54 protein-coding genes and 1 pseudogene (2 of these 55 running past the window's edge) are annotated in these 56,422 nt (G+C 57.9%); 29 read left to right on the plus strand and 26 right to left on the minus strand.

Annotated features, from left to right (window positions below):
• Positions 1 to 740, plus strand: the 3' portion of a protein-coding gene (gene proC / locus T424_RS0114110; protein ID WP_027488312.1) for a pyrroline-5-carboxylate reductase. It extends 76 nt beyond the left edge of the window; 740 of the gene's 816 nt are visible here — the last part of the coding sequence; the start codon falls outside the window, past its left edge; the stop codon is at positions 738 to 740.
• On the plus strand, positions 737 to 1,090 hold the full coding sequence (locus tag T424_RS0114115) for a tRNA-binding protein (RefSeq protein ID WP_027488313.1): 354 nt from the start codon (positions 737 to 739) through the stop codon (positions 1,088 to 1,090). The genes proC and T424_RS0114115 overlap by 4 nt, the downstream gene beginning before the upstream one ends.
• A 19-nt stretch (positions 1,091 to 1,109) precedes the next feature.
• On the opposite strand, the gene T424_RS0114120 is transcribed toward T424_RS0114115, so the two are convergent.
• Genes T424_RS0114120 through T424_RS0114130 form a run of 3 tightly spaced genes read right to left on the minus strand, consistent with a single transcriptional unit; the run spans position 1,110 to position 3,666 of the window.
• On the minus strand, positions 1,110 to 2,489 hold the full coding sequence (locus T424_RS0114120; RefSeq protein WP_027488314.1) for a sensor histidine kinase: 1,380 nt from the start codon (positions 2,487 to 2,489) through the stop codon (positions 1,110 to 1,112).
• A 5-nt stretch (positions 2,490 to 2,494) separates the two neighbouring features.
• Complete coding sequence (locus T424_RS0114125; protein ID WP_027488315.1) at positions 2,495 to 3,193, minus strand: response regulator; 699 nt, start codon at positions 3,191 to 3,193, stop codon at positions 2,495 to 2,497.
• A 2-nt stretch (positions 3,194 to 3,195) separates the two neighbouring features.
• Positions 3,196 to 3,666 (minus strand): MarR family winged helix-turn-helix transcriptional regulator, encoded by a 471-nt coding sequence (locus T424_RS0114130; protein WP_084268509.1) that lies wholly within the window; start codon positions 3,664 to 3,666, stop codon positions 3,196 to 3,198.
• Positions 3,667 to 3,901: 235 nt separating this feature from the next.
• On the opposite strand from T424_RS0114130, the gene T424_RS0114135 reads away from it, so the two are divergent.
• Together T424_RS0114135 and T424_RS0114140 are read left to right on the plus strand one after the other, a co-directional pair.
• A complete protein-coding gene (locus tag T424_RS0114135) occupies positions 3,902 to 4,072 on the plus strand; it encodes a hypothetical protein (protein WP_154664914.1) in 171 nt (56 codons plus the stop codon).
• A 191-nt stretch (positions 4,073 to 4,263) separates the two neighbouring features.
• The gene (locus T424_RS0114140) at positions 4,264 to 4,911 is read left to right on the plus strand and encodes an MBL fold metallo-hydrolase (RefSeq protein ID WP_027488318.1); all 648 of its coding nucleotides are present in this window, start codon (positions 4,264 to 4,266) and stop codon (positions 4,909 to 4,911) included.
• Positions 4,912 to 4,981: 70 nt separating this feature from the next.
• Here the strand turns inward: T424_RS0114140 and T424_RS0114145 are convergent, their stop codons facing one another.
• From T424_RS0114145 to T424_RS22590, 4 genes are all read right to left on the minus strand, one after another.
• A complete protein-coding gene (locus T424_RS0114145; protein ID WP_027488319.1) occupies positions 4,982 to 5,197 on the minus strand; it encodes a cold-shock protein in 216 nt (71 codons plus the stop codon).
• Between the two features lie 447 nt (positions 5,198 to 5,644).
• Positions 5,645 to 6,535: a DMT family transporter gene (locus T424_RS0114150; RefSeq protein WP_027488320.1), complete on the minus strand. Its 891-nt coding sequence runs from the start codon at positions 6,533 to 6,535 to the stop codon at positions 5,645 to 5,647.
• A 174-nt stretch (positions 6,536 to 6,709) separates the two neighbouring features.
• Complete coding sequence (locus T424_RS0114155; protein ID WP_161712581.1) at positions 6,710 to 7,174, minus strand: hypothetical protein; 465 nt, start codon at positions 7,172 to 7,174, stop codon at positions 6,710 to 6,712.
• Between the two features lie 10 nt (positions 7,175 to 7,184).
• Positions 7,185 to 7,466, minus strand: coding sequence for a hypothetical protein (locus T424_RS22590; protein ID WP_154664916.1), 282 nt, complete (start codon positions 7,464 to 7,466; stop codon positions 7,185 to 7,187).
• A gap of 5 nt (positions 7,467 to 7,471) precedes the next feature.
• On the opposite strand from T424_RS22590, the gene T424_RS0114160 reads away from it, so the two are divergent.
• Complete coding sequence (locus tag T424_RS0114160) at positions 7,472 to 8,674, plus strand: pyridoxal phosphate-dependent aminotransferase (protein WP_027488322.1); 1,203 nt, start codon at positions 7,472 to 7,474, stop codon at positions 8,672 to 8,674.
• Positions 8,675 to 9,039: 365 nt separating this feature from the next.
• Here T424_RS0114160 and T424_RS21035 read toward each other — a convergent pair whose 3' ends face one another.
• Together T424_RS21035 and T424_RS0114170 are read right to left on the minus strand one after the other, a co-directional pair.
• The gene (locus T424_RS21035) at positions 9,040 to 10,269 is read right to left on the minus strand and encodes an OpgC family protein (protein ID WP_051558989.1); all 1,230 of its coding nucleotides are present in this window, start codon (positions 10,267 to 10,269) and stop codon (positions 9,040 to 9,042) included.
• A gap of 287 nt (positions 10,270 to 10,556) precedes the next feature.
• Positions 10,557 to 11,699, minus strand: a complete 1,143-nt coding sequence (locus T424_RS0114170; protein WP_027488323.1) for a calcium:proton antiporter — start codon at positions 11,697 to 11,699, stop codon at positions 10,557 to 10,559.
• A 238-nt stretch (positions 11,700 to 11,937) separates the two neighbouring features.
• Between T424_RS0114170 and T424_RS0114175 the strand changes: the two genes are divergently transcribed.
• On the plus strand, positions 11,938 to 12,225 hold the full coding sequence (locus T424_RS0114175; RefSeq protein ID WP_027488324.1) for a DUF2188 domain-containing protein: 288 nt from the start codon (positions 11,938 to 11,940) through the stop codon (positions 12,223 to 12,225).
• A 47-nt stretch (positions 12,226 to 12,272) separates the two neighbouring features.
• Here the strand turns inward: T424_RS0114175 and T424_RS0114180 are convergent, their stop codons facing one another.
• The 4 genes from T424_RS0114180 to trxB form a co-directional block, all read right to left on the minus strand.
• The gene (locus tag T424_RS0114180) at positions 12,273 to 13,385 is read right to left on the minus strand and encodes an alkene reductase (RefSeq protein ID WP_027488325.1); all 1,113 of its coding nucleotides are present in this window, start codon (positions 13,383 to 13,385) and stop codon (positions 12,273 to 12,275) included.
• Between the two features lie 250 nt (positions 13,386 to 13,635).
• Positions 13,636 to 13,950: an ArsR/SmtB family transcription factor gene (locus T424_RS0114185; RefSeq protein ID WP_027488326.1), complete on the minus strand. Its 315-nt coding sequence runs from the start codon at positions 13,948 to 13,950 to the stop codon at positions 13,636 to 13,638.
• Between the two features lie 1,109 nt (positions 13,951 to 15,059).
• Positions 15,060 to 15,956 (minus strand): LysR family transcriptional regulator VtlR, encoded by an 897-nt coding sequence (locus tag T424_RS0114190; protein ID WP_027488327.1) that lies wholly within the window; start codon positions 15,954 to 15,956, stop codon positions 15,060 to 15,062.
• Positions 15,957 to 15,979: 23 nt separating this feature from the next.
• Positions 15,980 to 16,954, minus strand: coding sequence for a thioredoxin-disulfide reductase (gene trxB, locus T424_RS0114195; RefSeq protein ID WP_027488328.1), 975 nt, complete (start codon positions 16,952 to 16,954; stop codon positions 15,980 to 15,982).
• A gap of 289 nt (positions 16,955 to 17,243) precedes the next feature.
• Here trxB and T424_RS0114200 point away from each other — a divergent pair, with 289 nt between their 5' ends.
• Entirely contained in the window at positions 17,244 to 17,711 is a 468-nt protein-coding gene (locus T424_RS0114200; RefSeq protein WP_027488329.1) for an Lrp/AsnC family transcriptional regulator, read from the plus strand.
• Here the strand turns inward: T424_RS0114200 and T424_RS0114205 are convergent.
• A complete protein-coding gene (locus tag T424_RS0114205) occupies positions 17,683 to 18,696 on the minus strand; it encodes a hypothetical protein (protein WP_027488330.1) in 1,014 nt (337 codons plus the stop codon). The genes T424_RS0114200 and T424_RS0114205 overlap by 29 nt on opposite strands.
• Before the next feature lie 25 nt (positions 18,697 to 18,721).
• Positions 18,722 to 19,741 (minus strand): hypothetical protein, encoded by a 1,020-nt coding sequence (locus T424_RS0114210; protein ID WP_027488331.1) that lies wholly within the window; start codon positions 19,739 to 19,741, stop codon positions 18,722 to 18,724.
• A 418-nt stretch (positions 19,742 to 20,159) separates the two neighbouring features.
• Between T424_RS0114210 and T424_RS0114215 the strand changes: the two genes are divergently transcribed.
• Positions 20,160 to 20,903 (plus strand): hypothetical protein, encoded by a 744-nt coding sequence (locus tag T424_RS0114215; protein ID WP_027488332.1) that lies wholly within the window; start codon positions 20,160 to 20,162, stop codon positions 20,901 to 20,903.
• A gap of 4 nt (positions 20,904 to 20,907) precedes the next feature.
• On the opposite strand, the gene T424_RS0114220 is transcribed toward T424_RS0114215, so the two are convergent.
• From T424_RS0114220 to carB, 5 genes are all read right to left on the minus strand, one after another.
• Positions 20,908 to 21,708, minus strand: coding sequence for a glycosyltransferase family 25 protein (locus T424_RS0114220; RefSeq protein ID WP_161712583.1), 801 nt, complete (start codon positions 21,706 to 21,708; stop codon positions 20,908 to 20,910).
• Between the two features lie 5 nt (positions 21,709 to 21,713).
• Positions 21,714 to 22,787, minus strand: a complete 1,074-nt coding sequence (locus T424_RS0114225) for a glycosyltransferase family 4 protein (RefSeq protein WP_027488334.1) — start codon at positions 22,785 to 22,787, stop codon at positions 21,714 to 21,716.
• A gap of 14 nt (positions 22,788 to 22,801) precedes the next feature.
• Positions 22,802 to 23,278 (minus strand): transcription elongation factor GreA, encoded by a 477-nt coding sequence (gene greA, locus T424_RS0114230; RefSeq protein WP_027488335.1) that lies wholly within the window; start codon positions 23,276 to 23,278, stop codon positions 22,802 to 22,804.
• 280 nt (positions 23,279 to 23,558) lie between these two features.
• Positions 23,559 to 23,807, minus strand: coding sequence for a hypothetical protein (locus tag T424_RS22960; RefSeq protein WP_027488336.1), 249 nt, complete (start codon positions 23,805 to 23,807; stop codon positions 23,559 to 23,561).
• A gap of 17 nt (positions 23,808 to 23,824) precedes the next feature.
• The gene (gene carB, locus T424_RS0114245) at positions 23,825 to 27,307 is read right to left on the minus strand and encodes a carbamoyl-phosphate synthase large subunit (RefSeq protein ID WP_027488337.1); all 3,483 of its coding nucleotides are present in this window, start codon (positions 27,305 to 27,307) and stop codon (positions 23,825 to 23,827) included.
• Between the two features lie 350 nt (positions 27,308 to 27,657).
• Here carB and T424_RS0114250 point away from each other — a divergent pair, with 350 nt between their 5' ends.
• Positions 27,658 to 28,326: a glutathione S-transferase family protein gene (locus T424_RS0114250; protein ID WP_027488338.1), complete on the plus strand. Its 669-nt coding sequence runs from the start codon at positions 27,658 to 27,660 to the stop codon at positions 28,324 to 28,326.
• Between the two features lie 235 nt (positions 28,327 to 28,561).
• Positions 28,562 to 29,965 carry an MATE family efflux transporter gene (locus T424_RS0114255; RefSeq protein ID WP_027488339.1) on the plus strand — a complete coding sequence of 468 codons (1,404 nt, stop codon included), beginning with the start codon at positions 28,562 to 28,564 and terminating at the stop codon, positions 29,963 to 29,965.
• A 101-nt stretch (positions 29,966 to 30,066) separates the two neighbouring features.
• On the opposite strand, the gene carA is transcribed toward T424_RS0114255, so the two are convergent.
• Complete coding sequence (carA, locus tag T424_RS0114260; protein WP_027488340.1) at positions 30,067 to 31,272, minus strand: glutamine-hydrolyzing carbamoyl-phosphate synthase small subunit; 1,206 nt, start codon at positions 31,270 to 31,272, stop codon at positions 30,067 to 30,069.
• A 289-nt stretch (positions 31,273 to 31,561) separates the two neighbouring features.
• Here carA and T424_RS0114265 point away from each other — a divergent pair, with 289 nt between their 5' ends.
• Complete coding sequence (locus T424_RS0114265) at positions 31,562 to 32,017, plus strand: GatB/YqeY domain-containing protein (RefSeq protein WP_027488341.1); 456 nt, start codon at positions 31,562 to 31,564, stop codon at positions 32,015 to 32,017.
• A gap of 20 nt (positions 32,018 to 32,037) precedes the next feature.
• Here the strand turns inward: T424_RS0114265 and T424_RS0114270 are convergent, their stop codons facing one another.
• Positions 32,038 to 32,367: a BrnA antitoxin family protein gene (locus T424_RS0114270; RefSeq protein ID WP_027488342.1), complete on the minus strand. Its 330-nt coding sequence runs from the start codon at positions 32,365 to 32,367 to the stop codon at positions 32,038 to 32,040.
• A complete protein-coding gene (locus T424_RS22185) occupies positions 32,333 to 32,620 on the minus strand; it encodes a BrnT family toxin (RefSeq protein WP_084268511.1) in 288 nt (95 codons plus the stop codon). The genes T424_RS0114270 and T424_RS22185 overlap by 35 nt, the downstream gene beginning before the upstream one ends.
• 225 nt (positions 32,621 to 32,845) lie before the next feature.
• Between T424_RS22185 and dnaG the strand changes: the two genes are divergently transcribed.
• Positions 32,846 to 34,831: a DNA primase gene (gene dnaG, locus T424_RS0114275; protein WP_027488343.1), complete on the plus strand. Its 1,986-nt coding sequence runs from the start codon at positions 32,846 to 32,848 to the stop codon at positions 34,829 to 34,831.
• A gap of 497 nt (positions 34,832 to 35,328) precedes the next feature.
• Positions 35,329 to 37,386, plus strand: coding sequence for an RNA polymerase sigma factor RpoD (gene rpoD, locus T424_RS0114285; protein ID WP_027488344.1), 2,058 nt, complete (start codon positions 35,329 to 35,331; stop codon positions 37,384 to 37,386).
• Between the two features lie 79 nt (positions 37,387 to 37,465).
• On the opposite strand, the gene T424_RS22190 is transcribed toward rpoD, so the two are convergent.
• Complete coding sequence (locus T424_RS22190; RefSeq protein ID WP_154664919.1) at positions 37,466 to 37,717, minus strand: hypothetical protein; 252 nt, start codon at positions 37,715 to 37,717, stop codon at positions 37,466 to 37,468.
• A gap of 299 nt (positions 37,718 to 38,016) precedes the next feature.
• On the opposite strand from T424_RS22190, the gene T424_RS0114300 reads away from it, so the two are divergent.
• From T424_RS0114300 to T424_RS0114340, 8 genes and pseudogenes are all read left to right on the plus strand, one after another.
• Positions 38,017 to 39,108, plus strand: coding sequence for a DUF930 domain-containing protein (locus T424_RS0114300; RefSeq protein WP_027488345.1), 1,092 nt, complete (start codon positions 38,017 to 38,019; stop codon positions 39,106 to 39,108).
• Between the two features lie 294 nt (positions 39,109 to 39,402).
• Positions 39,403 to 39,939: a heme NO-binding domain-containing protein gene (locus tag T424_RS21040; RefSeq protein ID WP_037067747.1), complete on the plus strand. Its 537-nt coding sequence runs from the start codon at positions 39,403 to 39,405 to the stop codon at positions 39,937 to 39,939.
• A gap of 6 nt (positions 39,940 to 39,945) precedes the next feature.
• Positions 39,946 to 41,466, plus strand: a complete 1,521-nt coding sequence (locus tag T424_RS21045; protein ID WP_051558992.1) for a putative bifunctional diguanylate cyclase/phosphodiesterase — start codon at positions 39,946 to 39,948, stop codon at positions 41,464 to 41,466.
• 592 nt (positions 41,467 to 42,058) lie between these two features.
• Positions 42,059 to 43,246 carry a hypothetical protein gene (locus T424_RS0114320; RefSeq protein ID WP_154664920.1) on the plus strand — a complete coding sequence of 396 codons (1,188 nt, stop codon included), beginning with the start codon at positions 42,059 to 42,061 and terminating at the stop codon, positions 43,244 to 43,246.
• Between the two features lie 195 nt (positions 43,247 to 43,441).
• Entirely contained in the window at positions 43,442 to 45,850 is a 2,409-nt protein-coding gene (locus tag T424_RS0114325; protein ID WP_154664921.1) for a hypothetical protein, read from the plus strand.
• A gap of 411 nt (positions 45,851 to 46,261) precedes the next feature.
• Positions 46,262 to 46,708 carry a hypothetical protein gene (locus T424_RS21800; RefSeq protein ID WP_051558993.1) on the plus strand — a complete coding sequence of 149 codons (447 nt, stop codon included), beginning with the start codon at positions 46,262 to 46,264 and terminating at the stop codon, positions 46,706 to 46,708.
• A 336-nt stretch (positions 46,709 to 47,044) separates the two neighbouring features.
• Positions 47,045 to 47,412, plus strand: a pseudogene (locus T424_RS23085) (DNA adenine methylase); the annotation flags it as partial.
• A 202-nt stretch (positions 47,413 to 47,614) separates the two neighbouring features.
• Entirely contained in the window at positions 47,615 to 48,418 is an 804-nt protein-coding gene (locus T424_RS0114340; RefSeq protein WP_027488350.1) for a BglII/BstYI family type II restriction endonuclease, read from the plus strand.
• 1 nt (position 48,419) lies between these two features.
• On the opposite strand, the gene T424_RS0114345 is transcribed toward T424_RS0114340, so the two are convergent.
• Positions 48,420 to 49,082, minus strand: a complete 663-nt coding sequence (locus T424_RS0114345) for an MT-A70 family methyltransferase (RefSeq protein ID WP_027488351.1) — start codon at positions 49,080 to 49,082, stop codon at positions 48,420 to 48,422.
• A gap of 526 nt (positions 49,083 to 49,608) precedes the next feature.
• Between T424_RS0114345 and T424_RS0114350 the strand changes: the two genes are divergently transcribed.
• Both T424_RS0114350 and T424_RS22965 read left to right on the plus strand, forming a co-directional pair.
• Complete coding sequence (locus T424_RS0114350) at positions 49,609 to 50,370, plus strand: helix-turn-helix domain-containing protein (protein ID WP_027488352.1); 762 nt, start codon at positions 49,609 to 49,611, stop codon at positions 50,368 to 50,370.
• The gene (locus T424_RS22965) at positions 50,367 to 50,759 is read left to right on the plus strand and encodes a plasmid mobilization protein (RefSeq protein WP_210164397.1); all 393 of its coding nucleotides are present in this window, start codon (positions 50,367 to 50,369) and stop codon (positions 50,757 to 50,759) included. Before T424_RS0114350 ends, T424_RS22965 begins: the two co-directional genes overlap by 4 nt.
• Before the next feature lie 21 nt (positions 50,760 to 50,780).
• Here T424_RS22965 and T424_RS0114360 read toward each other — a convergent pair whose 3' ends face one another.
• Positions 50,781 to 51,995: a DUF6236 family protein gene (locus T424_RS0114360; protein ID WP_027488353.1), complete on the minus strand. Its 1,215-nt coding sequence runs from the start codon at positions 51,993 to 51,995 to the stop codon at positions 50,781 to 50,783.
• A gap of 102 nt (positions 51,996 to 52,097) precedes the next feature.
• On the opposite strand from T424_RS0114360, the gene T424_RS22600 reads away from it, so the two are divergent.
• The 6 genes from T424_RS22600 to T424_RS0114390 form a co-directional block, all read left to right on the plus strand.
• Positions 52,098 to 52,262 carry a hypothetical protein gene (locus T424_RS22600; RefSeq protein ID WP_154664922.1) on the plus strand — a complete coding sequence of 55 codons (165 nt, stop codon included), beginning with the start codon at positions 52,098 to 52,100 and terminating at the stop codon, positions 52,260 to 52,262.
• Positions 52,263 to 52,265: 3 nt separating this feature from the next.
• Positions 52,266 to 52,598, plus strand: coding sequence for a hypothetical protein (locus T424_RS22605; protein WP_154664923.1), 333 nt, complete (start codon positions 52,266 to 52,268; stop codon positions 52,596 to 52,598).
• 72 nt (positions 52,599 to 52,670) lie between these two features.
• Positions 52,671 to 54,515, plus strand: coding sequence for a type IV secretory system conjugative DNA transfer family protein (locus T424_RS0114375; RefSeq protein ID WP_245269566.1), 1,845 nt, complete (start codon positions 52,671 to 52,673; stop codon positions 54,513 to 54,515).
• Between the two features lie 174 nt (positions 54,516 to 54,689).
• Positions 54,690 to 54,926: a helix-turn-helix domain-containing protein gene (locus T424_RS0114380; protein ID WP_027488356.1), complete on the plus strand. Its 237-nt coding sequence runs from the start codon at positions 54,690 to 54,692 to the stop codon at positions 54,924 to 54,926.
• Between the two features lie 105 nt (positions 54,927 to 55,031).
• Positions 55,032 to 56,165, plus strand: a complete 1,134-nt coding sequence (locus T424_RS0114385; RefSeq protein WP_154664924.1) for a hypothetical protein — start codon at positions 55,032 to 55,034, stop codon at positions 56,163 to 56,165.
• Positions 56,155 to 56,422, plus strand: partial view of a hypothetical protein gene (locus T424_RS0114390; protein ID WP_027488358.1) — the 5' end (the start) only. Its footprint extends 806 nt past the window's final position; 268 of the gene's 1,074 nt are visible here — the first part of the coding sequence; it begins with the start codon at positions 56,155 to 56,157; its stop codon lies off the right edge, out of view. Before T424_RS0114385 ends, T424_RS0114390 begins: the two co-directional genes overlap by 11 nt.

Raw genomic sequence — 56,422 nt, forward strand, 5'->3', positions numbered from 1 at the left:
AGGCCGGTGTGGAGGGCGCGCGCATCGTGGTGATCGATCCCGGCCCCAGCGCGACCATGGCCGCCCGCATTGCCGAGGCGGGTGCCGTGCATGTGACGGCCGCGCCGGATGGACTGATTGCCGATATTCTGTTTCTGGCCGTGAAGCCGCAGGTCATGGATGCCGTGCTGCCGCCTCTCAAGCCGCTGGTGGGCAAGGATAGCGTGGTCGTATCCGTTGCGGCTGGAAAGACCATTTCCTCCATGGAGCGGCATCTCGGCGAGGCGGGCATGGTGCGTGCCATGCCCAATACGCCCGCAATGGTCGGGCGCGGCATTACCGGCGCTTATGCCAATGCCCGCGTAAGCGAAGCCCAGCGCGCGCAGGTGCATGAGCTTTTGAAGGTCAGCGGCCCGGTGGAATGGGTGGCGACCGAAAGCGACATCGATGCGGTCACTGCCGTTTCCGGCAGCGGCCCGGCCTATGTTTTCTATCTCGTCGAGTGCCTTGGCGAGGCAGGCCGCAAAGCAGGCCTGCCGGCGGACCTCGCCATGCGGCTTGCACGGGAAACTGTCGCGGGGGCTGGTGAATTGCTTTACCAGTCCCCCGACGACGCCGCGACCTTGCGCAAGAACGTCACCTCGCCGGGCGGCACTACGGCTGCGGCGCTGTCCGTGCTGATGGCGGAGGAGGGAATGCAGCCGCTGTTCGACAAGGCGGTGGCGGCGGCAAGGAACCGGGCCGAGGAACTGGCGAAATGAGCGATGGCGTGAAGCCTGAAATCGGGTTTGCCGACTTCGAGAAGGTCGATATTCGCGTTGGAACCATCATCGAGGCCGAGGAATTTCCGCAGGCGCGCAAGCCCGCATACAAGCTTCTGATCGATTTCGGGCCGGAAATCGGCCTCTTGCGGTCTTCCGCGCAGATCACCGTGCATTACACGCCCGAAACGCTGATCGGCCGTCAGGTTCTGGGCGTGGTGAATTTTCCGCCCCGCCAGATCGGCCCGGTGCGCTCTCAGGTGCTGACCCTTGGCTTCGAGGATGAAAGCGGCGCTATCGTGCTGGCCTCCGTTGCCGGTCCCGTGCCGAACGGACGGAAAATGCTGTAGTACCAATGCCCGATATTTTCTAAACGGGAATGCGGATGGTGGCCTTCAATCCACCAAGCGGGCTGTCTCCCAGCGTGACATTGCCGCCATGGCTGCGGGCGATGTCGCGGGCAATGGCAAGGCCTAGGCCGGTGCCGGAGGCATCCTGGTTGCGGGCCTCGTCCAGCCGGAAGAATGGCTTGAAGACATCCTCGCGGGATTCGGGTGCAATGCCGGGGCCGTCATCGTTGAAATTCATCACCAGCCATTTGGGTGAGTGGCGCGCTTCCACGACGACGGTGTGGGCATAGCGGCGACCATTGGTGGCCAGATTGCCCACCAGCCGCCAGAAGGCCTGCGGGCGCACGCGCACCTCTTCCTCGCCTTCAAGCGTATAGTTCAAGGTCTTTCCATGCAGTTCGAAATCCTCGCGGATGCGTTCCAGCATCTCGCGCAGGTTCAGCGTGCCGAATTCCTCTTCCGCCTCGCCCTTGGCAAAGGCCAGATAGCCTTCCAGCATGGATTGCATGGCCTCGACATCCTCATGCAGCGGTTCGAGATCCGGATTGTCTCCGGCAATGGCCAATTGCAGCTTGAAGCGGGTGAGTATGGTGCGCAGGTCGTGGCTGACGCCGCTCAGCATGGCGGTGCGCTGTTCCATCTGCCGCTCGATACGTTCGCGCATCAGAATGAAGGCCATGCCGGCGCGGCGGATTTCATCGGCCCCGCGCGGGCTGAACTGTTCCGGCATGGGCTGGCCCTTGCCGAAATGTTCGGCGGCGGTGGCCAGCGCCAGAATGGGACGGATCTGGCCGCGCAGGAAAAGGGCGGAAATGACGATCAGCACCAGAGACGTGCCGAACATCCACAGCAGGAAGATATGCGTGTTGGAGGCATAGGCCTGATTGCGGCGGGCAAAAATCCGCAAAATGCGGTCATCGAGCTGAATGCGGATTTCGATCAGCGGTGAATCACCCACGGTATCGATCCAGAATGGGCGCTTGATCTGCGTGCGCAGCTCATCGCTCAAGGACTGGTCGAGGATGGAGAAGAAGGGCTTTGGCCTTATGGCGGGCAATTCCCCGCCCTTTTCCAGGGAGGCGATCAGGCCGAATTTCTGCCGCGCCAGCAAAAGCGTGGCCTCGGTATTGTCCGGATAGCTGTCGAGCAGCTCAATGACGGCGCCAATATCGCGGGTGACGGCGGCGGAAAGGCGCTGCGTCACCATTTGCCAGTGCCGCTCCATGAACACGAAGAGCAGCACGGTTTGCAGGATCAGCATGGGCAGGATGATGATGAGAAGCGCCCGGGCAAACAGGCCGCTGGGAAACTGGCGCCGCAGCCAGCGGCTGAACCAGCGCAGGTCAAGCCAGGAAATGCGCCGCGAAAACAGCCGCCCCAGGGCCTCGCCAAAGGTCATGGCAATCAATCCCGGCTGAGGCGGTAGCCGATGCCGCGCACCGTTTGCAGCCAGACGGGATTTGCCGGGTCCTCCTCGATCTTGCGGCGCAGACGGTTGATCTGGACGTCGATGGTCCGTTCGCCCACATCGGCTTCCTCGCCCACCAGTTCGTGCCGGGGAATGGTTTCACCGGCGCGGCTGGCAAACAGCATCATGATGTCCTGCTCGCGATCGGTCAGGTGGATGACGTCGGCGCCCTTCTTCAGCTCCTTGCGCGACAGCGAGAAATTATAGGGGCCGAACATGATCTGCTCGATCTTCGGCGCGTCGTTCAGGGCGTTTCGCTTGAGGATATTGTTGATGCGCAGCACCAGTTCGCGCGGGTCGAAGGGTTTGGCCAGATAATCGTCGGCGCCTGCCTCCAGCCCGGCAATGCGCGAATCGGCTTCCGAACGGGCCGTCAGCAGAATGACCGGCGCACGGTTATGGGTCGAGATGAATTTGGTCAGTGAAATGCCGCTCTCTCCCGGCATCATCACGTCCAGCACCAGAAGGTCGAAGGTCAGGCCTTCCAGCCTGCGGCGGGCTTCCTGGGCGTCGGCGGCAACGGTCACGCGGAAACCCTGATCGCTCAGATAACGCAGCAGCAGGTCACGAATACGGGTATCGTCGTCCACGACGAGAAGATGCGGGGCGTCATCCGTCAGCATAGCCCGTTTCATGCTTACTCCTCCAGCGTCACGGTGGCGGCCTTCTCATTGCTGAGCATGGCGGCAAGAAAGGATTTTACACCGGCGCGCTCACTTTCGGAAAGCCCGTCATAGGCCCGTGCGATGCGCTGCGATTGCGGCTGGCAAAGCGCCAGCGCCAGTTCACGTCCGGCAAGCGTGGGATAAAGCCGCCGCTGGCGCCGGTCTGCCGGGCCGGTCATCTGGCGGATATAGCCGGCATCGATCAGCTCTTTCAGAACACGGGCCAGACTTTGCTTGGTGATGCCGAGGATGGACAGAAGATCGGCCACCATCATGCCCGGCCTGCGGCTGACGAAATAGACGACGCGGTGATGGGCGCGACCATAGCCGATCTTCTCCAGAATACCGTCCGGATCGGAAATGAAATCGCGATAGGCGAAGAACAGCAGCTCGATCGTTTCGAAATCGATGCTCTTGTCATCGATTTTCGGCAGGTCCGGCATGGGTTTCTGGGAGGCTTTCGCAGGAGCCCGTTTCTGCAATTTGGTCTTCCTTCTGGACGGGATGGTTCAAGCGCCATGCGTCCTTGCTGTGGATGCGGGAAACTTACGGCTGTGGCGTGAAAAAGACCATGCCCGCGCTTCTGTAGCTGTGGAAAAAGCGACAAAATTCGGGCGGGGATGAAACCAAATTGCGCCTGAAGCCTTTATGGCGGCAAAGGCAAATGAGGACGCTGCAATGCAAAAGACCATGGACATGAGCGAGGAGCAGAATGTGGAGACACGGCTGAAGCCGGTCATGATTCTGGTGTTTTCTCTCAAGCTTGCCGTGGCGGCCTTGCTGGTTGGTCATCTCGCACTGCCGCATCCGTCGATTGCCAGCCCGGAACTGGTGGCCGCTGCCCGCTAAAGCGTGTCGCGATCTTTCAGATTCGCTCCTGACGCTTTAGGTGTTTGTTTTTTCGCAGGTCGTTATCGCAAAACCGCTGCACACTTTTGCGCGACATGCTTCAATGCCTCAGGCATTGCGGCTTTGCAAAATTGGCTATTCTTCTTTCCCTTCACTGGTGTAAGCCGGTGTCCAGACAATGAGAGGACGCCATGGGCAAGCTTCAAGCCGCTATCATCCCTGTTACGCCATTCCAGCAGAATTGCACGATTTTCTTCGATAGCGAGACATTGGAAGGGGTTGTTGTCGATCCCGGCGGCGATGTGGAGGAAATTACCCGGATTATACGGGAGAAGGCGCTGAAGATCAGCGAAATCTGGATCACCCACGGTCATCTCGACCATGCGGGCGGTGCGCAGGATCTGCGCGAGGCGCTGGAAGTGCCGGTCATCGGTCCGCACGAAGACGACCGCGTGATGCTGGAAAATCTCGAAATGCAGGCGAGCCGTTTCAACGTGCCGATGCGGTTGAGAAACTTGGTACCGGACCGGTTTTTGCAGGAAGGCGATGTGGTTGGCTTCGGCGAACACCGGTTCGAAGTCTATCATTGCCCCGGCCACGCGCCCGGCCATGTCATCTTCTTCAATCGCGCCGCGGGCTTTGCCCATCTGGGAGATGTGCTGTTCAATGGCTCCATTGGCCGCACCGACCTTCCTGGTGGCAATCACCAGCAATTGCTCTCATCGATCCGCGACAAGGTGCTGCCGCTGGGCGATGAGGTGGGCTTCATTTGCGGGCATGGCCCCGGTAGCCGCATTGGCGACGAGCGCCGGAACAATCCGTTCCTTGTTGGTCTTTGAAGCTGAAACATAAAAAAACCCGGCAAAACTGCCGGGCCGCTCAGCGTATGACAAATCTGGAACGAGGCAATCAGCCTGCGATTTGCAGATTGACAGCCTTCGGTCCCTTGCCGCGGCGGTCCGGTTCCGTATCGAAGCTCACTTTCTGATTTTCGCTCAAGCCGGACAGGCCGGAAGCCTGAACAGCAGAGATATGCACAAAGATGTCGGCGCCACCATTGTCAGGCTTGATGAAGCCGAAGCCCTTGTCGGTGTTGAAGAATTTTACAATGCCAGTTTCGGCCATGCGTCAGGTCCTTTTCTCTCTGTCCGGGATCGGCGGACAGCATTGCTCAGTGCCCCAAAAGGGTTTGACCGGGCGTTTCATATTTTGAGGAAAGGGCCCTGCTACCGCAGCCACCGGATATTGCGACTTATAGTCGTATTCCCCTTGTGGTTGCCCGGAACTTCTGCGTCTCCGGTGCTTATCAATTATTAGGTCTTTCCGCGCACTAAATCGCCCGAACGCAGGGAGAGTGATCGGTTTGAAACGAATTGGCAAGCGAAAGTTTTGTTAACCGCAGGGCAGCGGTGAAATGCAAGCTACGAGGGAATAGTGTTCTTTTCGTGCTGTCATGGTGGTTTTTCGCGAAAAATTTGCCGTTTCCCCGCGCAAGGGGGTTTAATTGGGCTTAAACCCCACCTTTCGTGGTAAAGTTTTTCTTTTCTAAAAGATGCGCCGTCTCTTAAGAATTTATGAATTTTTTGCCTGAAGCCTGCTCCATTCTGGCACAAGCTCCACGGCAAGCATGGCAAGGAACAGCAGGGCGCAGCCCATATAGCCGATAAATGGCAGGCTTTCTCCCAAAAGGACTGCGCCGAGCAGTGCGCCGAACAGCGCTTCGGATGACAGGAAAATGGCGGCCTGCGGTGCCGTGGTATAGCGCTGGCCAATGATTTGCAGCGTAAAGGCGGCGCCGCTGGACATGAGCCCGCCGTAAAGAAGTTGCACGGCGCCGTTTTCAATATCGGCAAGGGAAATCGGCTCCAGAGGCGCGGCAACCAGCGTGCTGCAAATGGCGGCCACGGCAAACTGCGCCAAGGCAAGCGTCATGGGGCGAGGGGTGCCGACCATCAGCCTGCCGGTCATGGTGATCTGAATGGCAAAAAACAGCGCGCAGATCATTGTCAGCCCATCGCCGATATTCATGCTTGCCAGGCTGCCGCCGCTCAACAGCAATATTCCCGCCAGACATGCCAGTGCCGCAGGCCAGATGACCCAATGCGGCCTTTGCCGGAAAATGGCGACGGCGATCACCGGGACCAGCACCACGTAAAGCCCGGTGAGGAAACTGGCATTGGTGACGGTGGTATATTTCAGGCCGAATTGCTGGAAGGTCTGGCCAAGAAAAAGCGCAATCCCCGCCAGTATGAAGCCCTTTTTCTGACGTGCGGAAAGAGGCGTGTGGCTGCGGCGCGTTTCCAGCCAGGCAAAAGGGGCCACCGCTGCCGAGGCCAGCATGAAGCGCAGGGCATTGAACCAGTTTGCTTCCATATGCCCCATGGCCGTGGACTGGGCGACGAAACCGCCGCCCCAGATGGCAGCGGCCAGCAGCAGAAGAAGATTTGCCTGAATGCGGGTCATGGTCTGAAAGCCTGCCTCTCGATCGATGAGGCTGCCGCTTACCAGCCAATCGCCCGTGCCGCAACCCCGGCGGGCAAGAGGCGGCAGGTCCTGCCCATCGGCAGACATGCAGATGCCTTTTGCCATAGCGCATCCACACGCCCTGAACGATTTTAAGTTTTCTCCGGCAGTGCCTTACGATTTGTCGCGGTTTGGCGGCAGGCGGTTGATCCAGACAACGGCAAGCCCGATGGCCGCCAGCACCACCAGAAGCCGCCTGTCGGCCAGCACGGAGAGCGAGTCCGGCACATGCACGGTTGCAGTCTGCGCGCCTGCCAAGGCGGTGCCTGCGGCGTGCAGGCTTGTGGCGATGCTGCCGGTGCTGATGGCGTCCACGCTGGTTGCGCCCGTGTCGGGCGAGGCCTCCACGGGGCGCACGCCGAGCGCCAGAAGGCAGGTGAACAGGGCAGCGGCAAGCCAGGCGTAAAAAAGCGAGCGCAGCCCGGCACGCCGGGAGGTCCGCACCGTTCCGCCATCGGCGCAATCCTGCCTTTTTTCGGCAGATGTGCCATGTTCGCGGCCGCACATTGTTCCAGGCTTCAACGAAGCGCGGAAAGACTGTGGTCCTTGCGTCTTTTGCTGTTTTGCCTGTGCCATCATCACGCTTCCTTCACTCAACCGCGAGACGATAAAAGCCTGCCGAAATGGCCGGGAAGTGGACCGAAATGGGGCAGTGCCCCGCAAAAAATAAGGCGATATTGTGGTTGGTTAATTTTGGGCGACAATACGTTAACGATTGGCGCCTGCATGGCTGTTTGACAGCTATTGGCGGGCCGGGCAAAAAAGGGTTCTTGTCCCGTTTTTGCTTGATATGACTGCATGGAATTGCCATAGAGCTTGAACCTGAAGCCACGTTTTGTGCGGCTTTTCCTTTCAACAGCTTCAGGATCATTTCCAATGGCATTCCTCGCCGACGCTCTTTCCCGTGTTAAGCCATCCGCGACCATCGCTGTTTCCCAGAAAGCGCGGGAGCTGAAAGCGAAGGGCCGAGACGTGATCGGACTTGGCGCAGGTGAGCCGGATTTCGATACGCCCGATAATATCAAGCAGGCGGCCATCGAGGCGATCCAGCGCGGCGAGACGAAATACACGCCGATTTCCGGCATTCCGGAACTGCGCAAGGCCATTGCCGACAAGTTCAAGCGCGAAAACGGCCTGGACTACAAGCCGGAACAGACCATCGTCGGCACCGGCGGCAAGCAGATCCTGTTCAACGCCTTCATGGCCACGCTGAATGCCGGTGATGAGGTCATCGTTCCGGCACCCTACTGGGTGTCTTACCCCGAGATGGTCTCCATTTGCGGCGGCACGCCGGTTTTCGTCACCGCGAAGCAGGAAAACAACTTCAAGTTGACGGCTGGGGATCTTGAAAAGGTCATCACGCCGAAAACCAAGTGGTTCATCTTCAACTCGCCGTCCAACCCGTCGGGTGCAGCCTATACCCATGCCGAGCTGAAGGCGCTGACCGACGTTCTGCTTCGCCACGACCATGTCTGGGTTCTGACCGACGACATGTATGAGCATCTGACCTTTGGCGATTTCAAGTTCGTGACCCCGGTGGAAGTGGAGCCGAAACTCTACGACCGCACGCTGACCATGAACGGCGTTTCCAAGGCCTATGCCATGACCGGCTGGCGCATTGGCTATGCGGCAGGCCCGCTGGCGCTCATCAAGGCCATGGACATGATCCAGGGCCAGCAGACCTCGGGCGCCTGCTCGATTGCGCAATGGGCTTCGGTGGAGGCGCTGAACGGTCCGCAGGATTTTATCGCCGCCAACAAGAAGGTGTTCGAAGGCCGCCGCGATCTGGTGGTTTCCATGCTGAACCAGGCCACCGGCATTAGCTGCCCGACCCCGGAAGGCGCCTTCTATGTTTACCCCTCCTGCGCCGGGCTGATCGGCAAGACCGCGCCGTCCGGCAAGGTGATCGAGACGGACGAGGACTTCGTGACCGAGCTTCTGGAAACGGAAGGCGTGGCCGTGGTGCATGGCTCCGCCTTCGGTCTTGGCCCGAATTTCCGCATTTCCTACGCCACATCGGAGGAATTGCTGGAAGAGGCCTGCAAGCGCATCCAGCGCTTCTGCGCTGCTTGCCGTTAGAACGTAATCCGACCGGCGCTTTAAGGCACAGTACAGGTCGCTTAGGCATGTGGCGTGGCCTGCCCCCCTCTGCCTTGAGGGGGAGATGTCCGGCAGGACAGAGGGGGTAAACCACACGCAAAACCGTAGCGTCGTGTCCTGTGGCTGTAAGGTGAGTTGGCCGTAAGTTGGCTGGAGCCTTTCACTGTTTCACGGAAACGGTGAAAGGCTCTAACTGTTTGTTTTTACGCATTTCCGGACGGAAAACCGGTTTCCACTTTTCTTGAAAATGCTATAGAGGCCCATGAAATTCTGAAAGAAAAGGGCGGGATGCGATGCATCCCGCCCTTTTCGCATTCAGGTTCTTACCAGCCGGGACGCGGTGACTACATCTTTGGAAATGTTCTCACCGCAAGTTTTGCCGGTACTGGCTTGGGTTTTGGTTCCGGCGCAGGGGTAAAATAGGTTTCCCGCTCACGGTAGAGTGCCGGTATGGCCAGAAGCATGACGCAGAAGAGTGCGATCAAGGTCTTGGCCGGTTCCGAGAAGGGGCCAATCCGGCCATCGATATAGCGCACGGCAAAGACAATCAGCACATGCCACACATAGACATGCAGCGAGTGGCGGCCAATGAGTTGCAGGAAGCTCAGGCTGAACAGGCTGTTGAGCATGGCAGCGGCCTTGCGGATGCGTGCGCTGTCATGGCGAGGCCCGGCAATCAGCAGCCATGCGATGGAAAAGGCAAGGGCCGCAAAGTTCAGCAGGTAAACGGGACCGAAATCTGCCCGCACTTCCATGGTGCCGAATTTCTGCAAGACGGCATCCGGTAACAGGCCATGCGCGGTGAGAATACGCAGCGGCAGGAAAAACAGCAGCACGGCGACGGCGGCCTTTACCAGAAGCGTATGTTGGGGATCGAAGACGCGCGTCCACTCGATCTGCCGGGTGGCTGTCAGGCTGCCGGCAATGGTGCCGGAGAAAAACACGATCTGCCAGCCAAGCAGGTTGAAGCTGGTGCGCAGTCCTTCCGTTTCATGCCCGGCCAGCCAGCCATCGACAGGGGAGGTCAGAAGCCGGTGCAGGCCAAGCTGGCCCGCCATCCACACCACCAACATGCCGATTGCCACCGGCGCCCAGCGGCCATTCAGGCAAAGCCAGATGAGCATGGGGGCAAACAGCATGTAGACGATATATTGCGGCAGAATATCCATGAAGGTCGGCTGGAACAGAAAGGTGGCAATCGATGCCAGCCGCATTGGATCGGTGAAGCTGGTCGTTCCCAGCCAGTCGTGCCAGATGTTCGATGCGCCGGGCAGCACCAGCCTTGCGGCAAGCACGATGAGAATGATGCCCATGGCATAGCGGTAAAGCTCGAAAGCGCGGGCAAATAGCCGGTCACGACCTGCGGCATAGCCGCTCTTGATCATTTTGCGGCCATAGACCATGCCAACCAACAGGCCGGACATGAACACGAAGCCCTGGGCATCTTCCACGAAGGTGAGCTGACGGTGATTGAACTCCACCAGCAGATAGCCGCCGGTGAAAATCAGATGGTTCAGCATCATGAAAACGAGGAAATAGCCCCGCATACCATCGAGAACATCAAGTCTTTTCACGGTTCAGGCTCCCGCTTTGCGGCAGGGGCTGCTTGATGCCTGGCCTGCCTGCTATCGACGTCGGATGGTTTCGCCTGTGGCGTGGTCATCCAAGCCAGCCCCCGCGACCCTGGGCGTGTTTCTCCACTTGCTTCGTGGTGACAATACGGCAGGCGCGTTGCAATCTCCGGCAGAACGATCTGCCCGTCATGCAATGGCTTCGGGAAAACGGCAGTATGGGGCAAAGGTTCCGGCTTCACCGCCTTGTGAGGGCGACAGTGCAGACCTGATTCAATCAGACAGGCACTCTAAAGTCCGAGTGCGGTGAGCATGATGAAAGTGGCGAAGAGAATGAAATGCGTCATGCCTTCGATGGCGTTGGTTTCGCCGTCGTTGAGATTGATGGCCGCCGCAATCAGCGTGATGGCAACCATCACCGTCTGCACCGGGCTCATGGCCATGATGAAGGGCTGGCCCGTGTAAAGCGCAATGCCTTCCATCACCGGAACCGTGAGAATAACGGTGGAAAGCGAGGCGCCCAGAGCGATATTGACGGTGGCCTGCATACGATTATGCAGGGCTGCCCTGAGAGCCGTCATGATTTCGGGTGCTGCGGAAATGGCGGCAACGAGAATGGCCATGATGGCGGGCGGCGCGCCGGTCCCTGCAAGCCCTTCGCTCAGGAAGGCCGACATGAATTCAGCCAGAATGCCGATCAGCACCACGCCCAGCAGGATGACGGTGACGGAAACGGCAACCGGATCGGCTTGTCCTTCCGCCTCGTGCGGGCTTTCCTCATCCTCTGCCTTGCCGCTGGTGCTTTTGGCGGCGCTGCTATTGCTGTTTGCCGCATTGGCCCCGCGAGGATAGCTGTAACTGAAGAAATAGCTGTGGGCCCCCACCTGCATCCGCAGGAAAAGCCCGTAAAGCGCCAGCATGGCGAAGATGGTGAAGACCGAATAATAATGCCACTTTTCATCGGGCACGAATTCCGGCACGATCATGGAAATGCCCATGGCGGTCAGGATCATCACGCCATAGGTCTTGCCGCTATCGTCATTATAGGGTTGTTCGCCATGGCGCAGCCCGCCAAGAAGCGCGGCAAGTCCGAGAATGCCATTGATGTCGAGCATGACGGCGGCATAGATCGTATCGCGGGCAAGGGTGGGCGAGGGCGCGCCCTGCATCATGATGGCGAGGATAATGACTTCAACCGCTACCGCCGAAAGGGTCAGGATCATCGTGCCATAGGGATCGCCCACCTTATGCGCCAGCACTTCGGCATGATGGGCAACCCTGAGCGAGGCAATAAGAATGCCGCCCACCAGAACGGCGGCGGCCAGCACCAGGACCAGCCGGGATTGGCCTGCCAGAGCATGTTCCAGAAAATAGGCGATGGCGGCCAGAAAGATCGGCAGGATCAATGTCTTTTCCTGGAGTATGGTCTTCACGTCCCCTGCCTTTCCGGTCCGGCTTTATCCGCCTTGAAACGGAAGAGTGCAATTTGCAGTTCCGTCCGCAAGATGAGATAGTCTTTTTGTCGGAGGGTGGTCTGCCGATGATCTTGACCACAGCCCCGGATACCGGGCCTCCGTTGTATGTTTGACGATATGCTCAAACGGCGGATTTATCCGATACCGGTTCCTGTTCGTTGGAGGAAGTCTGTAATGTACGGGAAGGAAAAACACCATGGCGAAACTTGTTTATGAAATCGTGCCGCACGACGAAGGTTGGGCCTATCGGCTGAACGGCGCCTATTCCGAAAGATTTTCCAGCCATGACGAGGCGCTGGAGGCCGCGCGGATCGTGGTGAAGGAAATGCAAATTGCCGATGAGCCGGTGCGCATTGCCTATCAGGATGAAAAAGGCCACTGGCATTCGGAAATAAGCGATGGTGCGGACCGCCCTGACGTGGAAATCGTCGATGTTTATGCCGGGACCGGAGATGTGCTTTCCCGCGAGAGCGGGCCGAGATAAATGCCTGCGTGTCTTTGTGAGACACGCAGGCGTCTGTTTGGCTTTTCTCAATCGAGGGTTGGGTAGTCGGTATAGCCCTTTTCGCCGCCGCCATAGAAGGTGGACTGGTCCCATTCGTTCAGGGGCGCGTCCTCGCGCAGGCGGCGCACAAGGTCAGGATTGGAGATGAAGGCCTTGCCAAAGGCCACCATATCCGCGTGACCGCTTTCCACGGCCTTGCGGGCGGTTTCCGCCGTGTAGCCATTGTTGACGATCCATGCCGCCTTGCCGCCAGCCTTGCGATGGCTGTTACGGAATTCTTCCCAATCGAAGGGCTTGCCGCCCATCTGGTGGTCACGCGGGCCCCCCGTTGCGCCTTCCACCACATGGATGAAGGCAAGGCCAAGGCCTGCCAGTTTTTCCGCCAGCAGATTATAGACCGGCTGCGGATCGGCATCGGCATTGTTGTTTGCCGGTGTTACCGGCGAGAGGCGAATGCCCGTGCGGCCACCGCCAATCTCCTGCACGATGGCTTGCACGACCTCAAGCGTCAGGCGAATGCGATTCTCGATGGAGCCGCCATAGGCATCGGATCGCTTGTTGCTTTCCGAACTCATGAATTGTTGCAGCAGATAGCCATTGGCGGCGTGGATTTCCACGCCATCGAAACCCGCATCCATGGCCGCGCGGGCCGCTTTGCGGTAATCTTCGATCAGGCCGGGGATTTCGTCGGTTTCCAATGCGCGCGGCACCGAGGTTTCCACAAAGCCGCCCGTGCCGTCTTCGTTGATAACATAGGTTTTCGATTGGGCAGGAATGCCCGAGGGCGAAACCGGGGCTGCGCCATTTTCCTGCAAGGAGGTGTGGGAAATGGCGCCCACATGCCAGAGCTGCGTGACGATCTTGCCGCCCTTGTCATGTACGGCGCGCGTAACGGCCTTCCAGCCCTCTATGGCTTCCGGCGTGTAAAGGCCCGGCACATCGGCATAGCCTTGCGCCTGACGGGAAATGGCTGTGCCTTCCGTAACCAGCAGACCGGCGGTGGCGCGCTGGGCGTAATAGGTCGCGGTGATCGGCAGCGGAATGGCCTTGGGCGAGCGATTGCGCGTCAGCGGCGCCATGGCAATCCGATTGGCCACATTGATGTCACCAAGCGTCATGGGGGCGAAAAGCGAAGTCATGCATGATCCTTTCGAAGACATTACAGCGCCGTGCGTTTTATCAAACGCACAAAGGACGCTGTAACATGTTAAAGCTGCTGCATAATTTTCACCTTAAATCGATTCCGATTTAAGGAATTATGCAGTAAACCAAGGCGCGAAGATGCCAAAGCATCGCCGCCTTGAAGGGATTTCGAATATCTCAACGGTGCCAGAGGGTTGAGATATTCTAAGAGGCAATATCAAGGGTCATCTTCCGTGACCTTCTATGTTACAGACCGCCTGCCAGGCGCGACAGGAAGGCGGCAATGGCCTCCTCGTCGCGTTTGTAGAAATTCCACTGGCCAAGCCGGGATGAGGTGATCAACCCGGCTCGCTGCAAGGTGGCGAGATGGGCGGAAACGGTGGATTGCGACAGGCCGCATAGCTCGAATTGCCCGGCGCAGACGCCAAGCTCTGGCGAGCAATGCGCGGCGCTGAAATGTGCCTGCGGTTCCTTCAGCCATCGCAGAATGTCTCGCCGGACAGGGTGTGAAATCGCCTTGAGGATCTCATCCATGTCGGGTGGGGCAGAGGGTGGGTCCATATCGGTCATGGGCGATATATGTATCGCAAAAATCCGATGGCAAGGGGCAGGGGTCTGATTTGCGAATGGCGCGGGCCGTTACCGCGTTCGCCCTGCGTGTGTGTCGCGAAAAAAAAAGGCGCCCGTGGGCGCCGATAGGGTGGAGGTAAGTGCCTCCAGAGGGGAACAGCGTAAAAACCACCTATAGGATAGGCATTGATGCGCTACACCAAAGAATAGTGCGGATTGCCGATTTTGCAAGGGGGGAGAGAAAAAATACCACGACCGCTCCCGCACGGCGCTGTAATAAAGCCAGCAAATCGAGAGGTTTTTTGAACGAGGCAAAAAAAAGGGGCCACCGGATTGCTCCAGGGCCCTTGAAGTTTGAAGGTTCATTAAACCTCCAGAGGGGAACAGCTGGTGCGGTGGAACTGGGAGGAAAGCCACCGTGTGCATCAGCTGAGTGCGATATGGTGGTTTTTTGTGCAGTGAACAATGCTTTTTTGTGCATGGGAGACATGCGGACGCCGCATGTCTATTGATTTTGTCGCAAATGAGATATAACGGATTTATAAAACAGCCTAGGAAATCGTTAGATTTCAAAATCTTGCGATCGCGATGAATGGGTGCGCGCGCAAGGGTCGCGGATTTCAACCGCGTTAAAAATTTCACCTTGCGAATTTTTCGGGACGGATGGCGGGGACCTGGAGCATTTCCAGCAAAAGTCTATTCGGTTTTGCTGGAAATGCGTAGCAACAGAGAGTTACAGCGCCGTGCGTTTTATCAAACGCTACAGTACACGACGCTGAGGAATTTGGCGTGGCCTACCCCCCTCTGCCTTGCCAGGCATCTCCCCCTCAAGGGGGGAGATTGCAATACGGACAAAGCGCCATTCTTCAAAGACCATTTGTGGTTACGGCCTTTTTCAGGAATTTAGGCAGGGCCTTGATCTTGCCGATCTCCCCCCTTGAGGGGGAGATGTCCGGCAGGACAGAGGGGGGTAAACCACACGCAAAACCGTAGCGTCGTGTACTGTGATCAAACGCACGAAGGACGCTGTAACACTTTAAATCTGCTGCATAATTTTCACCTTAAATCGATTCCGATTTAAGGAATTATGCAGTAGAGCCTCAGAAGCTCCAGTTTCGGGCCTTGGAGACAATGAAGTCGCGGAACACTTTCAGTTTCGCGGCATTTTTCATTTCGTCCGGATAGCAGAAATAGGTGTCGAAAGACGGCACGTCGGCATTGATCGGCAGCTGGATCAGCCCCGGATCGCGCCCGACGATGTAATCCGGCAGGCAGGCAATGCCGATGCCCAGCAGGCAGGCCCGCTTGATGGAGGTCTGGCTGTTGATCTGTAGATGCGGAAGGCGGCGATTGTCGGAGGAACGGCCCGCCACTTCCAGCCAGTTGACGTCCAGCAGGTAATTGGGTGCCGGTTCGCCAAAGGTGATGATGCGGTGGTTGTCGAGATCTTCCAGTGTCTGCGGCTCGCCATGCCGGTTGATATAGGAGGGCGCGGCATAGACATGCATATGCACGGTAAACAGCTTGCGCTGGATAAGGTCCGATTGCTGTGGCTGGCGCAGGCGTATGGCGCAATCGGCGTGACGCATGTTCACGTCCAGCTCCTCGTTGTCGAGAATGAGCTGGATGGACATGTCGGGATAAAGTTGCAGAAATTCCTGCACCTTGTCGGTGAGCCAGCCCTGGCCAAGGCCGACCGTGGTGGTCACGCGCAGCTTTCCGCTGGGCTTTTCCGTCGCCTCGGTCAGTTGCATCTTCACGGTTTCAAGCTTCAGCAACACGTCATGGGCGGTGCGATAAAGCAGCTCGCCCTGTTCTGTGAGGATCAGGCCGCGTGCATGGCGGTGGAACAGCTTGACGCCGACATCCTGCTCCAGCGCGCTGACCTGCCTGCTGATGGCCGATTGCGAAAGATGCAGCTTGTCGGCGGCATGGGTGAAGGAGCCTGCCTCTGCGGCAGCGTGAAAAATGCGCAGCTTGTCCCAGTCCAGCGGCATACCCCCACCTCTCATCATGTTGTTTACTCCGCAGCCTGGGCAGGTGCTTCTACAGCCGCCAGAAAACGTTCGGCCTCCAGAGCCGCCATGCAGCCCATGCCCGCTGCCGTTATGGCCTGGCGATAGACATCGTCGGTCACGTCGCCAGCGGCGAATACGCCGGGCACATCGGTTGCCGTGGAATCGGGGGCGGTCCACAGATAGCCGTTGGGTTTGAGCTTCAGCTTGCCTTTGAACAATTCGGTGGCGGGTGCGTGGCCAATGGCCACGAAAACGCCGTCGATCGGCATTTCGGTAACGGTGCCGGTGGTCAGTTCCTTGAGCTTTACCCCGGACACGGAAGGCGGCATGGGCGGCTTGGCGGGCGTGCCGATGATCTCATCGACCACGGTGTTCCACAGCACCTTGACGTTTTCCTTGGCAAACAGACGCTCTTGCAGGATTTTTTCAGAGCGGAAGCTGTCACGCCGGTGCACGACGGTCACGCTTCTGGCGATATGCGAAAGATAAAGCGCTTCTTCCACGGCGGAGTTGCCGCCGCCCACCACGATCACATCCTTGTTGCGGTAGAAGAAACCGTCGCAGGTGGCGCAGGCCGAAACGCCGAAGCCCTGGAAGTGCTGTTCGCTCTCGATGCCGAGCCACTTGGCCTTGGCGCCGGTGGAAATCACCAGCGTATCGGCAGTCCAGACGGCGCCGGAATCGGTGCGCACCGTAAAGGGGCGGCGTGAAAGCTCCACCTCGGTAACGAGGTCGTTGACGATTTCCGCGCCCACATGGGTGGCCTGCTTGAGCATCTGCTCCATCAGCCACGGCCCCTGGATGGGATCGGCAAAGCCGGGATAGTTCTCGACATCCGTGGTAATCATCAGCTGGCCGCCCTGTTCCATGCCGGCAATGAGGACCGGCTTCAGCATGGCGCGGGCAGCATAGATGGCGGCGGTGTAGCCGGCAGGGCCGGACCCGATAATCAACACCTTGGTATGGCGGGCAGACATTCGTTTTCCTTTCAGACGGCTGGCAGTACCCTCATATAGGCATTCCGCTGGCCGATGTGCCGATCATTTAAGAATGATCCATGCATTTGTTCAAGGGCAGCCTTGCGCTAATAACAGGGCATTTTCCCTATTGGCGCTGTAAATCATGGCATTCAGCGAATGCCTATGCCCCGGACAGCAGCAAAAGCGTCATCCACTGACATTTTCATGCGCCAGATCGACATATTCTTGCGTCACGGGCTCTGCGGCGTCATAACCGGCCTGTTGGAAGAAGAAAAGGACGGATGTCTTGTTTCGCGCCGAACTCGATGCCATCGACATCAAAATCCTCAGGGAATTGCAGCGTGACGGCCGCATGACCAATGTCGATCTGTCCGAACGGGTCGGAATTTCGGCGCCGCCATGCCTGCGGCGCGTGCGCAAACTGGAAGAAAGCGGTATCATCCAGGGCTATCATGCGCTGCTCAACGGCCCGAAACTGGGTTTCGACCTCGTGGCTTTCTGCATGGTCGGGCTCAAGCACCAGTCGGAAGCCAATCTGAAGGCCTTCGCCGCCGCCACGGAAAACTGGCCGCTGGTGCGTCAGGCCTGGATGGTGAACGGCGAAAGCGATTTCCTGCTGCACTGCGTCGCCGAAAACCTCACAGGCTTTCAGGACTTCGTCATCGAAACGCTTACCGCCAACGAACATGTCGATACGGTGCGCACCATGCTGACCATTCGTCAGGTCAAGCGGCTGGGACTGGTGGAGATTTGATGCCTTCGGCATCCGTGATCTGGCGTATCAGCGCATCGACGCTGTAAAGCCCCGTGACATCCTGCCCCGGATCGCGGAATGGACGTTTCATGAAATCCTCTATACCCTCCAGGCTGTCACCGTCTTTGAGGATGAAGATATTGTCCGGATGATAAAGCGGCTCGGATGCGACGACGCGATTGTTGGTCAAAAGCTTGCGCTGGTAGAGCATGGCTTCGAGCGGGCGAAGCGTCAATCCGCTTTGTCCCGGTTGCAGAATATCGATGATACAGCGGGCCGAAAGGCTGGCGGCAAGATAATCGCGATAGGGGATATTGGGCTTTTTCCGGTTGAGTTTGCGCTTGAAGAAGCCTTTAGGGCGGTCGGTGCGCACGAAGGTTGCCGCCGTTTTGAAGCCCTTTCCCTGCAATTGCCGCGCAAGTTCTTCCACCTGTTCGCGCCGCCCCTTGTCGCGGCCGAAAAAGCAGAAATCCGCCTCTTCGTCCGGTAATGACACATCGGGCAGGCGCGCGGCATATTGCCGGTAAAAGCCGAAGCCATGGTCGCGGCAATCCTGCGGATCGAAGGAAAAAATCGGGTAGCCAAGAGCCTTGACCTGTTGCAGCAGATGCAGCGCTGCTTTCTTCGTGGCGATCGGATTGCGCACCACCACGGCAATGTCGCGCTGCGGGCGGTTTTCCACCACGTAGTGCAGCACTTCCTCGCGCTCGTCGATCACGAAAAGCGCCTGCGCATCCCTGTCGAAAAGTTCCCGCAGGATCTGATCGTAGAGAAACTGCCGTTTGAAGGCCGGAGTGAAGCGGTAGAGCAGCTTTTTGCGGGCTTCCTTTTTCAGTTGCACGGCGTGAATGTCGAATTGCGCGGAAGAGGCCAGCGTCCAGAAAATTTGCTCGTAATCGGCAAGAAAGCTGATGCAGAAGAGATTTCTTTTGAGTTCGGCGCTGGCGGGCATGGTTTTCTCAGGCAGGAAATTGGCAGGGGCCATCACGGCTTTTATATTCCGAGAGGTTCTAGCTCTTGACGCGGCGCTTGGCAAACCTGGCCGGGGCGATCGCCGTGGTCTCGGCTCCTGCCGAGGGGTTGGTGAGCTGCTGGAGAAGCCTGTTCACGCCGTAAAGGGCGGTGATGGCGGGGTCGATGTCTGCCATGGGAGCGGCCATGAAGCGTTCCAGCCCGTCAAGGGATGCGGCTCCATCCACAATGAAGATATTGGCCGGGTGGAAGAAGGGTTCCTCGGCAATGGCGCGGTTGTTGGTCAACAGTTTGCGGCCATAAAACAGCGCTTCGAGCGGTCTCAGGGTCAGGCCGTTCTGCCCCGGCTGGAGGATGTCGATCAGGCAGCGCGCCGCCAGTGTTTCGGCCAGATAGCTTGCATAAGGGCTGTTGCGGGCTTTGCGCGGCTTGCGGCCAAACCACCGTCGTGTCGTCTGTCGGCTGTCGCCGGGGAAATGCAGGCGGGTGCTGAAGCCTCGGTCTTTCAGCTCTGCCGAGAGCTTTTCCAGAAACGGGCGGCGGCCCTTGTCGGCGCCGTAAAAGCCGAAATCATGCTGGATGGGAATATCGTGCAGGCCGGGCAGGGGTTCGAGATATTGCCGGTAATGCTCGAAGCCGTATCGGCTGCAATCCTGTGGATCGAAGGAGAGAATGCGGGTTCCGTGGCTGTGAAGGGCGTTCAGCGTGGAATGGAGTTTGGGCTTGCTGGCCATGGGGTTGCGCATGACAACCGCAACCTTGCGCGGGAACGGCATGTCCAGAAGAAATTTCAGGATGCGCGGCACCTCGTTCACCACGAAGAGCGCCTCGGAATTATCCCGGAAGCAGCGGCGGATTGCCAGTGTATGCAGCAGGCCGCGCGCAAAGGATGGCGCGAATTGGTAGAGCGGATGGCGCCTTGCCTCCTGATGGACCTGCACGACGGACAGATCGAAGCGATCGGGATCGGCCCGCTTCCAGAAAAACTCCGCATAATCCGCCCATACGCCCAGGCAGATGATCCTGCTGGTCGTGGTGCCTGCACTGCCGCTCGTCAAACCCTCATTCCCCCATCGCGCCGCCACCGACGCCGCGTTGCAAGTTTATGTCTGATGCCCCCGATCCCGGCTATTCAACCCAAACGTGGCCGTTTTATAACCATGACGCCTTGCCGGGGTAGGAAGCGTCAAGCGGCAAAAGATAAAAGTCTACTGCATAATTCCTTAAACCGGAATCGATTTAAGGTGAAAATTATGCAGCAGATTTAAAGTGTTACAGCGTCCTTTGTGCGTTTGATAAAACGCACGGCGCTGTAAATCTGCTGGATCATTTCACCTTGGATCTATTAATTATGCGCTGAGCATTTTCAGGAAAAGGGGAAGCCGGTTTTCCGTCTGAGAATGCGTAAAAACAAATAGTTAGAACGGTTCAATGTTTCCGTGAAACAATGAGCCGCTCTAACCGGAGGATCATGCAGTGCCACGAAAGAAAACCCGATTTGAGCGCTTCCTGTCCCTCAATCAGCACCGCAAGCGCTGGGGGGCGAAGAAGCATGTGGGGCCGGTGGACTTCGCGGCGCTGAAGGCGCGGCTGATCGACGGGGGCGAGGTCGTGCAGACCCGTGGCTCGGAAAAGTCGCTCGATCTGCATCTGGCCAATCTGCGGCGGGAGTTTTCCGCTCAGCCGGAGCTGGTTTTCTATCATGCCAAACTGATCGTGCTGTTGCGCCGCGAATTTGAGGTGAAGGAAACCTTTGCGCAATTCAGGGCGCTGTGGGAGGCCGAGGCGGAATTTCTGGTGCGGCATCTGAATCTGCGCTGGCTGGTTTCAGCTGCCGACAGCTTTGCCGATCACGATCCCGATCCTGCTGTCCGGGCCAGCGCCACGCTGGTTTCCGTGCTGGTCAACACCGTGAAGATCTATGAAACGGAACGGGTGCTGGCCGATCCACCGCCCGCGCCCATTTCGCCTTCCTCCATTGACCAGGTGCAGCAGGAACTCGTGCCGCTGTTTTCCGGCCTGTCCTGCTTTACCATCGGCACGGACGACACCTGGCGAAACACCCGCTGGCGCATGGATGGCCTGATGGAGCGCCCCCCGGTGGGGCTGATCCTCAAGACCGTTTTCGACCGGCTGCAAGAAGAGGACACCGCCTTCCACCGGCTGAAGCTGCTGCACCAGCGCGAGCGAACCGGCTGGTGGTCGCCGGAGGGGGAGTAGCCTCTCAATCGAAGGCGGCCAGGGTGGCAAGATAGGCGAAATCCGCTGGATCGGGCGCAAGATTGCGCCGCTCTGCATCATGCAGATGCGAAAGCTGCCTGACGCCCATGCGCAATTGCGCCCTTATGCGCCGCAGGCGGAAGGCGGCTGGCAATTTGCGCTTTTCGCCCGCGCTGCCTGCCGCTGGTGAAATGGACGAGCGCGTTTGCAATGGCAATGGCAGGCCGAAGCTCTCACAACGGTCGAGCTGCACGGCAAGCGGCGGCACGGCCTGCCAGGAGGAAAGCTCGTAAGCGGCGCAGAGCACGGCATCGGCAATGGCGGCGTGGTTTGCGGTACGGCGCAAAAGTTTTGCCGCGCCTTGCGGCCACAGCACATAGGCCGCCGCACCGGAACGGTCCTGAAAAAGCCGCCGCAAGGGCAGGGATGGATGGGGCGTGCGGGAAATGAGCTTTTTGCGGCCCCGGCTTTCCAGCGTCACATGGTCAAGGCCGGTGCAGGACGAAAGCTCGGCCAGAAAGGGCGCAAGGCGCTCGGAAAGCACCGCATCGTCTTCCAGTATCAGGGCGGGCTCGTGGCCTTGGGCAATCTTTTGCCACAGGTGGTGATGGCTGAGGAAACAGGCCTTTTCGGCGCCGCTCAGCGGACGCTCCCAGCCATTCCAGAAGGTTTCCGGCAAGGGTGGCAGCGTTGCGGTGGAAATGGCCTCGATACGCTCGAAGGCAAGGCCGAGTGCTGCCAGTTGCCGGGTCTGGAAGGCCAGCCTCTGCGTGGCGCTGGCCAGATTGATGACATAGACCTTCATGGCGATCATGCGGACGAAGGGGGCGTGAGATCTTGGCCGAGGAGCTGGCTATAGACCTTTTCCAGCCCCTCGGCCTCGCGTTCCAGCGCAAAATGGCGGCGCACATGCGCCACGCCCTGCACGCCATGCTGTTCGGCAAGGGAAGGATCGGCCAGATAGGGCCTGATGGCGTCCCGCAGGCTCTCATAGTCTCCAGCCGGAACGACGGCGCCGGTTTCTCCCGGCGCAATCTGCTCGCCATAGGCACCGGCGTCGGAGGCAACAACAGCGGTTTGCGAGGCCATGGCTTCAAGTGGGGTGAGGCCGAAGCCTTCATTGCGCGAGGGTGCAACATAAAGCGACAGGCGGCGATACCACGGCTTGATGTCGGCCACTTCTCCCAGAAAGCGAATGCGCTCTTCCAGCCCCGCCGCCTTGATCTGCTGCTTGAGAGTGTCTGCGAAGGCGGTGTGTTCTGCCGTGACGCGGCCGGAAATCACGGCGGTCCACGCCGGATAATGCGGCAGAAGCTCGATCATGGCCTTGACGAAGAGATCGGTGCCCTTCTGGTGGCGCACCCGGCCAAAGCAGCCCACGAGATAGCGTCCCGGCAGGCCGGTGGCGGTCATGCCGTCTTCGTCGGTTTGAGGCGGATGGAATAGCGCGGTATCGACACCGTGGCGAATGACAGTGTGCGCCACTTTGAGAAAAGAGCCGGATCGCCCGCTCGTGGCCACCACCGCATCCATTTTCGAGATCAGAAAACGGGTATAGCGGCTGTGATGACGCTGGGCTGCCGAGGTGAACAGCAGCTTCAGCGGCATTCGCAACACATGACGCAGGATCAGCCCCGTCAGCATTTCATTGTTGCGCCGCGCGTGCCAGATGCGGTGCGAGGCCCCTTCGGGCCGTCGCCAGAGAGCTGGCAATTGCCAGAAGGACATGGAGGGCATGTCTTCCGGCAGGCCGGGACCAAGCGTCACGACGCCCAGCCCACGCCGACGCTGCTCTGGAACGAGCTGGATCAGCGTGGAGGTAACGCCTGAAAGCCTGTATTTGAAATTAGGCGCGATGACCTTGATGCCGGAAAGCGTCTGCACGGGTGTTACCGGTTTCAACCCCAGCTAACATTGAGGATTTCATAGGCCTTCGATCCGCCGGGGGCGACGACCTCGATGCTGTCACCGGCTTCCTTGCCGATCAGGGCACGGGCAATGGGCGAAGAAATCGAGATGCGGCCGGATTTCACATCGGCTTCCTGATCGCCGACGATCTGATAGATCTTTTCTTCCTCGGTATCCTCGTCCACCAGCTTGACGGTGGCGCCGAACTTGATCTTCGAGCCGGACATCTTGGACAGGTCGATGACTTCCGCGCGCGCGATCAGGTCTTCCAGCTCGCTGACGCGGCCTTCATTATGGCTCTGGGCTTCCTTGGCGGCGTGATATTCAGCGTTTTCCGAAAGGTCGCCATGGGCGCGGGCTTCCGAGATTGCCTCGATGATGCGCGGACGCTCTTCCTGCTGACGCCAGCGCAGCTCTTCCTGAAGCTTCGCAAAGCCGTTCTGCGTCATCGGTACCTTATCAACCATTTCCTCTTCCTTCACACTCATGGCCATCACAGGCAGCCATGAAAAGAAAACAGGTTCCGAAGCGAAGCCACGGAACCAGTCGCAAATCATCCTGATCGGACTATAGCAGAACGCTGGCGCGAATTTCCAGATATTTCGAAACCGGCAACCAATGTCCCGGATCGCCGCAGGCAACCTCAGGGAGATATAATCTTCCAGATCTGCATGACAAGGCTGAGAAGCGTCATCCAGATTGCCAGGGAGACGGCAAAGGAAAGCAGCAGAAATTTCATCCTTCGCGTCATCGGGCCGCGCCCTCTGTTTGCATTGCCTTGGTGAATGGGCCTTGGCGAATGGGCCTTGGCGAATGGGCCTTGGCGAATGGCCCGGTTGCCGGCTTATCGGTTTGTGAAAAGCGCCGCTCTTTGGTTGGCGCCGCCTTGAACGCGCCATTGTAGACCCATTGGGCTCTGGTTGCAAATTCGAAAAAATGCAACTTCTTAAATAGAAAGGCGGCCTCAAGGCCGCCTCGCAGGATGGTCCGGTTCATGAAAAAAGGCGCAAGCCTCAGAAGTAGCTTTGCAGCGGCTGAACCTCGAGCTGGCCGTTCTTGAGGGCCTGAATAGCCTCTGCTGCGGCAAGGGCGCCTGCCATGGTGGTGTAGTAAGGCACCTTCTGCATCAGGGCGGCGCGGCGCAGGGACTTTGAGTCCGACAGGGCCTTGTTGCCGTCCGTGGTGTTGATGACCAGTTGCACCTGACGGTTGCGGATGGCGTCTTCGATGTGCGGACGGCCTTCCAGCACCTTGTTGATCTTCACCGCCTCGATACCCTGTTCGGCCAGGAAGCGCTGGGTGCCGCCGGTTGCCATGACCTTGAAGCCGATGGACACCAGCAACTCGATGGCGGGCAGCACGCGGGTCTTGTCCTCGTCGCGGACGGAGACGAAAACGGTGCCTTCACGCGGCAGTTCCACGCCCGCCCCAAGCTGGCTCTTGGCAAAGGCCAGCGCGAAATTGCGGTCGAGACCGATAACCTCGCCGGTGGAGCGCATTTCCGGACCCAGAAGCGTATCGACGCCGGGGAAGCGGGCGAAGGGGAACACGGCTTCCTTGACGGCAATATGCTTGAGATTGCGCGGATCGGGCTTTTTGCCATAGGCGGAAATCGCTGCATCCAGCTTTTCACCGGCCATGACGCGGGCGGCAATCTTGGCGATTGGCGCGCCAATGGTCTTGGCGACGAAAGGCACGGTGCGCGAGGCGCGCGGATTGACTTCCAGCACGTAGATCGTGCCGTCCTTGATGGCATATTGCACGTTCATCAGGCCGCCGACATTCAGCGCCTTGGCAAGGGCCGTGGTCTGGCGTTCCAGCTCGTCCACCAGCTCCTTCGAAAGCGAGCGCACCGGCAAAGAGCAGGCCGAATCGCCGGAATGGATGCCGGCTTCCTCGATATGTTCCATGATGCCGGACACGAAGACGCTTTCGCCGTCGCACAGCGCATCCACGTCCACCTCGATGGCATTGGTCAGGTAGCTGTCGAACAGCAGCGGGTTCTTGCCCAGAAGCGTGTTGATCTGCCCGGTCTTGTCGTTCGGGTAGCGCTGCTTGATGTCTTCCGGCACCAGTTCCGGCACGGTATCGAGCAGATAGGTCTGCAACTGGCCTTCGGAGTGGATGATCTGCATGGCGCGTCCACCCAGAACATAGGAGGGGCGAACCACCAGCGGGAAGCCGATCTCGGAGGCAACGAGGCGGGCCTGTTCCACCGAATAGGCAATGCCATTGTTCGGCTGGTTGAGGTCGAGCTTCATCAATAGTTTCTGGAAGCGGTCACGGTCTTCGGCAAGGTCGATCATGTCCGGCGCGGTGCCGAGAATCGGAATGCCGTTCTTTTCCAGCGCTTCGGCCAGCTTCAGCGGGGTCTGGCCGCCAAACTGCACGATCACGCCCACCAGCGTGCCGTTTTCCTGTTCGGCGCGCATGATCTCGATCACGTCTTCGGCCGTCAGCGGCTCGAAATAAAGCCGGTCGGAGGTGTCGTAGTCGGTGGAAACGGTTTCCGGGTTGCAGTTGACCATGATGGATTCGAAGCCTGCATCCTTCAGCGAGAAGGCGGCATGGCAGCAGCAATAGTCGAACTCGATGCCCTGACCGATTCGGTTGGGGCCGCCGCCGAGAATGACCACCTTCTTGCGGTCGGAAATCTGCGCTTCCGAACGCGCCGTGCCCACGAAGGGGGTTTCATAGGTGGAATACATATAGGCCGTGGGCGAGGCGAATTCGGCCGCGCAGGTATCGATGCGCTTGAAGACCGGACGCACGCCAAGCGCATTGCGCAGCATGGCCACATCCTTCGGCTTGGAGGCCGTCAGCGAGGCAAGGCGGGCATCGGAAAAGCCCATGGCCTTCAGCATCCGCAGGTTTTCGGCATCCTTTGGCAGGCCGTGTTCGCGAATGCGCGCTTCCATGTCCACGATGGCCTTGAACTGGGCGATGAACCACGGATCGATCTTGCAGCCCTCATGCACATCCTGTTCGGACATGCCAAGGCGCAGCGCCTGGGCCACCATGCGCAGGCGGTCCGGCGTCGGCGTGCCGATGGCGGCGCGGATGGCGTTCTTGTCGTCGCCCTGGCCGAGACCGGGAATTTCGATTTCGTCGAGACCCGTCAGGCCGGTTTCCAGGCCGCGCAGCGCCTTCTGGAAAGATTCGGCAAAGGTGCGGCCAATGGCCATGACCTCGCCCACCGACTTCATGGCCGTGGTCAGCACCGGGCTTGCGCCGGGGAACTTCTCGAAGGCAAAGCGCGGGATCTTGGTGACGACATAATCGATAGACGGCTCGAAGGAAGCGGGCGTCGCGCCGCCGGTAATGTCGTTTTCCAGCTCGTCCAGCGTATAGCCGATGGCCAGCTTGGCGGCGATCTTGGCAATCGGGAAGCCGGTGGCCTTGGAGGCGAGCGCCGAAGAGCGCGACACGCGCGGGTTCATTTCAATGACGACAAGGCGGCCGTCCTTGGGGTTGACGGCAAACTGCACGTTCGAACCGCCGGTTTCAACGCCGATCTCGCGCAGCACCGCGATGGAGGCGTTGCGCATGATCTGATATTCCTTGTCGGTCAAGGTCAGTGCGGGGGCAACCGTGATGCTGTCGCCGGTGTGAACGCCCATCGGGTCGATGTTTTCGATGGAGCAGATGATGATGCAATTGTCCGCACGGTCGCGGACCACTTCCATCTCGTATTCCTTCCAGCCCAGAACCGATTCCTCGACCAGCACTTCCGTGGTCGGCGAGGCATCGAGACCGCCGTTGACGATGTCGAAGAATTCCGAACGGTTATAGGCAATGCCGCCGCCGGTGCCGCCGAGCGTGAAAGAAGGGCGGATGATGGCGGGCAGTCCCACATGGTCCAGAGCCTGCGCGGCAATGGCCATGGCGTGGCTCATGTAACGCTGCTTGCGGTCCGTCTCGCCCAGGTTCCACTGGTTTTCCAGCTCGTCCAGCGCCTTGTCCAGCGCCTCGCCGGAAAGCTTCGCCTTCAGTTCGGCGCGGGCGGCTTCGTGCTTCTTGCGGTCGGCATCCTTGATTTCCGTGGCATTGGCCAGCATGGAACGCGGGGTTTCCAGCCCGATCTTGGCCATGGCTTCGCGGAAGAGGGCGCGGTCCTCGGCCTTGTCGATGGCTTCCGGCTTGGCGCCGATCATCTCGACATTATAGCGGTCCAGCACGCCCATGCGCTTCAGCGACAGGGCGGTGTTCAACGCGGTCTGGCCGCCCATGGTGGGCAAAAGCGCATCCGGGCGCTCCTTGGCGATGATCTTGGCCACGACTTCCGGCGTGATCGGCTCGACATAGGTGGCGTCGGCCAGGCCCGGATCGGTCATGATGGTGGCGGGGTTGGAGTTGACGAGGATGACGCGGTAGCCTTCCTCCTTCAGCGCCTTGCAGGCCTGGGTGCCGGAATAGTCGAATTCGCAAGCCTGGCCGATGACGATCGGCCCCGCGCCGATGATGAGGATGGACTTTATGTCTTGGCGCTTTGGCATGGCTCTATCCGTTCTCTCACCTGCGCCAAACGCGGCCAAGGTGAGGCTTCACCGGGCCGGGCGCAGATATGTGGGTCTTTTCAGGCTAGACGCGGCTTATAGGCAATAGTTTTGCGAAGCGGAACCCCGAATCTGCATGTTTACCAACAATTCCACCGGGGGATGTTTCAAGCGGGCCATTTCGGGGCATTGCGGCATTATCTCCGTGTGGCGCTTTGAAGGCGAAGGCCGTTTTGCCATGTGCCCACCGCACACGTCTGCGAGAGTTGTTGGGTCTTCGTTGAAATCACTCTTGGCGTGTAGACGCGGTTGCACTATGTCCTGCTCTTGAAAATTTCGGGAGCAAGGCAGTGATTACCGTTCATTATCTCGACAATTCGCGCGCGCATCGCATTCTCTGGCTTCTGGAGGAGCTTGGCCTGGACTACGAGGTGAAAACCTATCGTCGCGGGCCGGACATGCGTGCGCCGGAAAGCCTCAAGGCGGTGCATCCTCTGGGCAAATCGCCGGTGATCGAGGATGGCGGGAATGTCTATGCCGAAAGCGGCGCAATCATCGAATATCTCATCGAAACCTATGGCAAGGGCGCCTTGAAGCCTGCACAGGGCTCGCCGGGCCATAGCCGCTATCTCTACTGGCTGCATTATGCCGAAGGCTCGGCCATGCCGCTTCTGCTGCTCAAGCTCATCTTTTCGCGCCTGCCGCGTCAGGTGCCCTTCCTTCTGCGCGGCACGGCCAGGCTCATTTCCAAGGCCGTCGGTGCAAAGCTGGTCGATCCGCAACTGGCCGATCACATGGCGCTGTGGGAAAGCGAGCTGGCGCGGGACGGCTTTTTTGCCGGCCGTGAACTGACCGGCGCCGACATTGCCATGAGCTTTCCCGTCGAGGCAGCGCTTTCCCGCGTTGAGGTTTCCGGCCCCATGCCCGCCATGCGTCACTATCTCGAAGCCATCCGCGCCCGTCCGGCCTATCGGCGGGCTCTGGAGCGCGGCGGTGCCTATGGCTATGCCGACACCTGATCGATCTGCGCCGGTTTGCCGGAAATGGCAGGCCGGCGGGTGAAGCCGCAAATGTAATGTCTGAACGGGTTTTGGCTGAAGTTTGCCAGGTGTCTTGAAAACGACACGGGATTGGCGTAGCCATCGCGTCAGAGCATTGTCCCGGGAAAAGTGTAGTCACGGTTTTCCGTCTGGAAATGCTATAGCCGCTCACCAGACAGAACTGGAAGCGGCTTTTTTGTTTTGGGAAGCCGTCATGTCCGCCGTTCGCACCGTTGAAGAGACAATTATCGCCGATAGCTGGGGTTCGCATCTGAAAGCCACGCTTGCACTGGGCGTGCCGCTGATCGGTGCGCAACTGGCGCAGTTGGCGATCCACACCACCGATGTCATCATCATCGGGCAATTGGGGGCCGAGCTTCTGGCCTCCATGGTGCTTGCCGCGCAATTCTTTTTCGTTGTCTTCATTTTCGGGTCCGGCTTTGCCATGGCCGTCATGCCCATGGTGGCCAATGCCTATGGGCAGGACGACGTGGTTTCGGTGCGTCGCTCCATCCGCATGGGCATGTGGGTGTCGATTGCCTATGGCTTGCTGGTCATGCCGCTGTTCATGTATGCAGAGCCGTTGCTCATTGCCCTCGGGCAGGTGCCTTCGGTGGCGAAGGTTGCGGCGCATTATCTGCATATTGCCCAGTTCGGCATGTTTCCGGCGCTGCTGTTTGCGGTGCTGCGCGGCGTTGTCAGCGCATCCGGCCGGGCGGGCGTGGTGCTTTACATCACCATTGCCATGCTGGTTCTGAATGCCGTGCTGGCCTTCATTCTGGTGCTTGGCCATTTCGGCCTGCCAGCCCTTGGCATGACAGGGGCGGCCATCGTTGCCGCCTCGGTGCAATGGGCGGGCTTTCTGGCCATGGCGGCCTATCTGCAACTTCACCCCGAAACCCGCAAATACGAGCTCTTCGTGCGCTTCTGGCGCCCGGACTGGCGGGCGTTGAAAGAGGTGATGCGGCTGGGTATGCCCATCAGCGTCACCGTTCTGGCAGAGGCGGGGCTCTTCTCGGCCGCTTCGCTGCTGATGGGCTCCATCGGCACGGTGGAGCTGGCCGCCCATGGCATTGCGCTGCAACTGGCCTCCATTGCCTTCATGATCCCGCTTGGGCTTTCGCAAGCCGCGACCGTGCGGGTGGGCGTAGCGCATGGACGCGGCGATTATTCCAACCTTGTGCGGGCAGCCGTGTCCGTTACGGCGCTTGCCATGCTGATCTCACTCAGCGGGGGCATTCTCTTTCTCTTCCAGGCCGATGATCTCGGCGGCCTCTTTCTCGATCGCAGCCGTGCCGATGCCGCAGCCGTGCTGGATTATGCCGCGCCGCTGATCGTCATTGCCGGTATTTTTCAGCTCGTGGATGGCTTGCAGGCCATTGCCGCCGGATTGCTGCGCGGCCTCAAGGATGCCCGTATTCCGATGATCCTTGCATTGATTTCCTACTGGCCCATCGGCTTTGCCCTGGCCTGGATCATGGCCTTTCCGCTGGGGTTTGGAGGCGTTGGGGTGTGGTATGGCTTCCTGATCGGGTTGAGCAGTGCGGCCATCATGCTGCTGCTGCGCTTTACCCTGCTCCTGCGGCATGAAATGCGCATGGCCGTTGCGGTGGCCTGACGGCTCGACGGCGCTGTAACACTTTTCATGTTTCGCAGGAGAATCAAAAAAGCCGGTCAAGCGATTGACCGGCTTTTGAAATTTGCCCGCAATGAAAAGGATCAGCGCTCGGCAAGCGCCGGTTCACCCTTCTTTTCGCGCACCATGTTGATGAAGCGGCGGAAGAGATAGTGGCTGTCCTGCGGGCCGGGAGAGGCTTCCGGGTGGTGCTGCACGGAAAAGACCGGCTTGCCGGTGACGCGCAGACCGCAATTGGTGTTGTCGAACAGCGAAATGTGAGTCTCCTCAACGCCTTCCGGCAGCGACTTGGAATCCACCGCAAAGCCGTGGTTCATCGAGACGATCTCCACCTTGCCGGTGGTGAAATCCTTGACCGGGTGGTTTGCGCCGTGATGGCCCTGATGCATCTTTTCGGTTTTGGCGCCCAGCGCCAGACCCAGCATCTGGTGGCCAAGGCAGATGCCGAACAGCGGAATATCCGTCTTGATCAGGCTCTGAATGACCGGCACGGCATATTCGCCGGTTGCCGCCGGATCCCCCGGACCATTGGACAGGAAGATGCCATCGGGCTTGAGGGCCAGGATTTCCTCGGCGCTGGTGGTGGCGGGAACCACAGTCACCTTGCACTTCAGGCCGGTGAAGAGGCGCAGGATATTGCGCTTCACGCCAAAGTCGATGCACACGACATGGTAATCGGCATCCTTGTCCGCCAGCTCTTCGAAGCCTTCGTTCCACACCCAGGGCTTCTCGCTCCACACCGAGGACTGACCGGAGGAGGCGACCTTGGCAAGATCGAGCCCCACAAGGCCGCTCCAGGCCCTTGCCTTGGCCTTCAGTGCCTCAAGGTCGAAATTGCCGTTGGGGTCATGCGCGATGACGGCATTGGGTGTGCCATGCTCGCGGATCCAGGCGGTGAGCGCGCGGGTGTCGATGCCGGAAAGGCCGATGATGCCACGGGCCTTCAGCCAGGCATCGAGATGTTTGGAAGCACGGTAATTGGACGGCTCGGTGATGTCGGCCTTGAAGATTACGCCGACGGCGCCGTGGCGGGCGGCGGGGGTTACGTCTTCGATGTCTTCTTCATTGGTGCCGACATTGCCGATATGCGGGAAGGTGAAGGTGACGATCTGGCCGAGATAGGACGGATCGGTCAGGATTTCCTCATAACCGGTCAGGGCGGTGTTGAAGCAGACTTCCGCCTCCACGGCGCCGGTGGCGCCAATGCCCTGGCCCTCGATGACCGTGCCATCGGCCAAGACGAGGACGGCGGTGGGCTTCCGGGTGGTCCATGGGGATGTCGCGGTCATATCCATTCCTTTTCCAGCCGGTCGCGCGGCGCGGGCGCCAGGCGTCAGGCTCTAGATGTGGCAAGTGTCCTCGCGCAGCATGGTTGCGCGTCAAGGGCCCTGATGTCGATGTCTGTGCAGGCGATGGTTCATAGACGAGAAGACCTTGCCGGGTCAATTGTTCCGGCAGGCTTTTCCTGCATTTCTGCCCTGCCTTTGCAGGCCACGGCCATTGCAAGGGGCCGGAACGCTGGCTATTTACCGGCAGACTCGTTTATTTTCGCCCGTTTTACAGGGCAAGGAGAAAGACATGCTACGCGAAACCCTGACCGCAGCCCTGAAGGAGGCCATGAAAGCCAAGGATAGCCGCAGGCTTTCCACCATCCGCCTGATGCAATCGGCCATCAAGGATCGCGACATTGCCAATCGCGGCGAGGGCAAGGGCGAAGCAAGCGACGAGGATGTGTTGCAGCTTTTCGCCAAGCTGGTGAAGCAGCGCGACGAATCGGCAAAGATCTACGAGGAAAACGGCCGCCCCGAACTCGCCGCCCAGGAGCGCGAGGAAGCGGCCATCATCAAGACCTTCATGCCCGAGCAGATGAGCGATGAAAAAGTGCGCGACGCCATTGCCGCCATCATCGCCGAGATCAACGCCGAAGGCGTGCGCGACATGGGCAAGGTCATGGCGGCGCTCAAGGAGCGTTTCGCAGGCCAGATGGATTTCGCCAAGGCCTCCGGCACGGTCAAGGAATTGCTGACGAAGTGAAAATTTCGGGCAGGAGGCGGCTACTTCGTGAGCCGCTTCTGCTCGTTAAGAAAATGGCGAAGGACTGCATTAATGCGGGTCTGGTAGCCCTTGCCGGATGACTGAAAGTAATCGACAATATCGTCATCAAGACGTATCGAAATAGCCTTCTTCTTTTTGGGATAGACCATTTCCGCCTTTGACCAGTCGATGTCGATAAACTCCTGCCAATCGGGATCGTCGCGCATCGCGCGCTCTATATCGGCGTCGCTTAACGCATTCACGCGCTGCCAATCGGTGAAATCTTCACCTTGGCCAATTTTTTCTTGAATGTCCTCAGCCGAATATTTGACGATATGCTTTTTGTTCATTTTCGCGTGCGGCTCTGGCCGATATGATCCTGCAAGTCTCGCCACGCATTGTGTAAACAACGGCGATCAGCTTCAGGGTATCGGGGCAAATTGCCAGAATGCGAGCGTCTCCATTTTTGTGCGACTCAAATCTTATATGTGGACGTTGAAGTGCTGCCGCTGCGCGAACGAAATCAATGCCATGTTTATTCAGATTGATGTTCCGCTTGTTTTCATCCCACTCGAATTGCCTGAACTCTACTGCTGGCTGCATTTCTGTTTCTCACGGTCGTTCTGAAAAAACTTGTCATAGTCCCATTCCTGAGAATGACCGTGATTGGTTCGGGTTGTAATCTTGCCTGTTTCAAACCTGTTGCTCATTTTGTATATACAATTGTATGTCATGTCAATGTGTGGATTCAATCTCGAAAAACAGAAAGGCCATGGCGCGATGCGAGGCTGAGTTCTATATAACTCTCATAAATCCTAAGGTTCGCTCATGCGCTTTTCCAACGATTTCCTCGACGAGATACGCGACCGCGTGCCGATTTCGGCCGTGGTCGGCGCGCGCGTGGCATGGGATCGCAAGAAAACCAATGTCTCGCGCGGGGATTACTGGGCCTGCTGCCCCTTTCATGGCGAAAAGAGCCCGTCCTTTCACTGCGAGGACCGCAAGGGCCGTTATCATTGTTTCGGTTGCGGCGTTTCCGGCGATCATTTCCGCTTTCTCACCGATCTCGAAGGTCTGAGCTTTCCCGAAGCGGTGGAGAAGATTGCGGATATGGCGGGCGTTGCCATGCCGAAGGTCGATCCACGGGCCGTAGAGCGCGACCGCGAGCGCATGGGCCTGATCGACGTCATGGAAATGGCCACGCAGTTTTTCCAGGATCAGTTGCAGGCATCGGGCGGGGCCAAGGCGCGGGCCTATCTGCGCGAGCGGGGGCTTTCCGGCCGCACTATCGAGACATTTCGCCTTGGTTATGCGCCGGAAGGGCGCAATGTGCTGAAGGAATATCTGGCGGGCAAGGGTGTGCCGAAGGAGCAGATCGAAGCCTGCGGCCTCGTGGTGCATGGACCTGACATTCCCGTTTCCTACGACCGTTTTCGCGACCGGATCATGTTTCCCATTCTCAGCAGCCGCGACAAGGTGATTGCCTTTGGCGGCCGCGCCATGGCCGCCGATGCTCCGGCCAAATATCTCAATTCCAATGAAACCGAACTCTTTCACAAAGGTCAGGTGCTTTATAATTTCGCCCGCGCGCGGCGCGCCTTGCAGGGGGCGAACGGCGCCGCCACGCTGATTGCGGTGGAAGGCTATATGGATGTCATCGCGCTCCATCAGGCCGGCATTGAAAATGCCGTGGCGCCACTGGGCACCGCCCTGACGGAAAACCAGCTCGACCTGATGTGGAAGGTGACGCCGCAGCCGGTATTGTGTTTCGATGGCGACGGGGCGGGCCAGCGGGCGGCGTTCCGTGCGGTGGAGCTTGCGCTGCCGCATCTCAAGCCGGGCAAGACGGTGCGCTTTGCCATGCTGCCGGATGGCAAGGACCCCGACGATCTGGTGAAGCATGAGGGGCGTGAGCCCTTCGACCGGGTGATGGCGCAATCGCGCACGCTCGATGACATGGTCTGGGCAAAGGAAGTGGGGCAGGGCGGCTTTACCACCCCGGAACAGCGCGCCGAGCTTGAGGCGCGGCTGAAGCAGATCGTCACGGTCATTGCCGATGAAAATGTGCGCCGCCATTACCAGCAGAATGTGCGCGACCGGCTTTATGCGTTTTTTCAGGGGCAGGCGCCGCAGCGTCCCGCCCGCGGCAATTTCGAGCGCGGCGGCGGGCGCGGCAAATTCGAGCGGGGCGGCGCGCAGGCGGGGCCTCGCGGCGCACCGCCCATTTCCGACCGGCTGGCGCGATCAGGGCTCGTCAACCGCCAGGCCGTGCAACCGACCCTGCGGGAGAGCGTTCTGGCGCTGACCATCGTCAATCATCCGCAATTGTTGCAGGAGGATTACGATGAAATCTCGGTGATCGATTTCGACAATCGCGAGCTTCAGCGCCTGTGGCCTGCCCTGTTGACGGCGGTGGCGGAGGCGGGCGCGCAGATGGACCGTGAGGAGCTTTTACAGCGGCTGGAGGTGGCCGGTTTCGGCGAGCTTTTGAAGGCGCTGGACCAGCAGATCCGCAATGCCCGCCTGTGGACGGCCACAACCGTGGCCGCTTTCGAGGATGCGCGGGAAGGCTATCGTCAGGCGCTTTCCCTGCACAAGCGCACCAAGGCGCTGAAACGGCAGAAAGCCGAGCTGGAACGGGAAATGGGCGAAGCCGTGGAAGCGGGCGATGCCGAGCGACACGATAGCGCCATGGCCGTGCTGCGGGAGGTGCAGACCGAAATTGTGCGCATGGAAAACCAGGAGGCGATCATCGACGGTTTCGGTGTGATGTCGGGCCGGGTGAAGGGGCCGGCCTATGGGCAGGGCCACTGACGCCCCCAAGCTTGGGGAACCTTTTTCCGCTCCCCTTGTTTCGAAGCGGAAATTTCCTAAATACTCACCAGTTATCGGAGTTTTGACGCAAGGAAATCGCTTTTCCGCGATTTCAACAGGGTATTTATCCTTTTAACGCTTGACGCGGGCGGAAATTGTGGGAATCACGATTTCAAGCAAAAATGGGTGAGGAAGGTGGCCGGGCGCTTGCTCTTCGGTCTCGTTCTCTGTTTGTGTGACAAGTGCCGCACTCGGCGGGAGCCATCGTGGTTAATCGGGAATTAAACATCACTCCGTTAAAGCAATTCGAGATGAGGTGCGCCGCGGTTTTCCCAGCGGATTGTCAAGGCGGCATCGATTTTGCGTTTTTGGCCGCCAGGGCGGATAAAAGCGATCAATCTCATCAGCAGTGATTCGCAGCCGGCGGATCGGGGCGGGCCCGCCCTCGGTCTGATCGGCAGCGGAAAATGGAAGCGCCAGAGAAAGCGACGAGATACATGGCAACCAAGGTCAAAGAAAACGAAGAAGCCGATAACGAACGCGATGGCGCTTCGGACGGTCCGCTTCTCGATCTTTCCGATGACGCCGTCAAAAAGATGATAAAAGCCGCCAAGAAGCGCGGCTATGTCACGATGGACGAGCTGAACTCGGTTCTGCCTTCGGAGGAAGTGACCTCCGAGCAGATCGAGGACACCATGGCCATGCTGTCCGACATGGGCATCAACGTCATCGAGGACGAGGACGCCGAGGAACAGGCGAGCGAAGAGGGCGAGGCCGAGGAAGACGGCGACAGCGAGGGCGGCGAACTGGCCACCACCGGCAGCACCGCCGTGGCCACCACCAAGCGCAAGGAGCCGACCGACCGCACCGACGACCCCGTGCGCATGTATCTGCGCGAAATGGGCTCGGTGGAGCTTTTGTCGCGCGAGGGCGAAATCGCCATTGCCAAGCGCATCGAGGCTGGCCGCGAAACCATGATTGCGGGCCTGTGCGAAAGCCCGCTGACCTTCCAGGCGCTCATCATCTGGCGTGATGAACTGAACGAGGGCACCACGCTCCTGCGCGAGATCATCGATCTCGAAACCACCTATTCCGGCCCCGAGGCCAAGGCTGCGCCGCAGTTCCAGAGCCCGGAAAAGATCGAGGCGGACCGTAAGGCCGCCGAGGAAAAGGAAAAGGAAAGGGCAAGCCGCCGTGGCCGCGCGCCCGTGGGCGAAGACGACATTACCGATGTCGGCGACATGCCCATGCCGGAAGAAGAGGAAGAGGACGAGGACGAATCCAACCTGTCGCTGGCCGCCATGGAAGCGGAACTGCGCCCACAGGTCATGGAAACGCTGGACCTCATTGCCGATACCTACAAGAAGCTGCGCAAGTTGCAGGACCAGCAGGTGGAGGCACGTCTTGCCTGTGCCGGTACGCTGTCTTCCGGCCAGGAGCGCCGCTACAAGGAGCTGAAGGATCAGTTGATCACGGCGGTGAAGTCGCTGTCGCTCAATCAGAACCGCATCGACGCGCTGGTCGAGCAGCTTTACGACATTTCCAAGCGCCTCATGCAGAATGAAGGCCGCCTGCTGCGTCTGGCGGAAAGCTATGGCGTCAAGCGCGACGACTTCCTGACGCAATATCAGGGTGCCGAACTCGATCCGAACTGGATGAAGTCCATCGCCAATCTGGCCGGTCGCGGCTGGAAGGATTTTGCCCGCGAGGAAAACAGCCGCATTCGGGAAATCCGCCAGGAAATCCAGAATCTCGCCACTGAAACCGGCATTTCCATCACGGAATTCCGCCGCATCGTTTCCATGGTGCAGAAGGGTGAGCGCGAGGCGCGCATTGCCAAGAAGGAAATGGTCGAGGCCAATCTGCGTCTCGTCATCTCCATCGCCAAGAAATACACCAATCGTGGTCTTCAGTTCCTGGACCTGATCCAGGAAGGCAATATCGGGTTGATGAAGGCGGTCGATAAGTTCGAATATCGTCGCGGATACAAATTCTCGACCTATGCGACATGGTGGATTCGTCAGGCGATTACCCGCTCGATCGCGGATCAGGCGCGCACCATCCGTATTCCGGTGCATATGATCGAAACGATCAACAAGATCGTTCGCACATCGCGCCAGATGCTGCATGAAATTGGCCGCGAGCCGACGCCGGAAGAGCTGGCCGAAAAGCTGGCCATGCCGCTGGAAAAGGTGCGCAAGGTTCTGAAAATCGCCAAGGAGCCGATCTCGCTCGAAACCCCGGTGGGCGACGAAGAAGATTCGCATCTCGGCGACTTCATCGAGGACAAGAACGCGCTTCTGCCCATCGATGCCGCCATTCAGGCAAACCTGCGCGAAACCACCACCCGCGTTCTGGCTTCGCTGACGCCGCGTGAGGAGCGCGTTCTGCGTATGCGCTTCGGCATCGGCATGAATACCGACCACACGCTGGAAGAAGTGGGGCAGCAGTTCTCGGTGACGCGCGAACGTATTCGCCAGATCGAGGCCAAGGCCCTGCGCAAGCTCAAGCATCCCAGCCGCTCGCGCAAGCTGCGCAGCTTCCTGGATAGCTGATCTTTACCTGCAACAAAAAACCCGGCGGAGACGCCGGGTTTTTCATATGAGCACTTTCTCGAGCCAGATCGAGTCTGTTTCAGATCTGAACGGCGTCCGTATAGGCTTTTGCGGCAGTGCTGCTATCGGTCGTTGCGCTGCTGGAGCTGTCGCTCCCGGCATTGTAGAGCGAAAGCTCGGCAATGGAGGAGGGCACATCGGCCGCAGAGCTGGTTTCAACCGACGGCGGCGGTGGCGGCGGGGGAGGTGGCGGCTCCTTCGGTGGCGGCGGTGGTGGTGTACGGCTTACCGACGAGGTGGAAGAGGCGCTGGTGGCGCTGACACTGGTCATCACGATCTCCTGACGCATTTTCATGGTGAACCCACGTTCCCTGAAAATGCCTGATGCCATGGCCTCGGCGTCATGCGTCGGTGCTGGCAGCTGGCAGAGCGCCCTCATGGCTCTGCCGGATGGAAGAGGTGTTTGCCTCTGTGATTGCCACTGTGCCGGGCAATTTTGAGAAAAGCCTGAGAGAATTATTTCTGATTTTAGTTATATGGAAAAAATATTGGACCAGCCGATCAAACGCCCCTGTGCGAAGTGGCGATTTCGCTTTGTCGCGGTGCGGACCTCAGTGTAAGGATCAGAGCATGGCTGATCTGGCACAATTGCCGCCCCGGCGGCGGGCATGGTTCATGAGGGGGCTTGCCGCTTCGCTTTTTCTGCACGGGGTGTTTGTGCTGCCGCTTCTCATTCATTTGCCCAAGCCTGCCGAGGATGTGGCGAAGGATGAGAGCATTTCGGTTTCGCTGGAGCCGCCACCTGAGCCGAAAAAGCCTGAGCCGAAAAAGCCTGAACCGAAGGTGAATTTCGATCTAAAATCCGCAGAAAAGCCGCCGGAGCGGAAGGCAGAGGCGGCAAAGCCCGCCAGCGCGAAGCAGGTCCCGGAAAAGGCGCCCTCGGAAAAGCTCAGACCCAGTGACGCTGCTGCCGCTGCAAACGCCGCTCCGCAGGGTTTTGAGTCCGCGCCACGGGACGAACAAGCGCAAAAAAGCGACGAGGCGCCGGTCCCGTCCGCGAGTGAAGCCGAAAAGCCGGGTGATGCTGGTCCGGAGGCTGGCGCGAAAGGTCAGGCGGCCAGCGGTTTGCCGGACCGGCAAAACCCGTCGGCCGCGCCAGCCTTGCCGCAGGATGTGAAACCGCCGGAGGCAAAGCTGCCCGCAGAGGCTGCGGCTTCGCCCAAAACGGTGCAAACCGGCGGCGGCATTGTCATGGAACAACGCATGACCGTGGCCGAGCCTGGCGGACCCGCCGCTGCCGTTGCGCAGGCCAAGCCTGCCCCTGAGGCGGGCGGGCAGAAAGTGCCGGTTTTAAAACCGGCAAGGCGCGTCTATTCAAAAGACCTGCTTTCGGACCCGCATGTGCGCGCAGCCTTGGGCAAGTTGCCGCCGCAGCGGCGCATCGTGCAGATTTGCAGCATTGAAATGCTGGAGCAGATCCGCCGCTCCGTATCCGGCGCCTTTCCGGATGTCATTGCCTCGTCCCCTTCCACCCGCGAAGCCATCAGTGCGCGGTTGATGGATGTGCAGGGTGCCGCCTATCGCAGCCGGGGCCGCTGGTTCGACATCAGCTATCGCTGCGAAACGGATGATAAAACCAGCACGATCACCGCCTTCAGCTTCCAGATTGGCGCTGAAATTCCCCGCACCGCATGGCAAGGGCGTCGCCTGCCGATGAATTAGAGCATTGTCCCGAGAAAAGCGTCGTCACGGGTTTTCGTCTGAAAATGGGAGAAAACAAAAGTTTAAAGCGCATGGAGATTCCGTTTGTGTCGGGATATATATATTTTAATTAATGCTTTAATATAGTTATGAAAAAGACCCGCTAAGAAGAATATGCTAAGATTTGCGGGCTAAACTGCCGCTGTCTCTGGCGTGGTAAGCTTGAAAGCCGTCCGGCTTGTGCTCATTCTCGCCAGAAGGGCTGTTGAGGCACCGGGCTTGCCTCACAGCTTGCCATGCGCTGTGGGGGTGCGGATGAAGGGTATTGTTTTTACGGAGTTTCTACAATTCGTCGGCGACATGTGGAACGAAGATCTGGCCGATGACCTGATAGAGGCTTCGGATCTTCCAAGTGGCGGCGCTTACACCTCTGTGGGAACCTATGACCATGCGGAGATGGTTCGTCTTGTTTCTGAGCTTTCCGCCCGCACCGAACGATCGCCGCAGGATTTGCTTTTCTGCTTTGGCCAGCATCTGGCCGGACGTTTTGCCACGCTGTTTCCTGCCTTTTTCGCAGGGGCGGGCGGTCTTTTCGATTTTCTCGAAAGCGTGGACAATCATATTCACGTCGAAGTGCTGAAGCTTTACCCGGATGCGGAACTGCCGCGCTTCACCACGCTTGAACGAACAGGGGACGTCCTTACCCTTCGCTACACCTCGGCCCGGCACATGGAGGATCTGGCGGTTGGTCTTATTCATGGCGCTGCGGCGCATTTCGGCAAGCCGGTCAGTGTGACGGTAATTGCGGAAGATGCGCAATCGAGCACTCTTTCTGTCAAGATGGTCGGGTAAGCTGCGATGAAGACAGATGAATCCGGTCAAGGCCAGATGGACAGGCTGCTGCGACGGCTGGAGCGGGAGCGCAGGGCCCGTGCGCAGGCAGAGACCTTGCTGGAAGAGCGTTCACGCCAGCTTTATCTGGCCAATCATGAGCTTGCCCTGCTGGCAAGCGCGCTGGAGCAGCGCGTGGAAGAGCGAACGCAGGAACTGGTGGCCGAGCGCGAACGCGCCGTGGCGCTGGCGCGGCAGGATCAATTGACCGGTCTTGCCAATCGCCGAAATTTCAATGATTTCCTCTCTGTCGCCTGCTCCCGTGTCTGGGCACGGTCTGGCCGCGTCAGCGTGTTTCTGGTGGATGTGGATGATTTCAAACATATCAACGATGCGCATGGCCATGAGGCGGGCGATGCGGCATTGACGGAGGTGGCCAGGCGGCTTTCCTGCCTTTCGCATAACGGCCTTGCCGCCCGGCTGGGCGGTGATGAATTTGCCGTGGTGTGCATTGATCTGGCGACGGAAGAGCAGGAAAAGGCGCTTGCAAAATCCATTGTGGAGACGCTGAAGCAGCCTTACGCCTTTGGCGCACGCAGCCTTTCCATTGCCGTTTCGGTCGGACATGCCAGCCTGCCGGATCATGCAAATTCCTCTGCGGAACTCATGCGACATGCCGATATGGCGCTGTTTGCCTCAAAAAAGGCGGGGCGCGCCACGGCCACCGCCTTCAACGATGATCTGCGCGACGAGGCGGAAGAGCGCCGCCTGCTGGAGCTGGAACTGGTGCTGGCGCTGGATCGGGGCGAGATCGTGCCGTGGTATCAGCCAATCGTGGAGGGGGCGGGCCGCACGCCCAAGGGCGTGGAAGTGCTGGCGCGCTGGAACCACCCGCTGCGCGGCGTGGTTCTGCCATCACTTTTTCTGCCCCTGGCGGAAGAGCGCAAATTGCTTGGCGCGATGTTCATCAGCCTTTTCCGGCAGGCGTGCCGCGAAATCGGGCCGCTGATTTCGGCTGGCAAGCTCTCCTATCTCTCGGTCAATGCCTCGCCCAGCCAGTTCCGTGCGGGCGGTTTTGCCGCGCTGATCCAGCTTCTTTTGCAGGAAACCGGCTTTCCGCCAAAGGCGCTGGTGGTGGAAATCACCGAGGATGTCATCATGACCGATCTGACCCGCGCAACCCGCGAGATCGATGAGCTGACAAGGCTTGGCGTTCGGATCGCGCTGGATGATTTCGGCACCGGCTATTCCAATATCGCCTCGCTCAGCCGCCTGCCCATCCAGTGGTTGAAGCTGGACCGAAGCCTTATTGCCCGCATAGGTGACGGGCATGTGGAGCAGGCGATCGTGCGTGCCGTGCTGGATATGGCCCGCGCGTTGCATATCGATGTCGTGGCTGAAGGCATAGAAACCGAAAGGCAGGCGGAATGGCTTATATCTGCCGGCTGCCGCCGTCATCAGGGCTATCTCTACGGCCGGCCAACGCCTTTTGATGCCCTCCGGGATTTTCTTTCTTCCCATGCGATAAAGCACGCCTCGACCGGCTGATGCCAGGGCTCGAAGATGGTCACGCATCCTCAGTCTTGAAGGGTTTCGAATATCTCAACTGCGTCAGGGTTTGATATATTCGAAAAGGGAATACCAAAAGTCATCTTCAATGACCCTTGGTATGAAACATCACTCCACCGAAGAGGCAAAGCAAAGGGCCCCCGGTTATGCCTGGCGAAAGCGCAGATTTCTCCCATGGCTGGCCCGCGTGCCCGTCATCCTTGCTGACGCTTCAGGCAAGAGCATGGGACCGCCTCAACCACGGCACGCCACCGGCAAACCGGATTTCATCTTTCAGGACTATCCCCCGTAACCCGGTCCTCAAAATGCGGGGATGCATTCGACGTGCCCAAAATTGGACTATAGATTAAAATCTGTCTACGTGACATTGTTTCGAAGCATAAATGCGAAAATAGAATAACATAATGTATATCGTTTAGCAATTCTCACTTATTTTGAAGTAAAAAATATGAATATTATTCATAATATATTGCTAATCGATAAATAAAAAAGTAAAAATCCAAAAAGGTACGATATTATGGGCAACGAAAACACGAATCCTTCCGAAGTTCTGAATAAAATCAGCAGCGCTGTGGATGATTTTGAAACCTATCTCCGTGGTAAGGAGACGGGAGAAGCCACGCTTCGCCAGAACTGGACCTATTTGCAGATATTTTCCTACTACGGTCTCAAACTGCCGCAGGATTCGGATTCGCTGAAGGCGCTCCTGGCTATCGGTCCTAACGATAAATGCGACTATAGCTGGTTCAACGCGATGCACCAGACCTATGCCAAGCTGGGGCAAAACAGCCATTATTTCATAAACACCGTGTTCAAGGACGTGACCGATCTTGGTTCGACCCTAAAGGATTTCAGCAAGGATGCTTCCGGTGACGAAAGTCTGATGGCGGCCGTTCTGGACCTGCTCGGGTCTGGCAACAACGCTCCGATGCCGGATGAAGACAGTTGCCAGGCAGCCATTGTATTGCTTCAGGAAATGAAGGAGCGGGCAGACGCTGGCGCAAAGCTTGCCTCGAAGGTTAAGGTCGATCTTTTGACCTATTCCGCGAAGCTCGTTGAAATCAGCGGCGACGTGAAACGGGTGTCCGATGCGGTAGACAAGGATGACGCATCATCCGAAGAAACTGTCAAAAAGCTTCAGGGCGACAAGGGTACCGATGGTTCGCTTCTGAATATGCTGGACAAGCTGGCCGCGGATCGTCGTGAATATGAAGAGGATGTGAAGATTGCGGCCACCACCCCCACCTATGGCTGGATCATATGCCCACCCATCGGCTTGTGGGCGGCGGCCATCGTCGCGGGCATTTATGGCAAGAAAGCCACCGATATGCTGGCGACGATCGAAAAACTGGAAGCCGACATCAAAACCGCGAGCGAATCGCTGATGCTTGCCCTGACGACGCGCAGCGTTGCAAAACTGGCGCATGACAGTCTGGCTCAGGTCAACAAGCATCTGGGGGTGGCGATCGACAAAACCAAAGCCGTTCAAAATGCGTGGGAAGGCACCTCCACCGGGCTGAACGCCATTTTGTCGTTGATTGGCAGAACAATGCTGCAAAACGATATAGACCAAACCGTAAAGCTCCAGGTCATTGTTGCCGTCCGCACTCTGGTCAATTCCGCAAATCGCCGTTGGCAGGAAATTCGCCCGGTTATCGACGCCATGACCGACAAGCCTTTCATTTCGGTGAACGCCGAGGACATGAAGTTGAGCGACTTCCTCGATAAGGTGAAGGGCGAGATTGCAGCCAAGGCATGATTTCGCCTCGGCGCCTCGGCGCCTCTGCGGCATCGGCGTGACATTTCCAAATGAAAAACCGGTTTCTACCGGTCCTGGAAACGTTCCATGCCGCGACGGCGCCTCTTCGAATTGAATGAACAACAAAATATTCAGGGCAGGCCGCGCATGGAAAACATCCCATGCGCGTCTGCTTTGCCGTGCGAGGTTGCAATAATGACCGAAACTGCATTTGACATTACGAATACGCAGATCAAAAGCTGGGGCCTGAGTGGATATGAAGACTTTAGCGAATATGGCAAGATTCGCGGACTTACCATCAAGGCAAGCGAGATTGACGCCAGGCTGAAGCCGTTCGGCTCCCGTTTTTCCGACATTTTTCTCATTGCCTGCGATAGTTTCATCATCGATTGCGACCTGACCATCTCGCAGCCTCTGTGGATTTTTTCCCGCCATGTGCAGGTGAATGGTGGGCGCTGCCTTGCAATCGAGCCTGGTGCGCCTGTGGCCAACCCCAAAGAGCGGGCCAATTTTCTGATGCTGTTTTGCCATTCCCTGGGGGGAAGTGGTTCCTTGTCTGCGGTCAGCATCGCCGATCCTTCCAAGCCTGCCGTCACGAATATTCCGCTTGTGAAATCCGATGCCATTCGGGAGATCGCCATCGGTGAAGACGCTTCCGTCACCTTTGGGGATTGGGACCGGGAATCGCAAATCATCGGGTTGGCCAGAGAGTTTCTACATCCTGGTGAAACCCTGCACGGGTGCCTTTCGTCCATATTCCAATCTGCCATCATGGCTGCAACGCTTTCGCCGGAACTGGCGATTGCGCAGTTGCGCTGGGTTGGCGAGCTTGCCGATGCTGATAAGGCATCGCGCATGATGGCCGCCCAGGCGAGGACCGAATTGACCACTCTCGTGCAACAAAGCGGGCAAACCGCCCCGGTGCCAACGGGTGACTTCACGGTTTATGCAGAGGCTGCCGCTGCCAGAATCACGGTGATGCAGGCACAATGGAATTCTTTCCAACATCTGGACAGTCTGGCGGAAAATGACGGAGACTGGCTTGCCCGTGCCCGTGAGGCCATTGAACTCAAGGCAAATGAAACGGATCTCTGCAAAAGAACACGCGAGCGGGCGCATCTGAGCTATCAGCGCGCCGATGAAGCAAATGGAGCTGCCCTCCTGCAAGTGCGTACGCTTCGGCTGGCATTTATTAAAGCCTCCAACAACTTTGAGGCGGGCATCGAAATCTGGAAAACCCAGGCAGAGACCATGGAAGCTCTCATGCTGGTCAAGAATATTTTCAGCTTCGCCGTGGAAGCCGGCAAGCTCGCATCGCTTTCGGTTTCAGCCCTTGCAAAAGACAAGACCGACCCTTCCGACGATAAGGACAAGGATGACAGTTCGACGGATGATGACGACGGGTCCACGGATGAAAAGGCTGAAAAACAGAAGTCGATGGATACGCTGGAAAAGGCAGGGAAGGCCATTTCCGGTACTGTAGGGCCGGTCGCAGAGATCATTCGCAATGTGCGTGCCCTCATGAAGATTGAAGACACGGCCAAAGCGCTTCATAAAATGGCGTCTGAAACGATGACCTCCATGAACACGGCTCTGAGCAAAACCATAACCGTTGGCCCGCTTGAAGGCCTGGATATCGTGACGGGTGGCGCGCATGTCTGGGATTTGTTCATTGCCGGCATGGATGTTGTTTTCAAAACCACGCAGTCTTCTCTGGCACCTATAGGCGGGAGCCGGGAGTTCGAAACGGCAATGCGCCAGATGGTGATCGGTGCGCGGGCCGTCAGCAACACGCGGCTGGCGCTTACGCAGGCTGAAAATGAACTCGTTCTTGCCGAACTGCATTTGGCTTCGGCGAAGAATGCAGAGGAAATCGTTGAAAAGACGTTTGCAGAAAAGAAGGCACATCTACAGCTTATCCAGGATCTGAAGCATCAGGCATTTTCGCGCCTCCTCGATACGAAGCGGGCAACACTTGTGGAGCTGCGCCACTATCGGCAGGCCATTTGCTATTTCTCGCTTGCCGAGGAACGCAACCTGCCGGATTTGCCCCGCATGGATGAAGCCGTGGCGGAATTCGTTGCGGCCGCATCCTTGCTGTCCGGTTATCAGTTGGCAATAGAACTGCTCAAGCCGGTGCCGCAAGCCGCACACCGTGTTGCCATCTCCATTCCCTTGACCGATGCCAATCATCAGGATGCAAACACCCTCGTGTTTCACGTCGATACGGGGCATCCCGATCTCGTCGATTTTTGCCGGATCCGCATCGACCAGATGGAAATCGAGCTTTTCGGCGATAACGATCAGCGCATACTCTCACGAAAGATGACCATTCAAACGGATGGCACCTATCAGGACCGCAGGGTAAATGGCGCTGTGCTGTCCTTTTCCGGAGAGCCGTGGAACCAGATGATTCACTACGATGCTTCCGGAAATATCGATGTGAGCGCAGGCACCTATACCCGCTTTGCCCAGCTCCTCTTCAAGCCTACCCCTTTCACAAACTGGACCTTGACGCTCTCCAAAAAGGATCAGGCGGAAAATGTCCGCAGGATCACGCTCTACATTTCGGGCGAGATTTCGCCCCTGTCCGCGGCAGCTTGAGGCTCGTTAGCCAGGGGATCCAGGAAAAGTGCTGTCGCGGTTTTCCGTCTGTAAATGCGGGAAAACAGACAGTTAGCGCGTCCGGTGAACCTTTGTTCACCGTACGCGCTCCAGTTGCCTATCAATCCGACTTTTTGATCGTTCCTCCAATGCCGCTTTTCATGTCATGCGGATAGATTTTCTTATTCCTTTGCTGTTCAGGGTTGAAATCGGTGAATGCTGGCTGAATACCGGGTTCCGACTGCGTTCAGGCTTGGCCGCCTAGATTTGCCTTGTTCGCTGTGCGTGGCTTTCGCGGCAGGAGCGTAAAGGCCTGCTGGCAGCAGGTGCTCGAAGCTCTTTCGTGATCAGGTGGAAACCGGTTTTCGCCCGGAAACATGCAAAGCGGGAGGTCGTTCAAGGAGAAACGCAATGACAGGCATGTTGGCAAAAGCAGCTTTGATTGGCCTGGCTGGCCTGAGCCTTCTGGGCAGCGGGCTGGCTCCCGCGCGGGCGGGAGATGTCAATATCGGCTTTTCGATCGGCTCGGATGAGCCGCAACTGGTTCAAGCCTGGGGCGATGACGATTATCGCTACGGCCCGCCGCCTCGCTGGCAGCGCTACGACCCGCCACCGCCGCCGCCGCGCTACGAGCCGCCGCGCCGCTATTGGGACGGACGCCCCCCGCGTGGCCGGGACATGGTTATCGAAGGTTTCTGCAATCCCGGCAGGGCCATGGAAAAGGCGCGCTGGCAGGGCCTGCGCCGCGCCAATATCGAGCGCGTGACGCCGCGCCGGGTTGTGGTAGGCGGTTGGCGTTATGGTGGCTATGACCAGATCGTATTCTGGAACAGACCGGGCTGCCCCTTCGCACGTTAAACCAAGCCGCTTGAGGCAAGTACCCGCGAGGTGCATTACAGCGCCGTGCGTTTTATCAAACGCACGGCGCTGTAACACTTTAAATCTGCTGCATAATTTTCACCTTAAACCGATTCCGATTTAAGGAATTATGCAGTAGGGAATTTCAGGAAAAGCAAAACCACTTTTCCGTACAGAAATCCACAAACACAGAAGCTTGGAGCGCGTCCGGTGAACCTTTATTCACCGGACGCGCTCTTGCTGAACACGTCCGCCGGGCCGTCCATTCAATGCAGGCTCACGAGACTGGCGTTGCCACCCCCCGGTGTTGCGGATCGCTCCGAATAACCACGCGTCCGGTTCAACCTGACACGCCTTGCACCTCTGCTTGAAGACGTCCACGAACGTCTGGCCGGTGTCATCATTGAGAACCTCGACTGCTGGCCTTCATCAACCGCTACGACCGTCCTGGCGTGCTGTTCTATCTCGATCCGCCTTACTTCGGGTGTGAGGATGATTATGGGAAGGCGCTGTTTGGGCGGGATCAGTTTGAGGTTCTTGCGAGGCGTTTAAAGACCCTTCAAGGACGGTTTATCCTGTCGATAAACGACCGACCGGAGGTGAGGGAGATATTCGCGGGGTTTCCGGTTGAGGGGGCAGAGTTGGCTTACTCGGTTTCTGGCGGGAAGGGGACGGAGGCACGAGAGTTGATTTACTGGAGGTGAGTGTTTGCAGGCAGAAATTTTGGAATGGCTAACGTCAGCTTAATGGATGCTGAACCTTTTAACTTCCATTCTGATCACCGGGAATATTATGGAGAACTTTACGCCCGCGCCTCTTGGGCGAGACCAAGTATGCTACTCTACGATAGGTCTAGTCAGGCAGCTTATGCTACCATGAAGTAACGAATCGTTTTCAGGGTTGGCAATGTTTCAAAAGTTAATAGACAGAGGTTTTCAGGTTGAAATTCATTCGCATGCGGAAGCTATCCTCAGCGTCGATTTTCCCGATGCAGTTACCGAACTTGAGGCAGTTGTTGGCGCCCTGTCTATCCCAATTGAAGAAATAATAGGCTCTGGCGGTGGCGAGACCCAGGGAACTCAGCGGTTGAGAAACGGCTTGGCCGATGTGGGTTGGAAAAAGCTGAATTTCGTCGTCGAAAAACGGATCAACGGAGTAGCGCGTGAAGCGATTTCGCACGAAATTGATCACGTCAAAAAATTCCCTGCAGGTGTGATCGCTTGTGAAATCGAATGGAACAACAAAGATCCTTTTTATGACCGCGATCTTGAAAATTTTAAGCGTCTTCATGCAGACGGGGCTATTTCGGTCGGCATTATAATAACTCGTGGCACCACAATGCAGGATCAGATGCGCGAGATGGTGCACCGGTTCGCTGTTGAAAAAGGCTTGAACTCACACGAAGCGGTTGAGGCATTTGGTATGGCCAGAACAGCTCGTCAGAAAAAAGAAGTGGAACGTCGGCTGAAAGCTGGCGTGTCCTATGAAGAAGCATGGGCCACACACTTTGTCTCGGACAAGTATGGAGCGGCGACCACCCATTGGGCTAAGCTTGAGGACCGTGTTCGTCGCGGTGTGGGAAATCCTTGCCCGCTGGTTCTAATCGGGCTTCCGGCATCTATCGTCACTTTTAATGAAAACATCAATCTAGCGGAAATTGCAGACGCAGAGGAGACGATGGTAGAAAAAGGAATCGTCTCCTCCGGATAACTTATTCAGCCGCTTCCAATCGATCTGTGCTGGAGTTGTGCCCATATGTCTTCCATGTGGGCTCATACGTTTCGTCGGCCTGATTACCCCAGGTGGTCCACCCTTTGCGAAGGCCGCGCCCGAACATTTCCAGATAAGGTCCCGGTGAGCAGCTTTCGATCAGCGGATACTGTTCATCTGGCTTGCGGGAATGTTCGCGTTTTCTGGTGCCGATATAGTTTACCTGAGACCGGCCTGGAGGCAGCGTTCGAGCGTTCTTTCCCCGCGTTCCAAACAGAATCAGTTCCGTAACGTTGCGGAAGTAAAAGCCTACGCCACGACCATCGGAACCGCCGTCCTTGCGGAGTTTGTGCCACACGATATTGGCCTTGTAATTGAAGCCCCATGCTTTCATCACTTCCAAGCCTTCAGGCAGGAGCGCGTTAGGGACCCAAAGGTAAAGATGCGCTGTGGGTGCACAAGCGGTTGCGACAGGAAGGGCTTTGATAGCATCAAGTTCCATGGTGCCATAGCGATTGAGACGCTTGTGCTCTGGAGCAACTTTGCCGGTCCTGTTCATAAACTGCCATGGCGGATCAGCCATAATGGTCGCGAACTTTCGGCCCGAGATAAAGTTCGTAAAATCGTCTGAAGGCGACGGAGCGTCGGTGTTGCGGTTCAGCATTCGCTTCCGATTCCCTTTTTGTTCGTTTTCCGAAACGTATGTCACTGTGGATAGAAAGGCGAGTGTAAAACGTGAAGATTGGATGGGGCTGTACAAAAATTCATAAATGATCACCTTCGTGCCACACGGCGTACGCGGCCTGGCTCGCGGAGTTCCTCTCATCCGCAACCTTATGCGTCTAAATTTTGCAGAAGAGCTTCTGGCTGCTGCGCCTCACAATCCGGCTTTTTGCGGGAGCAGGTCTAACCGGGCCAATTTTTACAAATTTCATTTTTCCGGTTTTAGGTGTCAAAATTCCGGAAGTTCGCGGCGAGCTACATTGAAAATTCTCGTTTAAAATCAATTACTTGTGGCGATTGGTGGACCCGGAGGGCCTGCTGAATTCCAAGAAAATCAGCCGCTTAACCCCGTGTGGGACGAAAACCCCGCGTCATAAAAATCAATGGCTTAAGAAAGCCGCCATCCCACTTTTTCCGGCCATTTCCGACCCCTCTTTCCTGGTCGTATCGCGGCCAGGGAGGCGCGCATGAGCGGGGCGCGGCCATTTCGGGACGTGAAGCTGCAATGGCTTCAGCAGTTGAGCTGCGACAAGGATTTGAGCGACAGCGCGCGGTCCGTGGCGCTCTATATCATCACCACGCATTTGAACGGCCACACCGAGAAGGCGTGGCCGTCCTATCAAACGATTGCCGACGCGACCGGCAAGAGCGTCAAGACCATTCAGCGCGCCGTCCGTGAACTTGAGGTCAAAGGATGGTTCGAGGTCCAGCGCGGAAATGGCGTCGGGCACAACACAGAATATCGTCCCTCAGCAGCATCGATTTTACGCGCATCGGACGCCCGCGAAAAGACGGACAAAGTTGTCACCCTTTACCCTGACAAAGGCGGTCAAAATCGTCCGGAAAGGCGGTCAGATGTGTCCAGCGAAGGGGGACAAATATGTCCACCAAACTTAGAGAAAGAAAAAATATATAAACCTAACCCGCGCGAGGACGCCCCGCCGCGCGTCGAGACGCGGCGAGCCGTCCCGCTCGTTTTCGTGGCCGAGACCAAGGTGGATCAGGTCGAGCAATGGCGCACCTGGTTGCGACGTCACGGCTTTCCCTCGATCGATGCCTTGGGCATGCGGACGGTGAAAACCGGAAAGCCCGGCTATGCCTTGCCCAGCTATTGGCCACCGGACGAGACAAGCCCGAATGCGCTGGATTGGATCGCTTTCTTCAGCAGTCGCCGTGATCACATCGCCCAAGAAACCGCCCGACAAACCAACCTTCGGAGGGCCTCATGACGGACGGCGATTTGAAGGGAGCAAGGCGACCCCTGTCATACGGCGAGCCGTCCGACAGGGAGCCTTGTGAGGGGAGGGAAGCCTCCCCTTCAAACCCCACCAAGAGCACGCGGCGATCGCCCAAAGGCGAACTCAATGCCGTCGTGGTTTTCCGCTGCACGGCATCGGAAAAGCAGGCGCTGACCGCACGCGCAGCGCGGGCCGGTCTGCCCTTCGCCACGCTGATGCGGGAAGCGCTCGGCCTCACCGAGGCGCGCCGCCGCCGTCCGGTTCCCAAGGTGGACCCGGAGCTGGTGCGCGCCGTCGAGCGGGCGTTGTCGGACACCCTTGAGCAGTTCACGATGTCGGTGAGCCTCTGGAAAATCGAAGCAAGCCATTCTCATTGGTAACCCGATGCACAGAATCTCGAGTTACGCATACCTTGAAGCAGAGAATTTTTTCTCGACATCAAGCAGATATGTGTACGGCGATGCTCGACGCGCCTTACTGCGCGCCAGATGGGTTCTCACTGCGACATCAGTAATAGCAATCGCAGCACCCGCCGCTAACAAGGTTGTTCCAGTCAGACCAGAGAAATAGGCAAGCGCACCTCCAGCTGGAACCGAAATAGTAACCGCACGTTGGGTTCCATCCCAAACAGATTGGATTGAACTGTCGCTCAATTCTCCCTTCAACGCTTCGAGCTTTGGCCGTATTCTGGTGACATAGGCGTCCCTAGCGCGCTCTTCTAACTCCCTATCAGTTTCACAGTTTGTTATCTTTGCTGATAAATCTTCGAATTGCGCCGAAAGCTCAGCTAGCTGCGTTTCACGCGAACGCCGAAATGCCAGAAGCTTGTCAATACGGACGTCAGGATCTACGCGAATTGCTTCCATAACTAACGAAACAAGCGCGCCTTTTTTGTCTGACTGAGTCGACGGCTTAACATCATCGAGCATACTATTAAGGTTTACGCCCATAGATGGCTCTTCGTTCGTTAGAGCTGCGAGATCAGTTTCTTTGGCTAAAAGTGCAGCAAGCGCAGACATGTATACCTCAGCGAAACGTCCATCAACCAATAGCCATTCACCGTCATTGTGGTAATTGCGGCCTGCACGGCGCATTCTATCAAGGAGATACGGCGACATTTTTTGAGGATGGATCATCCCATACTGGAGATCATCGAACATATCCTGCAATTCGGGAGACAGCTTTTCAGGGTGCATGGCTGCCAATCCTGCCCTTATCGCAAGACTTCTCATTTCTGGAGACAGCTTCTCCGGATGTATCCGGGCTTGCCTGAATTGATCACGGATACTCATTCCTATCTTATCAGCGTGCATGAGCGCTCGTGCATTTGGATCTGAGCCCATTCCGTCGGAGTCAAGGTCGTTTCTAAAAAAGCCCGAGTCGATTAGTCCAACAACACGCTTTCCCAGTGTATCGAGGAGATCTGGATGCAAATCGCATCTCAATGGCTCAAGAAAACCCTCTTTGTAGAGAATATTTGAATCCCGACTTTCATACGGATTTTTTACCGCGCGCGGTACAATGGTTTTGATTTCATTCCAGAACAAAACTGCCGAACGAATCCATTTTCGGTCGTTTATATCGATATGCGGATAATAAAGTGCTGCCCCCAGCATAATCCCTCCATTTAAAAAGCAACCCAAAGAAGTGTTGCAAATATTTCCACACCTGTACAGGCATTACTGAGCTTCACCGCCAGTTGGTTTTGGGCGGGCCTGATGATCGACCGCGCCCAGAGCGCCAGCCTCTGGCAGATGGGCTTGCAGATCAACCAGACCAACAGCGGCAAAGTCCTGACATGGGACGTCAACCGCCTTCAGCTGATCACCTGTCAGGCAGGGACCGGCAAAACCCCATGCCTGAAGATCGTCCAGGGAGATTGACCGATGACCGGAACGACCAGACCACCGATGACCGAGAGCCTGTCGCCGCTGGAGCGCGAATTGCTGGGTTACGTCGAGACTTTGATGAACACCTTGCAGAGCGGAACCGCGCAGTTCGAGGCGCTGGAGAAACGCTCGACCGACATAATCGAAAACCGGCAAGCGGCTTTGGAAGGATCGCTGAAATCGCTCATCGCGTCACAGGCTACCTTCATGAGCGCCTGGCTCGCCTCCGGCAATCCTTCCAGCGACACGGCCTCGACCGAGCTGGCGGAAGCGTTCGCACTGCTGGAGCAGGCCGAAACGATGCTGGAGGCGGTCGCGCCGCCGACGTAGCAGCCCGATCGCCCGCGCCCGGTCGCGGCCGTAACTGATCCTCATTTCCGTCTGGAGTTTCGATCCCTGAATTTGATCATTCAGCCCTACCGCTATGCCCTTTCCATTGCCATCGTGGCCGCCGGTTTCCTGCTGATGGAAACCGCACCGTTGTTCTGGCCACCGATCTACCAAAACGCGCGCGCCGCCATCCTGGTTATGTTTTGCGGGTTTGCGCTGTTGACGTTGGCGGGAGACACCCAGGGCCGCATCCGCAGCGCGTCGGGCTTAGCTGTGGGGGCTGCCCTCCTTGCCGCGTCTGCTCTCGCCCTTACCGACCCGACCATTGCGGCCGGCGTCCTGCTCGACAGCTTTAAGGCTTGGCGAAATGCCGGCTATTCCGGAATCGAGAGCATCCGAGGCATGGTATCGACATGGGACCGCTTCACAGAAGCGCAGAAACTTGCTTTGCAAACCAGCCTCGCCATCGGCCTGCCTGTGCCGCTGTTCCTCATTCTGCGAGCGATCTCGATAGCCGCCCCCGCTTCGTCTAGCCGGGTTTCAAAACAAGGCCCATGGCGCGCCCGATGGATGAATCGCCAGGAGTTGCGCCAGCTCCGCCACAACGATACGGGCTTGCCGCTCGGTCTCTCCGGCGGCGCAATGCTGCGCTACCGCCCCAACCCGAAGACCGGATGGCGTGCCGGCCATCACGTCGCCATCGCCGGCACGCGCGCCGGGAAAGGTGTTTCCGTCGTCATTCCCGCCATCATCGACCATGACGGGCCGGTCGCGGTCCTCGACATCAAGGGCGAGAACTTCGCCGTGACGCGCCGCTTTCGGCAGTCGCTCGGCCGCCAGGTCGTGGTTCTCAATCCCTTCGGCGTCATCGAGCCATCCAAGGACCGTTTCAATCCGCTCGACTATATCCGGCAAGCGCACCTCGTCCGCGACATCGAAGTCATTACCGAGGGGCTTGTTCGACCGGAAGGCGGAAACGGCGCGCACTTTGCCGAAATGGCGAAATCCATGATTGCCGCCGTGATCGAGGTCGTCATGACCAGGCGCGCGGAAGCCGATCGCAACCTGATCACGGTCATGGACCTCCTGTTTTCCGCAGGCTTTGAAAAGACCCTGACGGAATGGGCTGGAGCGCCGGAGACATTCGGAACCCGCCCGGCTGCCGCCGCTGCCACCTTCCTTGCAGCCGGCGAGAATGAGCGCGGCGCGATCAAGACGACGATCAAGAAGGCATTCGATTGGGCGCGTTCCGACGAACTGCGCAGTTTCATCGCTACCTCCACATGCTCGCTCGAAAACCTGTTCGAGGGCCGCGCCGACCTCTTCATGGTCGTGCCGCTCGACCAGGTTGACGCCCAGGCCGTCTTTCTCCGGCTGCTGACAAACATCATTCTTGGTATGGCCGTGCGTCTTGAAGGCGCGAAGAAGCCAAAAAAGAATGTGCTGCTGGTGCTGGACGAGTTTGTCCGCCTCGGCCGGATGGAAAAGCTGATCAACATCGCCAACGTCGCCGCCGGCTGCGGCATCGAGGCGCTATTCATCACCCAAGACAAGGGCCAGATCGAAAGCGTCTACGGCAAAGGCGACACCGCCAGCATTCTCGGCTCCTGCGTCACCACCCGCATTTTCGGCCTTGGCCGCGCCGAGTTCGAAACCGCCAACTGGGCCGCAAACGCCCTTGGCGATCAGACGGTGTTGACCCGAACGAAGCAGTCGTCCGCCAAATTCGGCGAGAGCCGCCAGACGTCTACCGCCGAGCAACGGCAGAAGCTCATGACCGCCGATCAGATACTGGAAATGAAGACCGGCAAGATGCTGTTGCTGACGGGCTCGAAACCGCCAGCGCTGGTTGACGCGATCGTGTCGCATCGGCATCCGGCATATCGGGGGAAGCTGGATCGGAACCCGATGATATAGCCGGCATCCATGGCGCTTGATCGAAATCGCTGCGAATACCAATTAGCGCGGCTTTCAGTCTAAATATGCCGAAGTTCACGGTATCGCATCGGCTCCACCGGGATTTTCCCGATCGGGCAATTTTACTCGACAATGGCGCTGATATGTTGCTATTTTCCCGATCGGGAAAGAAAAATGGCGAAACAAGTCAGAAGTCCAGCCGACATTGGCGCCCTAGTCCGCAGCATACGCAAGGAACAAAACTTGCGGCAGGACGAGCTTGCCGGCGTCGCAGGGGTTGGAGTGCGACTAATCGTCGATATCGAAGCCGGAAAACCGACTGCGCAAATCGGAAAGATTCTGCACGTGCTCGCGATACTCGGCTGTTCGATCGACATTTTCGAACCCGGCGAAAGAAAGCGGTTGGGATAGACTTTGGTATCAGCGAAACAGCAATTCTAAGGTGCTAACGCAGTCGCCGCGCTTTTCGGATTCGTGTTTGACAAAAGCCGACCTACAAAGAAATGGAATGCAAATATGATGCCTTCGAAGCTAAAGTTTGAGCGAATTCGCGTCAAGACGGGCGCTTTGCTTCTGGACATTGATAATCCGCGCTTTGGTCTGAAAGACGTAACGGAGGCGGATCAGGCGCTTAGTATTCTGGTGGAGCGAGCCAATCTTAAGGAGCTTTGGGACTCAATTACTTCCCAGGGATGGCTTGAGCTGGAACCAATGGTTTGCATTTCGGCAGACAACCTTCCTGGACATTACATAGTCATTGAAGGCAACCGCAGACTGGCTGCAATCACGACGCTGCTTGATCCGAGCCGTCTAGAAAAGAAGCTTCAAGGTCGCGTACCAATTATCTCTCCGGAGTTGCGACTGCAGTTAGAAGAGATTGAAATCGTTCTCGTTCCAAGTAGGCGGGACGCTGACGCATTCATCGGTTTTAAGCATGTAAACGGCCCGGCGAGTTGGGGATCACTCGCGAAAGCTAAATTTGCCAGTGATATGTTTATGAGGTTGATCGGCGAAAGGGTATCAGCAGATTCAGCGCTTAAAGCAACGACAGATGCATTGGGAGACACCACGACCTCAATGCTCAGAATGCTTATGGGCTTTGAAGTGTTGCAACAATCAATAGAACTAGAATTTATTAACTCTGAGCAGGTCGAAGGAAAGTCCTTCGATTTTTCGCATCTATACACAATGATGCCTAATCCCGCTACGCGCGATTTTCTTGGTTTGGGAAGTGATCCATTAAAAGCGGACAATGTCCGAAAAGATCCGGTACCGCCGGAGAAGCATGAGAATCTCAAATATCTCATGGGTTGGCTTTTTGGTGGACGAGATGTTCCGCAAGTTATCAAAGCACAGGGAACGGATCGCCCAACACTTCAAAAAGTTCTCGCTCACAAGGCCGCTACAGAAACACTAATTAAGGGGGGCGTATTAGAGCACGCCGCGGCAAAAGCAGGCTTAGACGTGGATGCGTGGAGGTCCCGTCTTATCAAAGCAGAGTCGCAGGCGAAATCGCTGCTAACCGACCTATCGGAGGTTCAAAGCAGGCTTGATGAAGGGCAAGTTCTAGATGCTATTGATCGTTCTTCCAGTCTGAAATCCACCTATAATACAATTTTGAGCTCCCTGAAGTCGTTCAATGAAGATTGAGTTTTCCCCGATTTATTCGTTTGGGCAGCAAAATATTGCGGCTTATATCCTTGAATTGTCTGCCCTAATAACGGGAGTTGGTCTTCTAGAAGATGCTCAGCCAGACTTGGCTGCGCTGCGATTGGAGTTGATTGCCGATCCGGCAGCTTTCGACCTGGAAGACGAGGCGGATTACTTGGAGGCTGAAGAGTTAGGCGCTAAAAATTTGGCCAGTGAGAAGCTTGGCTTCGCGATCACACGAGAACTTGAGAGCCGCA

The sequence above is a fragment of the Allorhizobium undicola ORS 992 = ATCC 700741 genome, assembly GCF_000621665.1.
GTDB lineage: Bacteria > Pseudomonadota > Alphaproteobacteria > Rhizobiales > Rhizobiaceae > Allorhizobium > Allorhizobium undicola.

Excerpts from the sequence above, each read along its gene's own strand:
- T424_RS0114115 (WP_027488313.1), top strand. The coding sequence starts at position 737 with ATGAGCGATGGCGTGAAGCCTGAAATCGGGTTTGCCGACTTCGAGAAG.
- T424_RS0114120 (WP_027488314.1), bottom strand. The coding sequence starts at position 2,489 with ATGACCTTTGGCGAGGCCCTGGGGCGGCTGTTTTCGCGGCGCATTTCC.
- T424_RS0114125 (WP_027488315.1), bottom strand. The coding sequence starts at position 3,193 with ATGAAACGGGCTATGCTGACGGATGACGCCCCGCATCTTCTCGTCGTG.
- T424_RS0114130 (WP_084268509.1), bottom strand. The coding sequence starts at position 3,666 with ATGCCGGACCTGCCGAAAATCGATGACAAGAGCATCGATTTCGAAACG.
- T424_RS0114135 (WP_154664914.1), top strand. The coding sequence starts at position 3,902 with ATGCAAAAGACCATGGACATGAGCGAGGAGCAGAATGTGGAGACACGG.
- T424_RS0114140 (WP_027488318.1), top strand. The coding sequence starts at position 4,264 with ATGGGCAAGCTTCAAGCCGCTATCATCCCTGTTACGCCATTCCAGCAG.
- T424_RS0114145 (WP_027488319.1), bottom strand. The coding sequence starts at position 5,197 with ATGGCCGAAACTGGCATTGTAAAATTCTTCAACACCGACAAGGGCTTC.
- T424_RS0114150 (WP_027488320.1), bottom strand. The coding sequence starts at position 6,535 with ATGACCCGCATTCAGGCAAATCTTCTTCTGCTGCTGGCCGCTGCCATC.
- T424_RS0114155 (WP_161712581.1), bottom strand. The coding sequence starts at position 7,174 with ATGATGGCACAGGCAAAACAGCAAAAGACGCAAGGACCACAGTCTTTC.
- T424_RS22590 (WP_154664916.1), bottom strand. The coding sequence starts at position 7,466 with ATGATCCTGAAGCTGTTGAAAGGAAAAGCCGCACAAAACGTGGCTTCA.
- T424_RS0114160 (WP_027488322.1), top strand. The coding sequence starts at position 7,472 with ATGGCATTCCTCGCCGACGCTCTTTCCCGTGTTAAGCCATCCGCGACC.
- T424_RS0114175 (WP_027488324.1), top strand. The coding sequence starts at position 11,938 with ATGGCGAAACTTGTTTATGAAATCGTGCCGCACGACGAAGGTTGGGCC.
- T424_RS0114180 (WP_027488325.1), bottom strand. The coding sequence starts at position 13,385 with ATGACTTCGCTTTTCGCCCCCATGACGCTTGGTGACATCAATGTGGCC.
- T424_RS0114185 (WP_027488326.1), bottom strand. The coding sequence starts at position 13,950 with ATGGACCCACCCTCTGCCCCACCCGACATGGATGAGATCCTCAAGGCG.
- T424_RS0114190 (WP_027488327.1), bottom strand. The coding sequence starts at position 15,956 with ATGCCGCTGGACTGGGACAAGCTGCGCATTTTTCACGCTGCCGCAGAG.
- trxB (WP_027488328.1), bottom strand. The coding sequence starts at position 16,954 with ATGTCTGCCCGCCATACCAAGGTGTTGATTATCGGGTCCGGCCCTGCC.
- T424_RS0114205 (WP_027488330.1), bottom strand. The coding sequence starts at position 18,696 with ATGGCCCCTGCCAATTTCCTGCCTGAGAAAACCATGCCCGCCAGCGCC.
- T424_RS0114220 (WP_161712583.1), bottom strand. The coding sequence starts at position 21,708 with ATGAAGGTCTATGTCATCAATCTGGCCAGCGCCACGCAGAGGCTGGCC.
- greA (WP_027488335.1), bottom strand. The coding sequence starts at position 23,278 with ATGGTTGATAAGGTACCGATGACGCAGAACGGCTTTGCGAAGCTTCAG.
- T424_RS22960 (WP_027488336.1), bottom strand. The coding sequence starts at position 23,807 with ATGAACCGGACCATCCTGCGAGGCGGCCTTGAGGCCGCCTTTCTATTT.
- carB (WP_027488337.1), bottom strand. The coding sequence starts at position 27,307 with ATGCCAAAGCGCCAAGACATAAAGTCCATCCTCATCATCGGCGCGGGG.
- T424_RS0114255 (WP_027488339.1), top strand. The coding sequence starts at position 28,562 with ATGTCCGCCGTTCGCACCGTTGAAGAGACAATTATCGCCGATAGCTGG.
- carA (WP_027488340.1), bottom strand. The coding sequence starts at position 31,272 with ATGACCGCGACATCCCCATGGACCACCCGGAAGCCCACCGCCGTCCTC.
- T424_RS0114265 (WP_027488341.1), top strand. The coding sequence starts at position 31,562 with ATGCTACGCGAAACCCTGACCGCAGCCCTGAAGGAGGCCATGAAAGCC.
- T424_RS0114270 (WP_027488342.1), bottom strand. The coding sequence starts at position 32,367 with ATGAACAAAAAGCATATCGTCAAATATTCGGCTGAGGACATTCAAGAA.
- T424_RS22185 (WP_084268511.1), bottom strand. The coding sequence starts at position 32,620 with ATGCAGCCAGCAGTAGAGTTCAGGCAATTCGAGTGGGATGAAAACAAG.
- dnaG (WP_027488343.1), top strand. The coding sequence starts at position 32,846 with ATGCGCTTTTCCAACGATTTCCTCGACGAGATACGCGACCGCGTGCCG.
- rpoD (WP_027488344.1), top strand. The coding sequence starts at position 35,329 with ATGGCAACCAAGGTCAAAGAAAACGAAGAAGCCGATAACGAACGCGAT.
- T424_RS22190 (WP_154664919.1), bottom strand. The coding sequence starts at position 37,717 with ATGACCAGTGTCAGCGCCACCAGCGCCTCTTCCACCTCGTCGGTAAGC.
- T424_RS0114300 (WP_027488345.1), top strand. The coding sequence starts at position 38,017 with ATGGCTGATCTGGCACAATTGCCGCCCCGGCGGCGGGCATGGTTCATG.
- T424_RS21040 (WP_037067747.1), top strand. The coding sequence starts at position 39,403 with ATGAAGGGTATTGTTTTTACGGAGTTTCTACAATTCGTCGGCGACATG.
- T424_RS21045 (WP_051558992.1), top strand. The coding sequence starts at position 39,946 with ATGAAGACAGATGAATCCGGTCAAGGCCAGATGGACAGGCTGCTGCGA.
- T424_RS0114325 (WP_154664921.1), top strand. The coding sequence starts at position 43,442 with ATGACCGAAACTGCATTTGACATTACGAATACGCAGATCAAAAGCTGG.
- T424_RS21800 (WP_051558993.1), top strand. The coding sequence starts at position 46,262 with ATGACAGGCATGTTGGCAAAAGCAGCTTTGATTGGCCTGGCTGGCCTG.
- T424_RS0114340 (WP_027488350.1), top strand. The coding sequence starts at position 47,615 with ATGTTTCAAAAGTTAATAGACAGAGGTTTTCAGGTTGAAATTCATTCG.
- T424_RS0114345 (WP_027488351.1), bottom strand. The coding sequence starts at position 49,082 with ATGCTGAACCGCAACACCGACGCTCCGTCGCCTTCAGACGATTTTACG.
- T424_RS0114350 (WP_027488352.1), top strand. The coding sequence starts at position 49,609 with ATGAGCGGGGCGCGGCCATTTCGGGACGTGAAGCTGCAATGGCTTCAG.
- T424_RS22965 (WP_210164397.1), top strand. The coding sequence starts at position 50,367 with ATGACGGACGGCGATTTGAAGGGAGCAAGGCGACCCCTGTCATACGGC.
- T424_RS0114360 (WP_027488353.1), bottom strand. The coding sequence starts at position 51,995 with ATGCTGGGGGCAGCACTTTATTATCCGCATATCGATATAAACGACCGA.
- T424_RS22600 (WP_154664922.1), top strand. The coding sequence starts at position 52,098 with ATGATCGACCGCGCCCAGAGCGCCAGCCTCTGGCAGATGGGCTTGCAG.
- T424_RS22605 (WP_154664923.1), top strand. The coding sequence starts at position 52,266 with ATGACCGGAACGACCAGACCACCGATGACCGAGAGCCTGTCGCCGCTG.
- T424_RS0114380 (WP_027488356.1), top strand. The coding sequence starts at position 54,690 with ATGGCGAAACAAGTCAGAAGTCCAGCCGACATTGGCGCCCTAGTCCGC.
- T424_RS0114385 (WP_154664924.1), top strand. The coding sequence starts at position 55,032 with ATGATGCCTTCGAAGCTAAAGTTTGAGCGAATTCGCGTCAAGACGGGC.